This is a genomic window from Oceaniglobus sp. K40-3, from assembly GCF_055808395.1.
This window is the reverse complement of the sequence record NZ_CM147868.1, coordinates 1,120,687-1,177,247: the sequence shown is the minus strand read 5'-3', so window position 1 is coordinate 1,177,247 and position 56,561 is coordinate 1,120,687. Positions and strand designations below refer to the sequence as shown.

Genomic DNA, 56,561 nt, shown 5'->3' with positions numbered 1-56,561 from the left:
GCACGGGCCAGTGCGCGGGGCGGTTAGACGCTCCCCAAACGCTCGATCTGTTGCTTGATCTGAAGTTTCTGCTTTTTCAGTGATTGAATATGGAGATCGTCTGTCGCAGGGCTACGCTGTGCGGTCTCGACCCTCTCCGAGAGGGCTTGGTGCTTTTTACGAAGCTCCTGAACGTGCGAACTCATTGACATGGTCGTCCTCCTCTCTGGGTTGCAATACAGAGAGTGCAGCATAATTTCATCCATCTGTCACGCCCCCGTCACAGAAAACCGACCTTTTTACTGGACAATTTGCGTCAACTAAGCGGCATACCGCCGCGCAGCACCCCCGAGATCAGCGGTGTATAGCTTTCCGAATCAGTCTCGTGGCGTGGTCCTTGATGCAATATCAACGGGTTACACAGCCTTAGGGGGGATCTGCCTGCTTTTGTGGCAGTGAGCAGCACAAGTTGCGCAGGTTGATCGGTCCGCGCCTGAATTGGGCGCACCACCAGCCGCCCCAGCCGGTCATCGCAGGCCGCAAGAAGATCGCGCAACCGATCAGCGCGTTGAATCACGCTCAGGGTGCCACGTGGACGCAACCGGCGCGTGGCGGCATCAATCCACCCGGCCAGAGGGGCACCTTCGGCATGGGCGGTTTCGCGCCCGGGATCATGCGAGGCAGTGCGCGCCGGGGCATGATAATAGGGCGGATTGGCGATGACATGATCAAAGTTCTGTTGGCGCAGCTCCCGTGGCATCGCCGTCAGATCACCCGTGTGCACCGTCATTTCCATACCGTTGGCCACGGCGTTGCGCCGGGCCAGGGCGGCATAATCCTCTTGCAGCTCGATCCCCGAAAGCGTCAGCCCCGGCACCCGCCGCCCCAGACAAAGACCGGCCACCCCAACGCCACAGCCAAGCTCCAGCACCGTCTGTCCGGCGGTTGCGGGCACTGAGGCGGCCAGAAGAACGGCATCGATTCCCGCGCGATACCCCCGCGCCGGTTGCAGAATGTTCAGCCGCCCCCCCAGAAAGGCATCTTGCGTGATGTCCTGCGCAGGTGGCGGGCTGTCAGGCCCCGAGGTCGATGTCATTGTCTTTTAAAACCGCGCGGGCGCGGAACAGATCCCGCTCGTGAACCATAAGGCGCCGGGGCAGAACCCCAAGCGACCCTTCAAGGACGCTCATATGGACGTCCAACTCAAAGCAATCTATATCCTCGCCTGAAAGAAGCGCGGTTGCAAAGGCAACAATGGTCGGGTCGCTGGTGCGGATCAGTTCCTTCATATGCGTGACTTAAGGGCAGACCGCCCGGTTTGTCGAGACACCTGAGACCTTATGTGATGGAGCCAACCGCGATGAGCCTGGACCACGCCGAAGTGAAGCCCCACGAGAGGCTCGCCACCATTCTTGCGCCCGAACTGGCCGAGGTGAACACCCTGATTCGGGCGCGCATGGCCAGCGAACATGCCCCGCGCATCCCCGAGGTAACCGCCCATCTGATCGAGGCGGGCGGCAAACGGATCAGGCCGATGCTGACCCTCGCCGCCGCGCGGCTGTGTGGCTATGACGGGCCGCATCACATTCATCTGGCGGCCACAGTCGAATTCATCCACACGGCCACATTGCTTCATGATGATGTTGTTGACGAATCGGGTCAGCGGCGCGGGCGCCCCACGGCCAACCTGTTGTGGGACAACAAATCTTCGGTTCTGGTCGGGGATTATCTGTTCGCGCGCTCGTTTCAGTTGATGGTCGAAACCGGGCTCGCTCCGCGTTCTTGATATTTTGGCCAATGCCAGTGCCACCATTGCCGAAGGCGAAGTGTTGCAACTGACTGCGGCACAGGATCTGGCAACGCTTGAGGATACCTATCTTAAAATCGTGCGCGGCAAGACGGCGGCGCTGTTCTCCGCGGCAACGCAAGTGGGCGGGGTGATTGCCGGTGCCGAGGAAGACATCGTGCAGGCGCTGCACACCTATGGCGATGCCCTTGGCGTGTCGTTTCAGATGGTCGATGATCTGCTGGACTGGACCGGCGGCGACGGGATCGGCAAAAATATCGGTGATGATTTCCGTGAACGCAAGCTGACCCTGCCGGTGATCCGCGCGGTGGCGGCCGCCGACAGTGGCGAATGGGCGTTCTGGGTGCGCACCATCGGCAAGGGCCGTCAGGAAGACGGTGATCTGGCACGCGCGCTGGGATTGCTGGAACATCACGGCACCCTGACCAGTACCCGCCAGACGGCGCTGGATTGGGCGGAAACCGCCAAGGATGCGCTGGCCCCCCTGCCCGCCTGTGATTTGCGCGACATGCTGCGCGATCTGGCCGATTACGTGGTGGCGCGCATTACCTAAAGTGTTGGCGCGCCCAGTTGCGCCGCTGCGATCCACAGGCCTGCCTTTGCATCGCGCAATGCCGATTCGGCGCGACAGGCCGCGCCTTCGTCGGCAAACAGGCCAAAACAGGTTGCCCCCGATCCCGACATCCGCGCCAGAAGGCACCCTTCGGTCTGGCGCAGTTGCGCCAAAGTCTGCGCGATTTCAGGCAGGATAAGACAGGCGGCCGGTTCAAGATCGTTGCGCTGCGCCGCCAGCCAATCGGCAAGTGTGGGAGCATCAGACCACAGGGGCGGCAGTGTCGCCATCGCCGGATTGTCACGCCGCCGCATGGTCCGAAAAACCGCTGGCGTCGGAACCCCCAACCCCGGATTGATCATCACCGCCCAAACCGGCGGCACCTCCGGCACATCGTTCAAGGTTTCACCGATCCCCGACATGCGGCAGGGTCTGGCGCGCAGGCAGACCGGCAGATCGGCGCCCAGCCGCTCCAGATTGCCGGGGATGGCCCGCCCGTCCAATCGCTGCAACGCCCGCAAACAGGCGGCAGCATCAGAGGAACCGCCGCCAATACCCGACGCAACAGGCAGATGTTTGTCCAGCGTGATTGCACAAGGTGCCCCCCTGCCAACCGCGCCGCGCGCAGCACAAGATTGGTTTCGTCGCGCGGAACATAACGCGCGGCGGGGCCGGTCACGGCAAGCGACCAATCCGGCGCAGATGTCACCGTTACCCGATCGCCCACATCGGCAAAGACAACCAGCGAGATCCAGCAGGTGAAACCCGTCGGCGCGCTGGCCGGTCACATGCAGGGTCAGGTTGATCTTGGCCGGGGCGAACGCCTCAGCCCTCATTGGCCACCGTCAGGGGCGGCGCGCCCTCTTCCTTCAGGACGGCATCCAGCCCGATGTCCAGCTTCCGGCGCATCCTGTCGGGGTCGGCCTCGCCATCCACCTCGTCGGGATCAACGAACGACAGCGCGCGTTTCCATTGAAAGCGCGCCTCAAGCGTGCGGCCAACGGCCCAGTACACATCGCCCAGATGGTCATTTATCACCGGATCGACCGGCATCAGTTCGACCGCCTTTTCCATGGGCGCGACCGCTTCGTCATAGCGCCCCAACCGATAGAACACCCAGCCCAGACTGTCGGTGATATAGCCGCTGTCGGGCCGCGCCGCGACGGCGCGTTCGATCATGTCCAGCGCCTCGTCCAGGTTTTCGTGCTGCTCTACATAGGAATACCCAAGATAATTCAACACCTGCGGCTGGCCCGGGCTGAGTTTCAGGGCCAAGCGCAGATCGGCTTCGGCCTGCTGCCAGCGGTCGGTTTTTTCATAGGTGATGGCCCGGGCGAAATAAATCGGCCACTGTCCCGCGACCGGTTCCTTGAACATCGAAACCGCGCTGTCATAGGCATTCGAGGCCTCCCTGAACCGGCCCAATTCGCGCAGGGTGTCGCCCAATGTCACATAGACCAACGGCAGATCGGGGCGGGATTTGGCCAACTGCTCCAGCGCCTCGATCGCGGCATCGGTGCGCCCCGATTTGCGCAACACCGCCGCCCGGCCCAGTTGCGCCGCATCCGACGCCGCATTGTCGCGCGGCACCTTGGCATAACTTTCAATGGCAAGGTCATAGCGGCCCATCCCTTCCAGCAGGCTGGCCACCAACAGCGTTGCCTCGATGTGGCCGGGGCGCAGATATTCGGCCATCCGCGCATACAGCAGGGTATAGCCCTGGTTCGCCTCGCCGCTCAGGGCATTGGCGATCGAAAAATACACCTCGCCCACACCGGCCACGGCATTCGGCGCAATGTCGAACGGCAGGGTGTCACCGGACTTCAGCGCGTCGATCATCTGTTGCAATGCCATATCCACGTCATCGCCGAACACGTCGTGCAGGGCCTTGATGGCATCGTCCTGACGGCCAAGGTGCGACAGGATTTCAGCCCGCGCAATCAACCCCCGCCGGGTCAGGCGCAGCCCGCCATCCCTTGGGTCGGACAGAACCTTGTCGGCGGCGGCAAATTCACCCGCCGAGGCAAGGGCCAGCGCCTTGTGATACTGACCAAAGGCGCGCACGCCTTTGGTTTTGCTCACCTCATCGAACTGCACCAGCGCACCGTCCAGATCACCCGACCCGACCAGCGCCCAGGCCTTGAGCAGCCCGTCAAACAGCGGACCCACGCTTTGCCCGGCGTCAAGATCGGCCAGCACGTCTTCCCATTCTTCCTGTTTGACCGCGTCGCCCAAAGTAACAAGAGCGGCGATCTGGCTATCGCTGCCCTTGCTGATCATCTGCCGTGCCACCGTCACCGCACGTTTGACATCGCCCATTCCAACATAGGCGGTATTGGCATATTCCAGCAGGTTCAGATTGCTTGTATCCTGCATCATCGCGCGGGTGAAATACTGCGCCGACGCCGCAAAATCGAACTCTGTCGCGGCATGACGCCCCGCCAGATAGGCACCGGCATTCACCCCGGCCATGGCCGGAACAGCCCCAAGACCAAGCGATGCGGCAAGAGCGAAACGTCGCAGCGATTTCTTTACGGGCATAGGGCAACCTTCTGAACACCCCGGGCAGGATTGGCCCGGTTCACCGGAATCTAGTGCGTCACCCCGCCCCTGTCCATGGACGGCGGCGCAATGGGGCCGCTCATGACAAAGGTTTTACATGTTCGGATAATTCGGCCCGTCGCCCCCCTGCGGCACGGTCCAGGTGATGTTCTGGGCCGGGTCTTTGATATCGCAGGTTTTACAATGCACGCAGTTCTGGAAATTGATGACAAAGCGGGCGGGCTTTCCCTCTTCCTGCACGAATTCATACACCCCCGCCGGACAATACCGCGCCGAGGGGCCGGCATAATCAGGCAGGTTGCGATCAACGGGGATTGCCGGATCGGTGAGTTTCAGATGCGCGGGCTGGTTTTCCTCGTGGTTGGTCATGGAGAAACTGACATTGGTCAGCCGGTCGAACGACAGTTTTCCGTCAGGTTTGGGATAGGGGATCGGCGCATACCCGAATTTCTTGCGCGTCGCCTCGGCGTCGGATTTCCCGTGTTTCAAGGTGCCCAGCAAGGACAGGCCGAACAGATTGTTCGTCCACATATCAAAGCCCCCCACGGCCAGCGACGCCACCAGGCCGAATTTCGACCACAGGGGTTTTACGTTGCGCACCCGGTGCAAATCCTTGCCCACCGGCCCTTTTTTCAGGTCACGATCGTAGCCGTCCAGCACATCACCCGACCGCCCGGCACCAATCGCCTCGAACGCCTGTTCTGCCGCCAGTTTGCCCGACAGCATCGCGTTATGGTTGCCCTTGATTCGCGGCACATTGACCAAACCGGCCGAACAGCCCAACAGCGCCCCCCGGAAAGGCCGTTTTCGGGATCGACTGATAGCCACCCTCATTGATCGCCCGCGCGCCATAAGCCACGCGTTTGCCGCCTTTCAACAGGTCGGCCACCAGGGGGTGATGCTTGAACCGCTGGAATTCCATGTAGGGGTAAAGATAGGGGTTTTCATAGTTCAGATGCACCACAAACCCAACATAAACCTGATTGTTATCAAGGTGATAAATGAACGACCCACCGCCGGCATTGCCCCCCAGCGGCCAGCCCATGGTGTGGGTCACGGTGCCTTCCCGGTGCTTGGCGGGGTCAATTTCCCAGATCTCTTTCATGCCAAGGCCGTATTTCTGCACATCGCTGTCACGGGCCAGATCGTATTTCGCGATCACCTGCTTTGACAGCGATCCGCGGACGCCTTCGCTCAGGAAAACGTATTTACCGTGCAGCTCCATCCCCGGCTCATAGGACGGCCCTTCACTGCCATCGGGTGCGCGGCCAAATTCACCGGCGACCACGCCCTTGACCTCGCCCTTGTCACCGAACACCAGTTCGGAACAGGCCATGCCCGGGAAAATCTCAACCCCCAGCCCCTCGGCCACCTCGGCCATCCAGCGGCACACATTGCCCATGGACACGATGTAATTGCCGTGGTTGCTCATCAGTGGTGGCATGACAAAGTTGGGAACGCGGATTTTGCCCGCCTCGCCCAGCATGTAAAAATTGTCATGCTTCACCGGCACGGTAATCGGTGCGCCCATGTCGCGCCAGTCGGGCAACAGCGCATCCAGCCCCGCAGGATCAAGAACCGCGCCCGACAGAATATGCGCGCCCACCTCCGACCCTTTTTCCAGAACGACGACATTCACGTCTGCATCAAGCTGTTTCAGCCGGATCGCCGCCGACAGCCCCGCAGGCCCCGCGCCCACGATGACAACATCATATTCCATCGACTCGCGTTCATGCGCCATGCCTTGCCCTCTCCCAAAATCAGCGGCGCTGTTTCAGGCCGCCTTGCAGGGATAGACAATGGCGCACCGCCCGGTCAATCGGAACCCGGCGTTCAATAAATACCGGCATCACGTCATCCCGCCGCCCATTGCATCGCGATTTTGGGCAAAACTAAGCCAACGGTCTGGCACCCGCCTATTGACTTTGCACCCCGGCCTTGGATTAACAGCGGGGTATTGCCGTGCCCTTATGATTGAGACTGACCTGACCCATGGAAAAGATTCCTCTGACCAAAGACGGCCAGACCGCGCTGAACACCGAGCTGAAGACGCTGAAAAGCGTGGAACGTCCGGCCATCATCCGCGCCATCGCCGAGGCCCGCGAACATGGCGATCTTTCGGAAAATGCCGAATATCATTCCGCCAAGGAAAAGCAGAGCTTTATCGAAGGCCGGATCAAAGAGATCGAAGGCATCCTGTCGCTGGCCGATGTGATCGACACCGCCAAAATGTCGGGCAGCATCAAATTCGGCGCCCATGTCACGCTGGTGGACGAAGACACCGACGAGGAAAAGACCTATCAGATCGTTGGTGAACCCGAGGCAAAGCTGGAAGCCGGCAAGCTGAACATCAAATCGCCCCTTGCCCGCGCCCTGATCGGCAAGGACGAAGGCGACAGCGTTGAGGTTCGCACACCCGGCGGCGAGAAAAGCTATGAAGTCTTGAAAATCGTTTACAGGTGACCGGACCGGGGCCAGCATCAGGCCGGAAAGGGACAACCATGGCCGAGACAAACAAAGACAGCGCCGTGGATCTGGGCATCTATACCCGGCCCGCGCCACCCCCCGATGAGTGACGGCGACAAACTGGCGCTGGCGCTGGCGTTGTTGTGGCTGATCGGATCGGGGCTGTTCTTTCTGATGTTCGGGCGCGGCGACGGCGCCGTGGGGTTTGATCCGCTGCGGTTGGTCATCACCATGATGGCGGTGTTTCTGCCTGTGGCGCTGATCTGGGTCGGGGCGTCGGCGGCGCGCAGTGCGCGGGTCATGCGCGATGAATCCGCCCGCCTGCATCTGGCCATCGACGGCATCCGCCAAATCTATCTTTCGTCGCAGAAAACCTCGGCCACCGGCGCCTCGCCCGAGGTCACGCGCAAGCTCAGCGAAATTGCCGAAGCGCAGAAAAAGACCGAAACCGCGCTGGCCACCTTCATTTCGATCCGCCCCCATACCCCCCATGGGGCGCCGCTGACGCCCGCCGCTGCCGCCCAGCGTGACGAACAGCCGAGCCTGGCCCTTGGCACCCCCGCCGAGGCGATCTCGCCACCACTGGACAGCGAAGATTTCATTTCAGCCCTGCAATTCCCCGAAAGCCCGGAAGACAAGGAAGGGTTCCGCGCCCTGCGCCGCGCCCTTCAGGATCGCCGTGCCGCGCAGTTGATTCAGGCCGCGCAGGATGTGCTGACCCTGTTGTCGCAGGATGGCATTTACATGGATGACCTGCGCCCCGACCGGTCGCGCCCCGATATATGGCGCAAGTTTGCCAAGGGCGAACGGGGCCGCCCGGTGGCCAGCCTCGGCGGCATCCGTGATCGTTCCTCCCTTGCGCTTTCGGCGGCGCGGATGCGCAACGACACGATTTTCCGCGATGCCTGTCACCATTTCCTGCGCAAGTTCGATCACATCTTCGCCGAATTCGAACAAAGCGCCAGCGACGCGGAAATCGCCGCGCTGACCGACACCCGCACCGCCCGCGCCTTCATGCTGCTGGGCCGGGTCACCGGCACGTTTGACTGACACTGTGGCGGCCCCCATGGCCGCGACCCATCTGATCACCGATGCAGGCAAAGCCCACCCACACGGGGCGGTCGAAGCGGTCTTTCCGTGGTGGAGTTTCACAAAACCGCTCTGGCGCTTTGCGCCCTGCGCCTTGTGGCGGAACGCCGGTTGGCGCTGGACATGGCCCTGCCGGGGCAGGTGTTCACCCTGCGCCAAGCGTTGCAACACCGCGCCGGATTGCCCGATTATGGCATGGTCCCGGCCTATCGCGCGGCCGTGGCGCAGGGTGGCCCGGCGTGGCCCCCTGAACAAATGATCGAAGCGGCCCGCGCGGTGCGGGGCGATCTGCCACCGGGCGGCGCGTTCGCCTATTCCAACATTGGATATTGGTTCGTCCTGCGCGCCATCGAAGCGGCCGCCGATGCCCCGATTGATACGGTGATCCATGATCAGATCACCCGCCCTCTGGATCTTGGCACGCTCTGTCTTGCCCAAACACCAGCCGACATGGCACAGCAATTCTGGCCCGCCGGTCGCACCTATGACCCCGGATGGGTGTTGCACGGGCTGCTGCTTGGTTCGGCGCGGGATGCGGCCCGGCTGCTTCATGCCCTGATCACAGGGCGTCTTTTACCGCCTGACCTGCACGCCCAGATGATGGCAAGCCTGCCCATCGGCGGTCCGTTGGCCGGGCGCATCTGGGCCACTCATGGTTATGGGCTGGGCCTGATGGCGGGAACCTTGGCCAATGGTGGGCGCGCCATGGGCCACAGCGGCGCCGGACCGTTCAGCGTCAACGCCTGCTATCACTTTCCCGACGCACCAACACCCTGCACCGTGGTCTGTTTCAGCAATGACCGATGCGAAGCCGCCCCCGAACGCAGTGCCATGGCGCAGGCTTATCCCAGCGCGAACAACAGGGTGTAAAGCGTGACCGCACCGCCCAGCATGGCCCAGATCGTGCTGCGCGTGGCCAAACCCACCCCAAGGGCAACAAGGGCCGCGCCCAACCGTGCGGGGTCAGGCACACCGCCCGTGGCGGCGGGCCACAGCACCAGCGGCGCCACCATCCCGGGCAGAACCGCCACCGGGGTATAGCGAAGCAGTTTCAGCACGATAGGCGGCATAGGACGTTCGCCAATCAGGCCCAGAAACGAAAACCGGATCAGATAGGTGCCAACGCCCAACAGGGCGATCACGGTCCAGATTTCAAGGGTCGAATATGTCATTTCCGTCGCTCCATCATCGTTTCGATCAGCGCCCCGACGATCATGGCACAGCCCGCCGCCACCAACAGGCCCAGCCCCGATGGCATCCAGGCCAGCGCCAGCGCCACCACCACCGATGTCAGCGCCGCCGCCACATGGGCCAGCGATTTCAGCGAGGGGGCAATCATGGCGATAAAGGCAATGGGCAGTGCGAAATCCAACGCAAAGGCCGGGGGGATCGACGCGCCCACCAAAACCCCGACCACGCCCAGCGCATACCATGTGGGGAAAATCGGCAAACAGATGCCACAGAAATAGGCCATCTTGGCCTGCCATGTCATTTCAGGGCGGCGCTCATATTCCACCATCGCCGAGGCAAACGATTGATCCACGTTCATATATGACACCAGCGCCCGCTGCCACAGGGGGGCTGCGCCAAGATGCGGCACCAATGTCGCCGAATACATCGCCATGCGCAGGTTCACCGCCAGCGCCGTTGTGACAACGATGATCAACGGCGCATTTTCCTGCATCAGCGACACGGCGGTAAACTGTGCCGCGCCGGCAATGACCAGCACGTTGAACCCCGTGGTCTGCGCCAGGGTCAGCCCCGCCTCGGTGGCCACCACGCCGAACAGCAAGGCAAAGGGCGCCAGCACCAGAATGAACGGTGTGCCATCGCGCGCGCCGCGCCAGAAATCGGATTTCGTGGTAGAGTCTGCCATGGGAACGTCCTAGGTTGAGCGCGCTTTCATACGCATCCCGCGCCCGAGGTTCAAATGCCAATTCCCGACGCCGACGCGCCCTATGTCATCGCCCCCGACCCGAAACGCCCGGGCCTGACCCGCCGGGTTCAGGGGGTCGATCACACCGGCGCCACTGGCCCGATCACGGTGATCGAAGAACGCCCCCTGACGATTTACCTCAACGGCGCCGAGATCGTGACGGCCATGACCATCGGCGATTACCCCGAATATCTGGCGCTGGGATTTTTGCGCAATCAGGGAATGCTGCGCGCGGGCGAGGTGATCCGGGGTGTCGATTACGACGATGATCTTCAGGTTGTCGTGGTGCGCACCGATGGCACCACCAGTTTCGAGGAAAAGCTGAAAAAGAAAACCCGCACCAGCGGTTGCGCTGTTGGCACGGTTTTTGGCGACATGATGGAAGGGCTGGAGGGCCTGACCCTGCCCGCCGCCGAGGTGCGCACGTCGTGGCTCTATGCCCTGGCCGACCGGATCAACCGCACCCCGTCACTGTATCTTGAATCGGGCGCGATCCATGGCACCGTGCTGTGTCAGGGCGCCCGCCCCTTGGTTTATATGGAGGACGTGGGCCGCCACAATGCAGTGGACAAGATCGCCGGTTGGATGCTGTCCGAAAACGCCCCGGCCCATGACAAGATCCTTTACACCACCGGGCGGCTGACCTCGGAAATGGTGATAAAAACCGCGCTCATGGGTATTCCCGTTCTGGCGTCGCGGTCGGGATTTACCGCATGGGGGTGGAAATTGCCAATCAGGTCGGCCTCACCCTGATCGGGCGGATGCGTGGGCGGCGGTTTACCTGCCTTGCGGGGGCCGAACGCCTGATCCGTGACGCCGATCTGTCGGCGGTGGCGGATGAGCCGCGCCGCGCTGCGCGCAAGGGCGCTGAATGAGCAAGGCAAAGGAAACCCCATGAAACAACCCCTTGGCGTGATTCTGGCGGGTGGTCAGGCCCGGCGCATGGGCGGTGGCGACAAGGGCCTTTTGCCCCTTGGTCAAGGCACGATCCTGTCCCATGTGATTGACCGGCTTGAGCCACAGGTTGCCGCGCTGGCCCTGAATGCCAACGGCGATCCGGCGCGCTTTGCGCCCATGGGCCTGCCGGTGATTTCCGACACGATTGATGGGTTCGCCGGGCCGCTGGCCGGGGTGCTGGCGGGGCTGGATTGGGCCGCCGCGCAGGGGGGCGATCACATCGTCACCGCCGCCGCCGATACGCCGTTCTTTCCCTGCGATCTGGTGCCGCGCCTGATTCTGGCCGGGCGGGGCATCGTGTTGGCCGCCACACCCGATGGCGCGCACCCCACGTTTGGCCTCTGGCCCGTGGCCCTGCGCGATGATCTGCGCGCCGCCCTGTCGGGGGGCCTGCGCAAGGTGGTGCAATGGACCGATGCCCACGGCGCCGCCACCGCCCTGTTTGATGGTGCGGGTGATCCGTTCTTCAACGTCAACACCCCCGAGGATCTGGCAAAGGCCGAGGCGATGCTATGAAGCTTTATGGCGTGACCGGCTGGAAGAACGCCGGGAAAACCGGGTTGATGGAACGTCTGGTCAGTGAATTCACTGCCCGGGGGCTGCGGGTGTCGACCCTGAAACACGCCCATCACAGCTTTGACGTGGATCACCCGGGCAAAGACAGCCGCCGCCACCGCGAGGCGGGCGCCCATCAGGTGTTCTTGTCCTCGGCCACCCGCTGGGCCTTGATGACGGAATTGCGCGGCGCACCCGAACCCGCGCTGCACGACTTGTTGCAACGGCTCGATCCCGTCGATCTGGTGCTGGTCGAGGGCTGGAAACGCGACAGCCACCCCAAGATCGAGGCATGGCGCAGTGAAACCCGTCATCCATTGATTGCCCCCGGTGATCCGACCATCCGCGCCGTGGCCAGCGACGCCCCCGTCGATCTGCCCGACCGGGCGCAATTTCACCTGAACGACACCACCGCCATTGCCGATTTCATCACGCAAGAGCTGGACCTGTGACAGGGTTTGACACCATCGCCATCGTCGATTGGTCGGCGGGCAACGATACCGGCGCCGCGCCGCGCAAAGATGCGATCTGGGCCGGGGTGGTGCGCGGCGGCATCGCAGCGCCCCCCGTTTATCTGCGCAACCGGGCGCTGGCCGACTCCTGGCTGGCGGCATTGGCACAGGGTGAAATCGCCGCCGGGCGGCGGCTTTTGCTCGGGTTCGATTTTCCGTTTGGCTATCCCGATGGCTTTGGCCATCACGTCTGCGGCAGCGATGATCCCCTTGCCCTGTGGGATTGGGTCGCCGCCAACCTGCACGACACGCCCAAGGGCAACGACCGTTTCGCACTGGCCGGGCGGATCAACGCCACATTCCCCGGCACCGGCCCGTTCTGGTTCAACGGCACAAAGACGGACGTGCCACATCTGCCCCGCAAAGACACCCGCACAGGCCATGGCATGGCCGAACGGCGCGCCGCCGACCGGGCCGCAACGGGCGCGTTCACCTGTTGGCAAATGGGCGGCGCGGGGGCCGTGGGCGGGCAGGTGATGACCGGCATGGCCACCCTGTCGCGCCTGCGCGCCACCCTGGGCGATGATGTTGCCGTATGGCCGTTTCAACCGCGAACCGCCCCTGTCGTGCTGGCCGAAGTCTGGCCGTCGCTGATTGCCGGTGTCGTGCGCGACCGCCAGCACCGGGATGAAATCCGCGATGCCGCACAGGTGCGCATTCTGGCCGAAGCCCTGTGGCAGGCTCAGAGCGATGGCGCGCTGCCCGCCATGCTGGACGATGTGCCACAGGCGGCGCGGGCGGGCGAAGGCTGGATTCTCGGGCTTGGCCACGAAACCGCGCTCACCGGGCCGACCCTGCGCAATGATTGTTTTGCCCTGCCCCCCGGCGTGACATGGACACCGGTGGACGATGCGCTGGCCCTGCTGCGCGACCGGCTGCGCCCTGTGGTGCGCCCCGAAACCCTGCCTGTTGGCGATGCGGATGGGCGTATCCTCGCCCGCGATCACGTAGCGGCGCGGGCAAACCCGCCGGGGGCGAATTCTGCCATTGATGGCTATGGGTTTGCCCATGGCACCCTCACCCCCGGCGCCCAGTGCCTGCCGCTGGCCACAGGCCGCGCGGCCGCCGGGGCGCCGTTCACCCAAAGTGTGCCGCCCGGCCATGCCCTGCGCATTCTGACCGGCGCTTTGGTGCCTCTGGGGGTTGATACCGTGGTCTTGCAGGAAGATTGCACGCTCACCGATGGCCACGTCAGCTTTGCTGCTTTGCCCAAACCCGGCGCCAACACCCGCAAGGCCGGCGAAGACGTGGTTGCAGGCGCACCCGCCCTGCCCGCCGCGCACCGGCTGCGCCCGCCCGATCTGGCGCTGCTGTCCGCCGTCGGCCTGCCCCAGGTTGATGTTTTCGCGCAATTGCGCGTTGGCGTTCTGTCCACCGGTGACGAATTGGTCGCACCGGGCAACAGTACCGATCCCGCCTGCACCTATGACGCCAACCGCCCGATGCTGTTGGCGCTGGCGGCCCGCTGGGGGCATCTGCCGGTGGACCTTGGCCATGTGGGCGATGACCGCGCCGCCCTGCGCGCCCGGTTTGACCGCGCCCGTGAACAGGCCGATGTGGTGCTGACCTCGGGTGGTGCTTCGGCGGGGGAAGAGGATCACGTCTCGGCCCTGCTGGCCGAAGCGGGCGCCATGCAGGCCTGGCGCATCGCGCTGAAACCGGGCCGACCGCTGGCCCTTGGGCTGTGGGGCGGGATGCCGGTGTTCGGGCTGCCGGGCAATCCGGTGGCGGCGCTGGTCTGTGCGCTGATCTTTGCGCGCCCGGCCCTGTCGCGTCTGGCGGGGGGCGATTGGACGGCGCCCATTGGGTTTGACGTGCCCGCCGCCTTTGCCAAGCGCAAAAAGGCCGGACGCCGGGAATACCTGCGCGCCCGCATCCGCAATGGTGCCGCCGAACCTTTCGCCTCGGAAGGGTCGGGGCGGATTTCGGGCCTCAGCTGGGCCGAGGGGCTGATCGAACTGCCCGAACCCGCGCAAGACATCACGCCGGGCGATCCCGTGCGTTTTTTGCCCTATGGTGGTTTCGGATTCTGAACCACGCCAGATTGCCCCCCAAAAGGAGCCAAAACATGGACGACCCGATTCAAACCACCGCCGAAGCCGCCGAGGCCGATGCCATGCCCCGCGCCCATGCCGTGCACACCGATCCCGACCACGATTGCGCGGAAAAGAAACCCCTGCCCGCCGGGGCGGCAAAAAAGCCGCTGGATCAGAAAAGCCCGGCAGAATGGGCCTATCAGCGGCTGATTCTCTATATCCAGAATTTCGAGAAACAGCTGGATAACGAACACGAGGTCGCCATGGGGTTTGTCGGCGGCGCGCCCGGCGTCATGCGGATCGAAGGCATGGGGTTTTACGACCCGGACATCGTAACGTTCTATGGATCGGACCCGGGCGGCGCGCGCACCCAGCTGATTCAGCACGTAAGCCAGTTGAATGTGTTGTTGCGCGCCCTGCCCAAAAACGCCGATCAGGCCGAACCGACCCGCATCGGTTTTCGTCTGGCCGCCGATCTGGACGACACCACCGACGACGCCTGAGCCACACCGCCCGATTGCCGGCCCGCAGGGTCGTGACAGGGCCGATGAAATCGTCTATCCCGACCCAAACGCAGCCTTTCAGGAACACCACCATGGCCGAACACAAACCCGGATCAATGAACATCGAAACCCACGAAGAAACCTTTAACGGCTTCGTTACCTTCGCCACCCGCGCGGTGATTGCGATCATCGTCCTGCTGATCCTGCTTGCCATATTCAGAACCTAGGGTCCGTTTCGTGTTTTTACGCGCCCTTGCGGCCATGGCGCTGCTGGTCCTTGCGGGCTGCGGTGCCGTGTCTGTCGTCGCCCCGCTGGAAGAGGTACAGCAGGCGGCCTATGTGCACCCGGGGCCAAAATCGCTCACGCTTTATACCGTAATCAACAACCATTCGGGGTCGGGCGCGCATACGGCCCTGTTGGTCAATGCCAGCCAGCGGGTGCTGTGGGATCCGGCGGGTTCGTTCTATCACCCTGCCGTGCCGGAACGAAACGATGTGCTCTATGGGATCACCCCGACGATTCAGGCCGTCTATATCGACTATCACGCGCGCGAAACCTTTCGCATCGTGGAGCAGACGGTGAATGTGTCCCCCGAGGTGGCCGAACTGGCCCTGAAACTGGTGCAGGAACAGGGCGCGGCGGGCGATGCCACCTGTTCGGTAACCACCAGCCGCATCCTGTCGCAACTGCCCGGTTTCGAAGGTTTCCCGGTCAGCTATTTTCCGGTCAAAACCATGGAGAATTTCGCCGCCCGCACTGGTGTGACAGGGCGCACGATCACCGATGACGATGCCGACGACAACCACGGTGTGCTGTTCCGCGTGACACGCCCCAAAGGGCCGGCCACCGCGCCCTAGGGCGCCACCTGCCACAACCACGCGCCATCGTCCCGGCGATGGCGCGTGGCCCGGCCCAGATGCCACAGGTGCTGGCAATGGGCATAGGCCTCGACCAAGGCCAGGCCATATTCGGCGGGGCCGATCTTGCGCTTGAACATCACCTCGAAACATTCAACCGCCGTGCGCGGGGTGGCCAGATGCAGCGCCAGCCGCTCCAGCGCGCCGTGGTGATTGGCAATCAACTGCCGCAAACGCGTGGGCAGGCCAAGAAACGGCAGTTTATGACCCGGCAAAACCAACTGCCCGGGCGTCGCATGAGCGGCAAGGCGCGAGCAGGATTCCAGCCAATCGGCCACAGGATCGGCAAGGGGTTCGGTGGCATAAACCCCCAGATTGGGCGAAATCGACGGGATCAACTGATCACCCCCGATCACCACGCCATCCTCGCGCGCCCAAAGGGTGGCATGTTCCGGCGCATGACCGTTGCCGATGCGCACATCCCACGTCCGCCCGCCGATCCGCAGCAGTGATCCTTCGGCGATCCGGGTAAAGCCCAGCGGCAAAGGCGCCACCACATCGGCAAAGTTGAAGGGCCGCTCTTGCGCGCGCTGATCGTAAATCGTCGGGTCCATCCCGGCGCCGCGCCAGAACGCAAGGGTTTCGGGCAGCGGCAGGGCCTGTTCATCCAGCACCAGCATCCGCGCCATCAGCCATGCGGTGCGGGTGGTAATCAGTTCGGCCCCCTGCCCCTGAAACCACCCGGCCAGCCCGATATGATCGGGGTGATGGTGCGTGACCAAAAGCCGCGTCACCGGGCGCCCGGCCAATGGCCCCGCCAGCAGGGTTTCCCAGATCGCCCGGGTCTTGCGGCTGTCGAATCCGGTATCGACAATGCACCAGCCGTCGCCATCCTCCAGCGCAAAAACATTCACATGATCCAGCGCCATGGGCAGGGGCAGGCGCATCCACAGCACCCCCTCGGCCACCTCGACCGCCGCGCCGGGTTCGGGTGGTTCAAACGGGTATCGCAGTGTGGTGTCCATGCCCCCTTTACGCGCCCAGATCATCGGGCGAAAGGGCGAATACCCCTGCGGCCCCCGCCCCGGCATGGGCCAGAAGGCCGGTATATTCCGGCAGCAACCGCTGAACATAGAAGTCGGCCAGCGCGACGCGCGGCGCCTCATCCGACAGGGCGCATTTCAGGTGGATATGGGCGCCCAGCACCCGGGCAAAGGCCCGCAGATAAGGAACAGCCCCGGCAAAGCGATCCTGCATGTCATCCTGTGCAATCAGCCATTCCGTGGTCTCGCGCAGCCCTTCCGCCGCGTTCCAGACCGCCTGTGCCATGTCGCTGTGGGTGGTGCGCGCACTTTCGGCGTCGGACTGGATTTCATCCAGCAGGTGAAACGCCGCCTCGCCGCCGTCCATCATCTTGCGCGCGACCAGATCCATCGCCTGAATGCCGTTGGTGCCTTCATAAATCGCCGTGACCCGCACATCGCGGGCATATTGGGCAGCGCCGGTTTCCTCGATGAACCCCATGCCCCCATGCACCTGCATTCCGGTATCGGCCACTGCGATGCCCACATCGGTGCCGAATGCCTTGGCGAGCAGGGTCAGCAGCGCGGCGCGGGCCTTCCATTCGCCGCCGCCCTGTGCGCGGGCCATATCAATGGCCACGGCGCACATCAGGGCGATGCCCCGGGCGGCCTGAATATCGGCCTTCATGGTGGTCAGCATGCGGCGCACATCGGCGTGTTCCACGATGGTGCCGGTGCCAGAGGCGCGGCCCTGTTTGCGTTCCTGCGCATAGGCCAGCGCGTGCTGATAGGCGCCTTCACCCGCACCGATGCCCTGCACCCCCACACCAAGACGGGCGTTGTTCATCATGGTGAACATCGCGGCCATCCCGCCATGCTCCGCCCCGATCAGCCAGCCGGTCGCGCCATCATATTGCATCACCGCCGTGGGGCTGCCGTGTAGGCCCATCTTGTGCTCAAGGTTGACCACGTTCAGCGCGTTGCGCTTGCCCGGATTACCGGCATCGTCGGGAATGAATTTCGGCACCATGAACAGGGAAATCCCCTTGGTTCCCGGCACCGCACCCGGCAGGCGCGCCAGCACCAGATGGCAGACGTTTTCGGTAAAATCGTTATCCCCCCAAGAGATGAAAATCTTTTGCCCCGTCACCGCATAGCTGCCATCGCCGTTCGGTTCGGCCCGTGTGCGCAGGGCGCCCACATCGCTGCCCGCCTGGGGTTCGGTCAGGTTCATGGTGCCGCACCATTCCCCCGAGATCAGCTTTGGCAGATACAGCGCCTTGATCGCGTCGCTGGCGTGATGTTCCAGCGCCTCGATCTGGCCCTGGCTCATCAGGGGATTCAGTTGCAGCGACAGACAGGCCGACGACATCATTTCATTCACCGCCGTCGTCACCGCCATGGGCAGGCCCATGCCCCCGTGATCGACCGGAGCAGACATGCCGATCCAGCCGCCCTCGGCAATCGCGCGATACCCCTCGCCAAACCCCGGCGAGGTGCGCACCACGCCGTTTTCCAGAACCGCCGGATGTTCATCGCCGGCCCGTTGCAGGGGCGCCAGAACATCTTCGCACAACCGGCCTGCTTCGGTCAGGATCGCCTCGGTCATGTCCGGGGTCGCTTCGGCGAACAGATCGGTGTCGGTGACCTGTTGCAACCCCACGACATGATCGAACAGAAACATGAATTCGCGGGCGGGGGCGCGGTAGGGCATGAAATCCTCCTGGCACAGTAAAATCGTCACGCTTGGCATCAGGCGCGCGGGGGAATATGGCAATGGCTGCAATCTGGGGCGCAATGGGGCCCCCGGCAACCCGAACGCAGCGTCACACAGATACATGACCCAAAGCCTGAATGATACGTCCGAAGATGTGGCCCGGGCCGCAAACCTGTTGCGTGACGGTCGCCTTGTCGCCTTTCCCACCGAAACCGTCTATGGGCTGGGCGCCGACGCCACCAATGACCGCGCCGTTGCCGCGATTTACGAGGCCAAGGGCCGCCCCCGGTTCAACCCTCTTATCATCCACCTGCCCGACATCGCGGCGGTTCACCGTTTTGCCATCCTCGATGGTGCCGCCCTTGCCCTGGCAGAGGCGTTCTGGCCCGGGCCGCTGACCCTTGTTCTGCCCATGCATGCCGATGCCGGGCTGTCGCCGCTGATCTCGGCGGGGCTTGATACCGTTGCCGTGCGCCTGCCCGACTTGCCCGTGGCGCGCGCGCTGTTGCAACAGGTGGGGCGGCCCGTCGCCGCGCCGTCGGCCAACCCTTCGGGCCGGGTCAGCCCGACAACCGCGCAACATGTGATCGACGGATTGGGCGGGCGGATCGATGCCGTGCTTGATGGCGGCGCCTGTGGCGTGGGGTTGGAATCAACCATTCTGGGGTTTGATCCGGTGCCAACCCTGTTGCGCCCCGGTGGCCTGCCCGGCGAAACGCTGGCCCGCCAGATCGGCGTGCCCCTTGCCCGCCCCGCCCCGAAGGCCGGAATCACCTCGCCCGGGCAGCTTGCCTCGCATTACGCGCCCCGTGGCACCCTGCGCCTGAACGCCGCCAAGGCCGAACCCGGCGAAACCCTGCTGGGCTTTGGCCCTGTCGCGGCAGACCTGAACCTTTCGCGCGCTGGCGATCTGGCACAGGCGGCGGCCAACCTGTTTCGTCACCTGCGCACGCTGGACGATCAGAACGTCACCCGCATCGCCGTTTCGCCGATCCCCGAGACCGGCCTTGGCGCCGCCATCAACGACAGGTTGCGCCGCGCCGCCGCACCGCGCCCCTGATTTCTCAGCCATCACGCCCGCCCCCCTGGGGCGCGATTTTTTCCACCGCGCCCTGCCCATCATGCCCCGATGAATGGTACAGTCTGCCACGAAGGTTTGACTCTCACTTGCGACAGGAACGCGCCATGACATCCACTCTTCTCAGCCAGGTCGGTCGCTTTTGCGATTCATATGACTTGCAGGTTCCGATCCTCATGGCGCCGATGGCCGGTGCGTGCCCGGCGTCTTTGGCGATTGCCGTCGCGAATGGCGGCGGAATGGGGGCCTGTGGTTGCCTGTTGATGCAGCCGGATGGAATAGCGAATTGGGCGCAGCAGATGCGCGCGGGGTCGAATGGCGCATTTCAGCTCAACCTCTGGATTCCCGATCCGGCCCCCCTGCGCGATTCCGCGCACGAAGCAAAACTGCGCGCGTTTCTCGGGCAATGGGGGCCAGAGGTTTCGGCCGACGCCGCCGAAGGGATAATGCCGGATTTCGAGGCGCAATGCGACGCCATGCTGGCGGCGGGGCCGCATGTCATTTCGTCCATCATGGGGGTCTTTCCCGCGCCCTTCGTTACCCAGATGAAAGAGCGCGGGATCAAATGGTTTGCCACGGTCACGACCGTCACCGAGGCGTTGGCAGCCGAAGCGGCAGGCGCGGATGTGATCGTTGCCCAGGGCATGGAGGCAGGCGGCCATCGCGGCGCGTTCAGGGCCGATGATGCGGATCGTTCTCTGGTGGGGCTGTTCGCGCTGCTTCCTGCGGTGGTCGATGCGGTGCGCCTGCCCGTGGTTGCGACAGGCGGAATCGCCGATGCACGCGGCGTCGCGGCGGCACTGATACTGGGGGCGTCGGCGGTGCAGATCGGCACCGGCCTGTTGCGCACCCCCGAGGCCGGGATCAAACCGGCCTGGGCCGATGCCATCGGCACCGCATTGCCCGAAGGAACGGTTGCAACCCGGGCATTTTCCGGGCGGCTGGGGCGCAGCATCCGCACAGCCTATACGAATTCGGCGGAAAACGGGCCAACGCCGGCGCCCTACCCCATTCAGCGCAACATCACGAAACCCATGCGCGCGGGCGCAACGAACATCGACACGATGCAGGCCTGGGCCGGCCAATCCGCAAAACTGGCCCGCGCCGCCCCTGCAACAGAGCTGATCACAGAGCTTTGGAACGAGGCGCAGGCAATCTTGCAGGGCTGATCAGCCGTTGACGCGAATGCGCGCGTTTGTCGGGTCATAGGGGCTGTCTTCGCTCACCGTGGCCTTCCACAACTCGCGCTGCATCCGTACCAACAATTCGGTGCCCGGTTCGGCCAGATCGGGGCGCACATACCCCATGCCGATGCTTTTGCCAAAGCCCACGGAATACCCCCCGAGGTCAGCCGCCCGATACGGGAATCGCCAAGGTACAGCGCCTCGTGGCCCCATGGATCGGCATCCTCGGGACCATCGATCAGCAGGGTCACACATTTGGAGCGGATGCCGGTGGCCTGCATGGCGGCCTTGCCGTGGAATTCCTTCTCAAGGTCCACGAACCGGTCCAACCCCGCCTCAAGCGGCGTGGCGTCGCGGCCCAGTTCATTGCCAAAGGCGCGATAGGATTTTTCCTGTCGCAGCCAGTTCTGCGCCCGCGCGCCGACCAGTTTCAGACCATGGGGTTCACCCGCTTCCATTAGCCGGTCAAACAGGTGGTTCTGCATTTCCATCGGATGATGCAATTCCCACCCCAATTCGCCGGTATAGGCAACGCGAATGGCAAGGGTGGGCACCATGCCCAGTTCAATATCCCGGGCCGAAAGCCATGGAAACGCCTTGTTGGACAGCGCGATTTCGGGATTCGGGTCACGGATCAGCGATGACAGAACATCCCGCGTGCGCGGCCCCGCCATGGCGAAAACACCCCATTGGCCGGTGACATCGTGGATCAGAACAGGCGCCCCACCCCGGGCCATGAAATCTTCGGCGGATTTTTGCAGGAAATCGCCGTCATAGGCCTGCCATGCCCCGGCGGAAATAAGGTAATATCCGTCCTCGCGGCGGCGCACGATGGTGTATTCCGTGCGTGTCGTCCCTGCGCCGGTCAGGGCATAGGTCAGGTTGATCCGCCCGATACGCGGCAGTTTGTTGGTGGTGAACCCGTCAAGAAATTCCGTCGCCCCCGGCCCAGACACCCAGTGTTTGGTAAAGGCGCTGGCGTCGATCATGCCAACGCCTTCGCGGATCGCCTTTGCCTCGTCCACCGCATATTGCCACCAGCCCCCGCGCCGGAAACTGCGCGAATCGTGGTCGCTGAACCCTTTGGGGGCGAAATAATTGGGCCGCTCCCATCCGTTGACCTGCCCGAACTGCGCACCGCGCGCTGCCATCCGGTCATAACAGGGCGCGGTTTTCAGGGGCCGGGCGGCGGGGCGTTCTTCGTCGGGATAGTGCGGGATATAGACGTGTTCATAGGCCTCTTCGTTCTTCTTCATCGCGTATTCGGTGGTCATCCAACTGCCGTATCGCTTGGGGTCAAGCGACGCCATGTCGATCTCGGCCTCGCCCTGCACCATCAGATCGGCCAGATATTTGCCGCTGCCCCCCGCCGCCGTGATGCCAAAGGAAAACCCTTCGGCCAGCCACATGTTGCGCAGGCCCGGCGCCGGGCCAAGCAGGGGGTTGCCATCGGGGGTGTAACAGATCGGGCCGTTGAAATCGTCCTTTAACCCGCAGGTTTCGCAGGACGGAATCCGGTGGATCATCGCCATGTATTGCTCTTCGATCCGCTCCAGATCAAGCTGGAACAGATCGGCCCGAAAACTGTCTGGCACGCCATATTCAAACCGGGCGGGGGCGTTTTTTTCGTACACCCCCAAAATCCAGCCGCCTCGTTCTTCGCGCACATAGGATTGCGCGTCAGCGTCGCGGATCACCGGGTGTTCGGAGTGCGTCTTGCGGAATTCGACCAGTGCCGGGTCTTGCTCCATGACGATAAACTGATGTTCCACCGGGATCGCCGGAATCTTGATGCCCAAAAGCCGCGCCGTGCGCTGTGCATGGTTGCCCGTGGCCGTGACCACATGTTCGGCGTGAATGACGATCTGTTCCTCGGAGGCCACCAGATTGCCACCCTTTTCCACCATCTTGGTGCAGGTGACATCCCAGTGATCGCCAGCCCAGTGATACCCGTCCACCTGCCATTTCCGTTCAATGGCAACGCCACGCTGGCGGGCGCCCTTGGCCATGGCCATGGTCACATCGGCAGGGTTGATATAGCCATCGGTGGGGTGATAAATCGCGCCTTCCAGATCCTCGGTGCGGATCAGCGGCCAGCGGTCCTTGATCTGGGCGGGGGTCATCCAGTCAAACGGCACACCGCAGGTTTCGGCGGTGGTGGCATAAAGCATATATTCATCCATGCGCGCCTGTGACTGGGCCATGCGCAGGTTGCCCACCACGGAAAACCCGGCGTTCAGCCCGGTTTCTTCCTCAAGCGTCTTATAGAACCTGATCGAATAATCATGGATGTGGGTCGTGGCGAAAGACATGTTGAAATAGGGCAAAAGCCCCGCCGCGTGCCAGGTGCTCCCCGAGGTCAGCTCATCGCGTTCCAGCAACATCACATCGGCCCATCCGGCCCGCGCAAGGTGATAGGCGATTGACGTACCAACGGCGCCGCCGCCGACAACCAAAGCTTTGACGTGGGTTTTCATCTGCCGATTCCTTGCTAACGCGATTGTCGCCACTGTGCCGATTGCAGCGCCATGCGGTCCGCAGGCGCCGACGCAGTTTCATCCGAAACCGACGCAGGGCCATCAAATCTGCCGGGGTCACGACAAAAAGCCGCGCCATTGCCCGGCGCGGCCTTCAGATGTTCAACCGGTGTTGCAATCAGCCCGGCAAGCGGCCGATCACATTCGCGGTTTGTCTCAGTTTTCGCTCAGGAACTTGTCAACTTCTTCGCGGGCCTGTTCCTTGGTCTTGCCGTAACGCTCTTGAATCCGGCCTTCCAATTGCTCGCGGTTGCCTTGGGCGCGGTCCAGATCGTCGTCTGTCAGGTCGCCCCATTTTTCCTGAGCCTTGCCTTTGAATATCTTCCAGTTGCCTTCTACCTGATCCCAATTCATGGCGGATCTCCTTTTCGCTGTTGCGGTTGCAGGCTCAATGTCGATCTGCGGCCAAAGGTTCCATCCACCGCTTGTGAATTGTATTTTTTCGCCGCTCCAATTAGAAAGTGTCCAGGTTAAATAACGGGTCAGAATGCCGCAATGTGTCTCGTGCGTCTCATAACGGAATTCGGCCTTGTGCAATCGCGCATGGCCCATTCCATTATCCATGACAGTTCGTTGAAAAACCGCGTTTTCCTGTTGAAGCGTGCAGCGGCACTGATGGACCGGATCGAGAGTTACGACCCGGCAAACAAAACGGAATTGCAGACCAAGATCGGGTTTTTCCTGGCCCGGGCAAAACACGCGCCGTCGGAAAATGGCGCGCCGCGGGATCTGATGATCGCGTTTGATTTATTGAACCGCTTTGATGGCGTTCTGACCCACAAAGCCCCCTGCCAAAGCCGCTCGACCCTTTCACATGAGGTGCTGGGCCGGTTGATCGACCGCCACGCACCACAGGGCGAATTGGCCCGCTATATCACCGGAATGTCGCAGCGGGCATCGCTGATCGGACCGTCATTCCATCATATCTGTACCAGCAGCGGCAACGCCGCATTCCACGAAACGCCCCAGGACCGGTTTACCGGGCTTCACATGCGTGATCTGATTGGCGCACACCGCTATGATACCCGCAGTCACCACCACATGAGCAGCAGCCTCAGAGGGCACAAACAGGGGTATTATTATGCGCTTGATGTGCCGGTTCTGGGCAATCGGGTGATGCAATGCCACATGCGGCCCTGGCACCATGCGGGGGGCGAAACCGGCGGATTGGCGCTCTGGGTGAATGATGTCACCGACAGGCTGACGCCCGCCCATGGATTTGCCGGCATTCCCGCCCCCGGTCACAGCATCGACGGCACGACCTGATCGGGGGGCCGGTGGCCATCGGCAAAGGTTTTGATATTGATAATCACCTTTTCGCCCATCTCGATCCGCCCCTCCAGAGTGGCGCTTCCCATATGGGGCAAAAGCACGACATTGGGCAATTCACGCAGGCGCGGATTGATCTCATGCCCGCGTTCGAACACATCCAGACCGGCACCGGCAATTTCACCGCCGCGCAGCCCCCGGGTAAGCGCATTTTCATCAATCACCTCGCCCCGTGATGTGTTCACGATAACGGCGCTGGGTTTCATCAGCTTGATCCGCCGCGCATTCATCAAATGGAACGTGCTGGGCGTGTGGGGGCAATTGACGCTGATGATATCCATCCGGCTGACCATCTGGTCCAGGCTTTCCCAATAGGTGGCGTCCACCGCCTTTTCGGTATCGGGGTGCAGACGTTTGCGATTGTGGTAATGCACCTGCATTCCAAACGCCGCCGCGCGTCGCGCCACCGCCTGCCCGATCCGCCCCATCCCCAGAATACCCAGCCGCCGCCCGCTCAGACGCCCGCCAAGAAACGCAGTCGGCGCCCACCCGGCCCATTGGCCCGATTGCATCATGGCCAGCCCTTCGGGAATGCGCCGGGTGACGGCCAGAATCAGCGCCATGGTCATATCGGCGGTATCATCGGTGACAACGCCGGGGGTGTTTGACACCAGAATACCCCGCTGGCGCGCCGTCGCCACATCCAGCCGGTCCACCCCGGCGCCATAATGGGCGATCAGTTTCAGCCGCGCGCCCGCCTGGGCCAGCAGCGCCGCGTCGATCTGATCGGTGACCGTCGGCACGATCACATCGGCGCTGCGCACCGCCGCGACCAGTTCATCGCGCGTCATCGGCGTATCGTCGGTACGTAGGGTCACGTCGAACAGGCTCGCTCATCCGGGTTTCGACAACCTCGGGCAACCGTCGCGTTACGACAACACTCAGACGTTGACCTGGCATTGGATGCTCCCTTGAACTTTTCTTCCCGAATGGTTTGGAGCAAAGTGACAAGGAACGGAGCAAGGCACAAGAGCGCCCAACAGACTCCGGCGCCGAATATACCGGCATTGCGGGCAGAGTTCACAAAGTGACACAGATCAGATGAGAGCGAACAATATCGGCTTAGGGGTGGTTCTTGCTGCCTTTTTCATGGCTATGCTGGATCAGGGCACCGCCTGGGCAGGCGATAAAGTGGGCCAGGTGACCCATCTGCCAATTCCACGATACGTGTCGATCAAGGCCAATGAGGGCAACGTGCGACGCGGGCCATCCCTGACCCACCGGATTGACTGGGTGTATAAACGCAAGGATCTGCCGTTGCAGATTACCGCCGAATACGGCCACTGGCGGCAGGTGCGCGATCACGATGGCGCCGGGGGCTGGGTGCATTATTCCCTGCTGTCAGGGGTGCGCACGGTGTTGGTCGAGGCCGAGCAGATCAAACTGTATGACCGGCCCGATCCCCAGTCTGCGGTCGATGCCATCGCGGAACGGGGCGTGGTCGCCAAGCTGGGCGAATGTCAGCCCGACTGGTGCTATATTCGCGTCGATGGCGGCTATGATGGCTGGACCCGAAAAAGCGGGATCTGGGGCGTCGACGCCGACGAGATCCGCGAATAAAGGCCGGTCTTGCCCCGCGCGGCGCGGGGTGCCATTACGCCCCTATGCCCCGCAAACCCTCTGACGCACGCCTGAATCAATCCGCGCTTGTGGCTTCGGTCACGGTTGCGATTGTGCTGGTCCTGGCCAAACTCTGGGGCTTTGCCGCCACGGGCGCGCTTTCGGTTGCGGCGTCGCTGGCCGATTCGGGGCTTGATCTGATGGTTGCGCTGGCCGGATTGGCGGCGGTTACCTATGCCGCCCGCCCCCCGGACGAGGACCACGCTTTCGGGCACACCTCGGCCGAGGATCTGGCCGCCCTTGGGCAGGCGCTGTTTCTGACCATCTCGGCCGGGGTCATCGCATCAGCGGCCGGCATACGCCTGTGGCGGGGCGACACCACGCCATTGATGGGTGAAGGCACCGGCATGGCGGTGATGGTGTTTTCCATCCTGCTCACCGGAGTATTGATATTTTATCAACGCCATGTGGCGAAACGCACCGGCAACCGCGTGGTTCTGGCCGATCAGTTGCATTATCTCAGCGATCTTGTTCCCAATGTGGGCGCCATCCTGTCGCTGTGGGCGTCGGCGCGGTTCGGTTTGGGGCAGATCGATTCGGTGGTGGCCCTGGGCGCCGCGGCCATGCTGGCCATTGGTGCCTTTCGTGTCGGGCGCGGCGCATGGCACGCCCTGATGGACCGCGCCGCCGATCCGGCAATGATCGCCGGGATCGAGGACATCACCCGCAACTGGCCCGATGTGCGCGGGTTTCACGACCTGAAAACCCGCACAGCGGGCAGCGTCACGTTCGTCAATCTGCACATCGAACTGGATGGCGATCAGCCCCTTACCCAGGCCCACGCCATAGGTGCCGCCCTGCGCCGCGCGATCCTGACCGCCTATCCCAAGGCCGATGTAATTATCCACAAAGACATCTGGCACGGCCCTGAAACGTAAAACGGCCCGCCTAAAGAGGCAGGCCGCGGCGCAATCATCGCCTTTGGATCAGTGAACGCTGACCGGCGCCATGTGGTTTTGCCGCGCCACGATAAAGGCCAGCGCACGATCCCGCACCAGCGCCAGACGATCACCATCGGCATTGTGAACCGCATAGATTTCATCCAGCCCGTCGGCCTGTTCGCGCACATCGTCGGGCAAATCATCTACCCGCACGGGGCGGACATAAACGATGCTCGGGATCGCGTCGTTCGGTGTTTCGCTGTTATTTTCCATCTCGGTCACCCCTCTCACAGATCAACCTCTGGTAATTTCTATGGTGCGCACGATCGTTTCCGGCACGTTCCGTTGCAGATCAACGTGCAACAACCCGTTTTCGATCCGCGCTCCGGCGATTTCCACGCCATCGGCCAGAACAAAGGTGCGCTGAAACTGCCGCGCCGCGATGCCCCGGTGTAAAAACACGCGGTCTTCGTCGGTGTCGTCCTGTCGCCCCCGGATGACCAACTGCCGGTCCTCGACGGTGATCGACAGATCCTGTTCGGCAAAGCCTGCCACCGCCAGCGTAATCCGATACCCTGTGCCGCTGGTCTGTTCGATATTATAGGGGGATATCCCCCGGAATCTGCCTTTGCCGTGCGTTCAACCAGACGTTCCAGTTGTTCAAACCCCAGCAGGAAAGGGTGTGACCCCAAAGCCATTTTTGTCATCGACACGTCCTTGTCCAAGCGACTGTGTTCCATAAATGCGGCCCCGTTATGGCGACCTGCCCCAAAGATATGGGTGGATTGAAACAACTCTGCAAGGGTTTCGCAGGTTCCCCGTATCCCGGAGGCGCGAATCAGGCTAGCGTGGGATCAAAGCGGGACAACCTGAAAAGACTGCAAAAAATGAACGCCTCCAGCAAACTGGACCACGAAGACATCCTGCGCATCCGCCTTGACGTGCTAAAGCGCGAACACCGCGATCTGGACGATGCCATCCACGCCCTGCAAGAGCGTGGAACCGCCGAGCAATTCACCCTGCGGCGGCTGAAAAAGCAAAAGCTGGCGCTGAAAGATCAGATTGCCGTGATCGAGGATGAGATTTTCCCCGACATCATCGCCTGAGCAGGCGCGCCCCGCAAAGGGCGCGCCACAGAATCAACCCAGAACGCGGGTCAGCGCCCCGTCTATGGCGTCGCTCAGATGGTCAATATCATCCGGTCCGGCGATCAGTGCGGGCGACAGGCACAGGGTGTTGTTGTACCCCGGCAGGCTGCGGTTGGTCGCGCCGATGATCACCCCCTGCCCCATGCAATCGGCCACCACCTTTTGCACCAGCGCCTCATTCAGCGGCGTTTTTGCGGCCCGGTCCGTCACCAATTCAGCCCCGCAGAACAACCCTTTGCCCCGCACATCACCGATAACCGCGTGTTTTTCCGCCAAAGCGTGCAGGTTGCCCATCAGCCGTTTCCCCATGCGCAGGGTGTTGTCCAACAGCCCCTCTTCCTCGATGATCGCCATGTTTTCCAGCGCGGCCGCAGGGCCGGCCGTGCAACCGCCAAAGGTGGAAATATCGCGGAAATAATTCATCGGATCGTCGGAATCGTCTTTGAACATTTCAAAGACGGCTTCGGTGGTCACGCAGCAGGAAATCGCGGCGTATCCCGATGCAACACCCTTGGCCATGGTCACGAAATCGGGCTTGATGCCATAATTCTGATAACCGAACCATGTGCCGGTGCGCCCGACGCCGCAAACCACCTCGTCAATGTGCAACAGGATGTCGTATTTGCGGCAAATTTCGCCCACCGTTTCCCAATATCCCGGCGGCGGCGGAACAACTCCGCCCCCGCTGTCACCGGCTCAAGGCACAGCGCGCCCACGGTATCGGGGCCTTCGCGCAGGATCACATCTTCGATGGCGCGTGCAGCGGCCACGCCGTAAGCCTCGCCCGATAAATGCCCAAGGCCCTGTTCATGGGCGCGGTATTCCAGACAGTGCGGCACCGGCACAAAGGCGGGGGTAAAGGGGCCGTATTGCGCGCTGCGCTCTTCCTGACCGCCCGCCGACAGACAGGCGATGGTGGTGCCGTGATAATCCCGCTCGCGGTACAGAATCTTGTTCTTTTTCCCGCCATAGCGTTTGTGCGCAATCTGGCGCACCATCTTGAACGCCTTTTCATTCGCCTCGGACCCTGAGTTGGCGAAATAAACCCGGCTCATCCCCGGCATTTTGTCAATCAAACGCTGGCTGAAATTCGCGCCCGGGATCGACCCCGCGCTACCGGCAAAATAGCACAGTTTCACCAGTTGATCGCGCACCGCATCGGCAATCCGTTCGCGGCCATAGCCAACATTCACGGTCCACACGCCGCCCGACACGCCATCAAGGTGTTCCTTGCCCTTGATATCCCAGATTTTCATGCCCTTGCCTTCGACCATGATCCGGGGATCTGCCGTTTCAAAGGGCTTGTGCTGAATCAGGTGATGCCAGACATGGGCGCGGTCGGATTCGACAATGCCCTCTGGGTCGTTGACGTTGAAAGGAATATTCATCGGCTATGCTCCGGCATGAGGTGAAAAGGCGCAGACTCTGACCCTGACAATGGCGCAGGTATTGTTTTTGCGATAGGACCAATTTCATCTGCCCGCTAAGGCCAGTTCAGTCGATAAAGACCCGGAGGCACGCCCCACCTACGCCCGCTGCGAACGCCGCCAAAACCAGGCCCCAAAATCCTGTCGGTGCCTTGTGTGCCCGGTACGTAAACCGCCACTGTCGGTGTGGTTCCGGTGTAAAGCAAGAAGCGTGGTTTTTTCGCCACGCCCCGGTCATTCCGTACCAAAATCCGGCGAGATCGCGGGACAACCAACCGCGCTGCTCGCTACACCCTCGGAACCGGCGCGCCCTGCTCTTCTGCTCGGGGGCGAGGCGTGTCGGCATCGCTGCCAAACGGCAAAAAGGGCGCCTGTCATGGCGCCCTTCTTTCGTTCAGACCGCCAGATTCGGGATGATCTGTTTCTTGCGCGACATGATCCCGGGCAACACCACGGTATCGCCCCCGCAAACGGTGGCAAAAGATTTTTCAGCCACGGATTTAACCAGATCGTTGGGCACCAGCAGCGTCGCTTCTTCGTTCAGGATATCGACCACGAACAACAAAACCTGATCGACACCATCCTCGGCGGCAACGGTTTCCATGGCCTTCATCAGGCTGTCTTTGCGGTCCAGCACCATCTTGGGCGACGTGGTTTCCAGAACGGACACCCGGAACTTGGTATCGCCCACTGCGTATTCCTTGGAATCCATGCGCAACAGCTCGGCATCGGAAAAGGCCGATACGTCAGATTTGGCCGCGAACATTTCAGCAGCATATCCGGCGATATTGACGCCCAGATCATCGGCCAGCGTTTCGGCCAGCGCCCGGTCGTGATCGGTGGTTGTCGGGCTGCGGAATTCCAGCGTGTCAGACAGGATGCACGACAGCATCGCGCCCTTGATCGCCTCGGGCATCTTGGCCGCGTCGGCGCCCATCAGGTCGTGCATGATCGTGGCCGTGCAGGCCAGCGGGCGGATGGTGATGTCGATCGGCCCCTTGGTTTCCAGCCCGCCAACCAGTTTGTGATGATCAATAATCGCCGTGATGTCGGCGCCATTGATGCCATCGGGCAATTCCGCCGGGTTATTCGTGTCAACGATCACCACCTGCGCGCCGTCATCAATGTTCGCCATGATCCCGGGCTTGGGCAATTTCCAGCGGTCCAGCATGAAGGCCGCTTCGGTGTTGGGTTCGCCCAAAAGGCGCGGTTCGGCGGGGTTGCCCAGCACCTCGGTCATGTACCAGGCCCAGATGATGGGCGAGCCGGTCGAGATCAGTATCAGGCGATTTATGTCCGAAGACGAGCGTAGTCATGGGGAATCCCTCGGGGTTGTGATTTTGCGCCGCTTATAGGCGCGGCAATGAACGATGTCACCTCTGCGGCGGGCCGGATTTTTCAACCTGACAGATGGCGCGTCCCGCGCTATCACCCTGTTATGACCGCTCCGCGCGAAACCGAACTGTACCCGCCCGTCAAAGCCTTTCTCGAAGGTCAGGGGTATGAGGTGAAATCCGAAATCGGCGCCGCCGATGTGGTGGCGGTACGGGGCGACGAGCCGCCCGTCATCGTCGAGCTGAAAACCAGCTTCACTCTCACCCTGTTGCATCAGGGTTTGGCCCGGCAAAGCCTGAGCGAGGCGGTCTATCTTGCGGTGCCCCTTCCAAAAGGGCGGATTGCCCGGCGAAACCTGCGCGACAATCTGGGTCTGTGCCGCCGGCTCGGCCTCGGGTTGATCACAGTACGGATACGCGACGGGCATCTTGAGGTTCTCTGCGATCCCGGCCCGTATCAACCGCGCAAATCGGCGCTGCGGTTGGGGCGGCTTCTGCGGGAATTCGCACGCCGGGTGGGCGATCCGAACACGGGCGGCGCCACCCGGGCAGGATTGGTGACCGCATATCGCCAGGACGCGACCCTCTGTGCCGCCCATCTGCACAATCACGGTCCCAGCAAGGGGGCGGTCGTGGCCAGGGCAACTGGCGTGGCGCAGGCCACCCGCATGATGGCCGCCGATCATTATGGCTGGTTCGAGCGGGTGGAAAAGGGCATCTATGCCCTGACCCCGCACGGCGCGGCGGAAATTGAAAACAACAAGGACTGACGCGATGGATCAGGCTCAGATTTCGGCGCTCCTGTCGCTGGACCCCGAAGACCGCTTTTGGCACACCGTGGATCGGGTGGCAGAAACCGGCAGCCTTTGGGCATTGCGGGGGAGTCCGGCTGGCTGACCTCGCTTGCGCCCGAAGGATACGAATATCTGCCGCTCTGGCCCGACCGCGCGCTGGCGCAGATAATCTGTGATCTGCGGTTCCCGGGCAATGCACCCGTCGAGATTACACTGGAGGAATTCAGGGCAAGCTGGATTGACGAGCTGGAGGAAGGCGGCCTGCGGGTGGGCGTTTTCCCCGACAGTGACGGTGCGTTTTGGGATGTCAGTTCCACCGCCCTGTTTGATGCCGTGGACGACGTGGCGCAAACGCGGATTTGATCGCCGCCAGATCACCGCAACAAGCCACCAAATCCACCGCATTCAGGCCACCCGTTTGGGCGGCTTGCCCCGACTGGATGCCACCCGCGCGCGCCCCTGATCCTTGGCCGCATAGAGCGCCTCGTCGGCGACTTTCATCAGGCGCAGCACCTGGTCTCCATCGTCGGGAAAACTGGCCACACCAGCCGAAGCGGTGATGCGGGGCAGCCGGGCGCCGCCATAATGCACCTCGATCCGCGCCACATCTTCCAGAAACCTGTTGGCACGGGCCATCGCCTCGTCGTGGGGAATTCCCGAACACAGGACCACAAATTCTTCGCCGCCGATCCGGCAGGGCGCGTAATCGTCCTTGAAGGTCGCGGCCAGAAGCCCGCCAAATTCACGCAGTACAATATCCCCGGCATCATGACCGTGATGATCGTTGAACTTTTTGAAATGATCCACATCGAGCGAAATCAGTGACACCGGAAGCCCCTTGGCACCGGCACGTTTCAACTCCTTATGTGACGCTTCGAGAAACCAGCGCCGGTTCCACAGGTTGGTCAGCGGGTCGCGCACCGATTGATCCAGCAATTCGTGGCGCAACTGCACATTTGCCACCGCGAGGCTGATCTGTTCCGCACATAAAAGGCCCACCTCCCAGCGCTGCTGCACAAATGTTTCGATGAAGTCGCGCGGCACGACAGACCGGTCAAACGCCGAAAAACACAGGTGCAGCAGGCCGATGGTTTCGCCATGGGCGATGATCGGCAGACAGAAATAGGGGCTGCCTTCGCCCTGGGCGTGGCCACAGGCAAATTCAATTGCCTTGACCCCATAGGAATAGGCGCGCCCGCGGCGCAGCGCCCAGCAATCCTCGGCACCGATATGGGCGTGGGGGGCGCCGTCGCCCCATTGTGCGGCAATTTCCAGCGTATCACGGGAATTGGAATAGATATAAAGCTGCCCCTCGGCCTCGGGCAGCAGGGTTTGCATGGATTTCTTGACCACCATCAACAGTTCATCCAGCGATTTCGCGGAATAGAGCCATTCACTGATCTGGCTGAGCAGACGGCGTTCGTGCTGGCGGTGCGCCTCGCTTTCGATCATCTCCCGGGCGTTTTTTTCCAGCGCCTTACGCTCGGTTATGTCGCGACTGACCGACATGTTGTAAATGTGGCGGCCCTCATCATCGAACAGCGGCATCAGCTTCTTTTCAACCCACAGTGGTTCGCCGGATTTGCGCATGTTCTGCACTTCCACCTGAAGGGGGCGGCGTTCGCTCAACGCCAAAAGAACCTGATCCGTCACCGCCTGATCGGTTGCGGCGAAATTGAGCAAATCCTCAGGCAGCATGTCATGAAATTCCTCCAGCCGGTAACCGTACATCTTTTCAAACCCCGGGTTCAGCCAGACGACCCGCCCCCCGGATCAGTCATCAGAATGGCATCTGTAGTATGTTGCAGGATCAGGTCCGCGAAATAGCGTGTGAGGTCGGCCTGCGAATCGTCTTTCATGGTGGCCTGTCCCTTGCCCGTATCATCCGGTTGTCATCGCGCCTGTTTCATGGTGTACCCCCTGACAGTTAAGATTTCCCTGCGCCTCACCGGGCCTGACGCGGAAATCTTGTCCCGCACGCCTCCCCCAACAGTTGACACAGGCATGTGCACTCCCTAAATCGCGATCATTGGCACTCGGACCACCCGAGTGCTAACATGATTGAAACTTGAACCTGAGGAGCGTTCACAGATGGCATTCACTCCGCTGCATGACCGAGTTCTGGTCCGCCGTGTCGAAGGCGACGAAAAGACCAAGGGTGGTCTGATCATCCCTGATAGCGCAAAAGAAAAGCCCGCTGAGGGCGAAGTCGTTTCCTGTGGCGCAGGCGCGCGCAAGGACAGCGGCGAACTGATCGAAATGGGCGTCAAGCAGGGCGACAAGATCCTGTTTGGCAAATGGTCCGGCACCGAAGTCACCCTCGATGGTGAAGAGCTGCTGATCATGAAGGAATCCGACATCCTGGGCATCATCGCCTGAGGCTGATCGTCGATCCCTTTACCTTTCAACAACATTCCAAGGAGTAAGCTGCAATGGCTGCCAAGGACGTCAAATTCAACACCGACGCGCGTAACCGGATGCTCAAGGGCGTCAACATTCTGGCCGATGCGGTCAAGGTGACCCTCGGCCCCAAAGGCCGTAACGTCGTCATTGACAAATCGTTCGGTGCCCCCCGCATCACCAAGGACGGTGTATCGGTCGCCAAGGAAATCGAACTGGAAGACAAGTTCGAAAACATGGGCGCACAGATGGTAAAGGAAGTCGCTTCCCGCACCAACGATGAGGCCGGCGACGGCACCACCACCGCCACCGTGCTGGCCCAGGCCATCATCAAGGAAGGCCTGAAATCGGTTGCCGCCGGCATGAACCCGATGGATCTCAAGCGCGGCATCGATCTGGCCGTCACCAAGGTTGTCGAGCACATCAAGGCCGCTTCGCGCCCCGTGAACGACAGCGCCGAAGTTGCGCAGGTTGGCACCATTTCCGCCAACGGCGAAGCAGAAATCGGCCGTCAGATCGCTGATGCGATGCAAAAGGTCGGCAACGAAGGTGTTATCACCGTCGAAGAAAACAAAGGCCTGGAAACCGAGACCGACGTGGTCGAAGGGATGCAGTTCGACCGTGGCTTCCTGTCGCCCTATTTCGTGACCAACCCCGACAAGATGGTTGCCGATCTGGAAGACTGCATGATCCTGCTGCACGAGAAGAAACTCTCGTCGCTGCAGCCGATGGTGCCGCTGCTGGAATCCGTCATCCAGTCGCAAAAGCCCCTGCTGATCATCGCCGAAGACGTCGAGGGCGAAGCCCTGGCGACCCTCGTGGTGAACAAGCTGCGTGGCGGTCTGAAAATCGCTGCCGTCAAGGCACCCGGTTTCGGTGATCGTCGCAAGGCCATGCTCCAGGATATCGCCATTCTGACCGGTGGTCAGGTGATCTCCGAAGATCTGGGCATGAAGCTGGAAAACGTCACCATGGACATGCTTGGTTCGGCCAAGAAGGTTACGATCACCAAGGACGAAACAACCATCGTCGACGGTGCTGGTGAAAAGGCCGAGATCGAAGCCCGCGTGGCCCAGATCCGCAACCAGATCGAAGAAACCACGTCCGACTACGACCGCGAAAAACTGCAAGAGCGCGTGGCCAAACTGGCCGGTGGTGTTGCCGTGATCCGCGTTGGCGGCATGACCGAAACCGAAGTGAAAGAGCGCAAGGACCGTGTCGATGACGCGCTGAACGCGACTCGCGCTGCGGTTCAGGAAGGCATCGTCGTTGGCGGTGGTGTGGCTCTGGTGCAGGGTGCCAAGGCGCTCGACGGGCTGAGCGGCGACAACAGCGACCAGAACATCGGGATTTCCATTGTTCGCAAGGCCCTGGAAGCTCCGCTGCGTCAGATCGCCGAAAACTCGGGCGTTGACGGTTCGGTGGTTGCAGGCAAGATCCGTGAATCCGACGATCTCAAGTTCGGCTTCAACGCCCAGACCGAAGAATATGGCGACATGTTCAAGTTCGGCGTCATCGACCCGGCCAAAGTGGTGCGTCACGCGCTGCAAGACGCCGCTTCGATCGCTGGCCTGCTGATCACCACCGAAGCGATGGTGGCTGACAAGCCTTCGAAGGATGGCGGCGCTGGCGGCGGCGGCATGCCCGACATGGGCGGCATGGGCGGCATGATGTAAGACGCGTTTCGCAAGAAACACGTCCGGGAAAAGGTGATCGGCCCATGCCGATCACCGACGCCCCCGAACATCGCATAAAAAAGGGGGCCTTCTGGCCCCCTTTTCCTTACCCGAACGTGAAACCGCGAAACGGCCAGCGAACAGATCAACACTTCAGACGTGTTGGCCTGCATTCACCTCAATTTCGGTTCCCGTCACATAGCTCGACTGGGCCGAACAAAGAAAATAAATCACATCGGCCACCTCGCCGGGCTGCCCCAACCGGCGAAGGGGCAAATTCTCGACAATCTTTTCGGTGCCGGGCGACAGGATCGAGGTTTCAACCTCGCCCGGTGCGATGGCATTGACCCGCACCCCAAGCGGCCCGAAATCATGGGCCATTTCACGGGTCAGCGCCGCCAGCGCCGCCTTGGACGTGGCATAGGCCGCACCGGCAAAGGGATGCACCCGCGCCCCGGCAATGGAGGTGACATTCACGATCGCCCCTTTTGCCGCCGCCAGTTCATCGCGCAGGCCCCGCGCCAGAACCACCGGCGCAAAGAAATTGACGTGAAACACTTGCCCCCAGGTCCGCAGATCGGTGTTGATGGTATCAAGCCGCCCGCCCTCTGGCCCCTTGGGGGAAATCCCGGCATTGTTCACCAGCGCATCCAGCTGACCGTCCAGTTTTTCGCGTATTTCACCGATGGCGCGGATCGTGTCGTTCGGGTCTGCCAGATCAATCTGAATGTGGTTGTCCGCGCCCCCGGCCAGGGGCAGCGTTCATCAAAAGGTTGGCGTGAACAGGTCAGCACGCGCCAACCCTCGGCCGAGAACCGTTTCACCGTTGCATGGCCGATACCGCGGCTTGCGCCGGTCAGCACCAGTGTTCGTTGTCGGGGTGTGTCGTCCACGATGTGATCCCTCCGGGTTCACCCCTTGAGCGGGGTCACGCAACAGATTAACAGGGGTGAACCGATCAGGGACAGCCATGAAAAAGCAGACAACCATGAAAAGCGATTGGATCGCCACAGCACAGACCCTCAACGCCGCTCTGCCCTATTTGCAGAAATACGATGGGGCCACTGTTGTCATAAAACTGGGCGGTCACGCCATGGGCAGTGACGAAGGCATGGCCAGTTTCGCGCGCGATGTCGTGTTCATGCAGCAGACCGGGGTAAACCCGGTGATCGTGCATGGGGGCGGGCCACAGATCAACGCGATGCTGGAACGCCTCGCCATCCAGAGCGAATTCGTGCGCGGCAAGCGGGTGACCGATCTGGCCACCATGGAAGTGGTCGAAATGGTGCTGTCGGGCCTGATCAACAAACGGATCGTGCAGGCGGTAAACGCGGCGGGTGGCGGTGTGGTGCGCGCCGTGGGCCTGTCGGGCAAGGATGCCAACCTGATGGTCTGTGAACAGGCCGACCCAACACTGGGATTTGTCGGCACGCCCGTGGCCTATAACCCCGAATTCCTGCGCTCGCTTCACAGCGCCGAGATTATCCCGGTGATCGCCCCCATTGGCGCGGGGCGGGGTGGCGAAACATTTAACGTCAACGGCGATACGGCGGCAGGGGCGATTGCCGCCTCGCTCAGGGCTGACCGGTTGTTGTTGCTGACCGATGTGGCGGGGGTGAAAAATGGCGATGGCGACGTGGTGACAGAAATGACGCCCGAACAGATCCGCCTGATGATCGACGAAGGTATTATCGCGGGCGGAATGATTCCCAAGGTGGAAACCGCGCTGGATTCCATCGAGGGCGGCGTGCGCGCCGTGGTCATTCTGGATGGCCGCGCCGCCAATGCCTGCCTGTTGGAGCTTTACACCGACCACGGCGCCGGAAGCCTGATCCGCGCCCCGAGATGAGCCCCGCACACGACCTTGGGGCAATCACCGGCATACTGGCGCCCCATCATCTGAGTGTTTTGGGCGGTTTTCACCCCGCCCCCGGCGACGCAGTGCCAAAGGGCACCGCAACCCTGCTGCTGATCGGGCCAAATGAGCCGAATTTCTGGCCGCACTTCACCGCCACCCCCGAATATCACGACACAGCGCCACAACCGCTGGACCGGTGGTCGCGCCGGATATTGGAGGGCGTGGCGCGCACGTTCAGTGCCACCGCCCTGTTTCCATTCGGTGGCCCGCCCTGGCATCCGTTCGTTAGTTGGGCGCTGAAAACCGGGCGGGCCTGGCATTCTCCCGTGGGGCTTCTGGTTCATGACACGGCGGGCCTGTTTGTCAGCTTTCGCGGCGCACTGGCCTTGTCTGAGCGGCTGGACCTGCCGCCCCCGGAGCATCGCCTTGCACCCAATGCGCCGATCAACCCTGCCGCACCGCCTGCCCCGTCGCGGCCCTGACCCCCGACGGTTATGACGTGCCGGGCTGCCGCGCATATCTCACCACCGGGCCGGGCGCGGCCTGCATGACACAGGGGTGTGCCGTGCGCCGTGCCTGCCCTGTGGGCCAGAACCGCCTGCCCGCACAATCCGCCTTTCACATGAAAGCCTTTGCCCGATGACCCTGCGCCTGATCCTGATCCGCCATGCGAAATCCGACTGGGACGATCCGACAGTGGACGATCACGACCGCCCCCTGAATGCACGCGGCAGGGCATCCGCCCAGGCCATGGGCCAGTGGCTGCGCGATCAGGGCCATGTACCGGCTCAGGCGTTGGTCTCCACCGCGCGGCGCGCCGTCGAGACATGGAAGGGGATGCAACCCGCGCTGCCCGCCTGCGCGCCGGAATTCGGCCACAACCTGTATCACGCAAGCCCCGACAGGATGCTGGCGGTTCTGGCAAAGGCATCTGCCGACTGCGTTCTGATGGTCGGGCACAATCCCGGCAGCGCGCTCCTGGCCGAAGCGTTGGTGCGACGTCTGCCTGCGCATCCCGGGTTCCGCGCCTATCCCACCTGCGCGACGCTCGTGGTTGATTTCGACGTGGAGGATTGGGCGCTGGTACTGCCGGGTCAGGGACAAGTGGTGGATTTCACTGTCCCGCGCGATGTGCTGGGCGGCTGACATCAAAACGCCCGCAGGTTTCCTTGCGGGCGTTTCAATCTGATCCAGCGTCTCATCGGTCCTGTCGTCCCTCTTCGCGAAGAGCGACCGTCAGGGAGCGATGAGCGCGCCGCTTATTCGGTGATCTTGCTCACCACGCCGGCGCCGACGGTGCGGCCACCTTCGCGGATGGCAAAACGCAGGCCCTGCTCCATGGCGATCGGTGCGATCAGTTCAACACCGAAAGACACGTTATCGCCCGGCATCACCATTTCCGTACCTTCGGCCAGAACAACCGTCCCCGTCACATCCGTCGTGCGGAAATAGAACTGCGGACGATAGTTGGCAAAGAACGGCGTGTGACGGCCACCCTCTTCCTTGGTCAGGATATAGGCCTCGGCCTCGAACTTGGTGTGCGGCGTCACCGAACCCGGCTTGGCCAGAACCTGACCGCGCTCGACGCCATCACGATCCACACCGCGCAGCAGCGCGCCGATGTTGTCGCCCGCCTCACCACGATCCAGCAGCTTGCGGAACATTTCCACACCGGTGCAGGTCGTCTTCTTGGTGTCGCGGATACCGATGATTTCGATCTCGTCGCCCACGTTGATCACGCCCCGTTCCACACGACCGGTCACAACCGTGCCGCGACCGGAAATCGAGAACACATCCTCGACCGGCATCAGGAACGGCTGATCCACAGCACGTTCGGGGGTCGGGATGAATTCATCCACGGCCGCCATCAGCTTGCGGATCGATTCTTCGCCGATCTCGGGATCGGTGCCGTTCATCGCCGCCAGAGCAGACCCGGGAATGACCGGAATGTCGTCGCCGGGGTAATCATAGGACGACAGAAGCTCGCGGATTTCCATCTCGACCAGCTCAAGCAGCTCTTCGTCGTCAACCTGATCGACCTTGTTCATGTAAACAACCATGGTGGGGATACCCACCTGGCGGCCCAGCAGAATATGCTCGCGGGTTTGCGGCATCGGGCCATCGGCGGCGTTCACAACCAGGATCGCGCCATCCATCTGTGCCGCACCGGTGATCATGTTCTTCACATAGTCGGCGTGGCCGGGGCAATCGACGTGGGCATAGTGGCGTGCCTCGGTCTCATATTCCACATGCGCGGTCGAGATCGTGATGCCGCGGGCCTTTTCCTCGGGCGCGCCGTCAATCTGGTCATAGGCCTGAAAATCACCGAAATACTTCGTGATCGCAGCCGTCAATGTCGTCTTGCCGTGGTCAACGTGACCAATCGTGCCGATGTTCACATGCGGTTTGTTACGTTCAAACTTTGCCTTTGCCATGGTGGCGTCACCTTGTGCTTGGGCCCGGGACGGCCCGATTCAAACCGAGGCCAGAGCATGGCCCGACGATAACGCGCGCTCTCTATCGCCCGGCGGGGGCAAAATCAAGCGTCACTTGAGCGCGGCCAGCTTGGCCTCTTGTTCGGCCCGGTCAAACGGGGTGCGGGGGGTGTCGGGATCGGGAACGAACCATTCCTGATGCTTGGCCAGCCATTCCTGCACCAGACGCGCGCCTTCGCGGGAAAGGTTGGCCAGTTGCTCTTCCTTGCCGCGCGCGATGCCCGACCCGATGATCGGGGCACTGTTTTCCAGGCCCTCAAACGCCGTGATGCGGAAGGGTTCCTTGGTCAGCTTCAACCCCGTCGCGTTGTCATAGATGTTCACGTCGAAAATCATCACGGACTTCGGCGTATAGACAACCGGCAATCCGGGCTGTGCCAGAACATATCCGCCAATCGAAATCCCGAAATGATACAGCCCATTGCCATCATATCGGATGAACCGTTGCTTGATCGCGGCGGCCAATGCCTCGCTCAGCTCATCTTCGGTGGCATCGCGCGAAAACGGCCCCTGCTGCACATCAATGGCACGCACCACCACATGCCCCAGACGGAAATCGCCCAGCGGCAAAAGTTCGCCATCGGGGTCGGTATTGGCGCAGGCGGCAACCAGCAACAGCAGGCAGGGGGCCAAAAGACGGCGGGCAATCGAAAACATCGGGCAGCGTTCCTTGGTCAGGTCTGGATCATGCGAACCGACCCAGAGTTAGCGCAGCCTTGCGTGCTGTGCAATCAGGCGGCGTTCCCCCTGCGCCTTCACGCTCATGTAAAGCGGTTGTCGCGGGGAAAGCCGCGCGGGGCCATGCGGCCCGAACTGGCACGTTTGCCCATCCATTCCGCCAGCGCAGATTCGGTGCGGGTGCGCCCGGCCGGGTCTTTCCACGAAAGACCATCGGCCAGGGTAAAGGTCGTCGCATCCGACAGACCGCCATCCTTGTAACTTTGCAGGCGCACGCCCTTGCCCCGGCCCATTTCGGGCAGTTCGGCCACGGGAAACACCAGAACCTTGCGGTTTTCACCCACCACCGCCACATGATCGCCACTGATCCGATGACAGACGGCGGCGCGCACGCCCGGTTTGACGTTCAGCGCCTGTTTGCCGCTGCGGGTCTGGGCGATCACGTCATCCTCGGCCACCACAAACCCGTCACCGGCGCTGGAGGCCAGCAACAGCCGGGTTCCCGGCACATGGATGAACAGATCAGTGATTTCCGCCTCGTTCGGCAGATCGACGATCAGGCGCAGGGGTTCGCCCATACCGCGCCCACCGGGCAGATTGCTGGCCTGAATGGTGTAAAACCGCCCGTTGCTGCCGAACAGCAGCAGCTTGTCGGTGGTTTCGGCATGGAACATGAACCGGGCCGAATCGCCGTCCTTGAACTTCAGTTCCTTGTCCAGCGCCACATGGCCGGACAGGGCGCGCACCCAGCCCATTTGCGAACAGACCACGGTAATCGGCTCTCGTTCGATCATTGCCTCAAGCGGCACATCCTCAACCACGCCGGCCTCGGCAAACCGGCTCAGCCGCCCGCCACGGGGTGCGGTTTTGCCGAACTGCTTGCGGGTTTCGCGCAGTTGATCGGAAATCGCCGACCATTGCACCTCGCCGTTGGCCAACAGATCCTCAAGCCCGGCGCGTTCGGCAAGCAGGGCGTCACGCTCGCGTTTCAGCTCCAACTCCTCCAGACGGCGCAGGGATCGCAGGCGCATGTTCAGGATCGCCTCGGATTGCACCTCGGTCAGGTCCGGCTCCTCCGATTTGGCCGGCAGGGGCGAACGATAATCATCCTCGGATGTGGCGCGGGGCGGCGTATTGCCCCAATCCTGAAACATCAGCGCCTCTTTCGGGGCGTCGTCATAGCGGATGATATCAATCACCCGGTCAAGGTTGAGGAAGGCGATGATGAAACCTTCCAGCACCTCAAGGCGATGGTCGATCTTTTCCAGCCGGTGCTGGCTGCGGCGTAACAGAACCTCGCGCCGGTGATCGAGAAAGGCGCGCAGCACCTCTTTCAGGCTGCACACCTTGGGGGTGCGCCCGTCGATCAACACATTCATGTTCAGGGAAAACCGCGTTTCCAGATCGGAATTGCGAAACAGCGCATTCATCAGAACATCGGCATCGACACTGCGCGATTTCGGTTCGATCACCAGCCGGATATCATCGGCGGATTCATCGCGCACATCCCCGAAGATCGGGATCTTCTTGATCTGGATCAGTTCTGCCAGCTTCTCGATCAGCTTGGATTTCTGCACCTGATAGGGGATTTCCGTGACGATAATCTGCCACTGGCCCCGGCCCAGTTCCTCGATCTCCCATTTACAGCGCAGGCGAAACGCGCCGCGCCCGGTGCGATAGGCCTCGGCTATGCTTTCCCTGGGTTCGACAATCACCCCGCCGGTGGGAAAATCGGGGCCGGGCACATAATTCAGCAGGGTTTCATCCCGCGCATCCGGCGTCTTGATCAGATGCAGGCAGGCGCCGATCAGTTCGTCAATGTTGTGGGGCGGAATGTTGGTGGCCATGCCAACAGCAATGCCGGACGATCCGTTGGCCAACAGGTTGGGAAACGCCGCCGGCAGAACGACAGGTTCGGTCAGGGTGCCATCGTAATTGTCGCGGAAATCGACGGCATTCTCGGTCAGCCCCTCCATCAGCGCCTCGGCGGCGGCGGTCATCCGCGCCTCGGTGTACCGAGAGGCGGCGGGGTTATCGCCGTCGATGTTGCCAAAGTTGCCCTGCCCGTCCACCAGCGGATAACGAACGTTGAAATCCTGCGCGAGCCGCGCCATCGCGTCATAGATCGCCGCATCGCCGTGGGGGTGGTAATTGCCCATGACATCGCCGGAAATCTTGGCCGATTTGCGAAATCCACCGCCGGGTGACAGGCGCAATTCGCGCATGGCATACAAGATGCGCCGATGCACCGGTTTCAGGCCATCGCGGGCATCGGGCAACGCCCGGTGCATGATCGTGGACAGGGCATAGGTCAGATACCGCTCACCGATGGCACGGCGAAGGGTCTCGGTCGGGTCGGTCGGGATCGCCGGAAGATCGGTTTCATCACTCATGGCGCCGGGATAGCCCCCGGCGCGCGCCGCGACAAGCGAGAGGGTGCATTTTTGAAAGATTTGCGGGGGACAAATGTTCAACTTCTGCTAAAACAGCACAAAAGCGTGAGGGTTCGGGTATGATACGCATGGTCCTGTTACTGATGTTCGGCATCGGTGCGACAATGGTTTTCTATGGCAACGACAACGGATTGCCCCAGGGCAGCGATGACGGCGGCGCCAACGTCAGCCAGACAGCCAGCAACGAACCCGGCCTGCTGACCCGGGTTGGTGCCCTGATCGAAGATGCCGGATCGAACACCACCGAAGGCGAACGCGTGCCGCTCAAGGATGAAAACCGCGCCGTGGAAATCGCCCTTGCCGCCACAGTGGCCCATGACACCCCCGCCCCCGCCCCGGTGCGCGAAACCGAGGTAAGCGCCGCTGGCACCACCCCGGAAGAGGCGGGCGTGTGGTATGTCACCGGCACCCGGGTGAACCTGCGCGGCGGCCCTTCAACCGCCGACAGCGTGGTCGGGCAGGTCGTGCGTGGCCAAAAGGCCAAGGTGATCGAGGAAACCGATGACGGCTGGTATCGTATCCGCACTGCCGACGACGATCAGGACGGTTTCATATTCGGAAAATTCCTGAGCCAGAACCGCCCCGGGTGAACGCGCGGAAATCCATTCTGATCACCGGATGCTCCAGCGGCATCGGGTATGATGCAGCACTTGCCCTGCGCGATCGTGGCTGGCAAGTGTTCGCCGCCTGTCGGGCGCAGGCCGATTGCGACCGACTGCGCGCCATGGGGCTGGCGGCACCACTGATTGATTACGCCCGGCCCGACACGCTCCGTTCGGGGTTGGCCGAGGTGCTGGACACCACGGGCGGCACGTTGGACGCCCTGTTCAACAACGGCGCCTTTGCCCTGCCCGGCGCGGTCGAGGATCTGCCCCGTGACGGGCTGCGCGCCCTGTTCGAGGTGAACCTGTTCGGCGTTCACGATCTGACCACCCGGGTCATTCCGGTGATGCGCGCGCAGGGGCATGGGCGGATCGTCAATTGTTCCTCGGTTCTGGGCCTTGTTTCGCTGCACTGGCGCGGGGCCTATGTGGCCAGCAAATTCGCGCTGGAGGGGCTGAGCGACACCCTGCGGCTGGAAATGGCCGACACCCCCCTGCATATCATCCTGATCGAACCGGGGCCGATCACATCGAAAATCCGCGCCAATTCAATTCCGCATTTTGAACGCTGGATCGACTGGAAGGCGTCGCCCCGGCGCGCCCAATACGAATCGTCCCTGATCCCCCGACTGTATGAAAAACGCGGACCGGACCGGTTTGAACTGCCCCCAACGGCAACCACAAAGGCGCTGATCAAGGCGCTGGAACGCAAGCGCCCTGCCCCGCGCTATCGTGTCACAACCCCGACCAAATTCATGAACATTGCCCGGCGCATCCTGCCCACCCGCGCCCTTGATTGGCTGATTTCGCGGGCCTGACACGCCATAATCCATTTCGCTTTTGCCGCCCAGCCCGCTAGATCATTAAAAAACAATGCGAGGCCCCATGTTTCACGATCCCTTCTTTATCGTCGTCGTCATTTCGGTTCTTGTCGTGCTTGGTATTCTGATGCTGGGCATCGGCGGGTTTGCCAAGGGTGGCGATTTCAACCGCAAACATGCCAACCGCATCATGCGATGGCGCATCTATGCCCAGGCATTCGCGATCGTGGTGATCCTTGCCTTTGTCTTTTTCCGCCGCACCGGAGGCTGACCATGGTTGTTCTGTCAAAAATCTATACCAAAACCGGGGACAAGGGCGAAACCGCCCTGGGCAACGGTGCGCGGGTGGCCAAACATGCCCTGCGGGTCAATGCCTATGGCACCGTGGATGAAACCAACGCCACCGTTGGTCTGGCCCGCCAGCACGCGACGGGCGAGATGGACGCGCGGCTGGCCCTGATCCAGAATGATCTGTTCGATCTGGGCGCCGACCTTTGCCGCCCCGACATGGATCGCGACGCCGAGGCCGAATACCCGCCCCTGCGCATGGCCGCCGCACAGGTGGCCCGGCTGGAATCAGAGATCGACGCGATGAATACCGCGCTTACCCCCCTGCGCAGTTTCGTTCTGCCGGGGGGTCGGCGCTGGCGGCGCAGTTGCACCTGTGCCGCACCGTATCGCGCCGGGCCGAGCGGTTGTCGGTTGAACTGGCCACTGTCGAATCCCTGAACCCGGCGGGATTGCATTATCTGAACCGGCTGTCGGATTGGTTCTTTGTCGCCTCGCGCATCGCCAACGATAACGGCAAGGCCGATGTTCTGTGGGTTCCCGGAGCGAACCGCTGACGGCACAAACAACAAACCCGGCACAGGGGCCGGGTTTGTCCTTGGTCTGGTAAAGCGTGAAAATCCGGTGCGTTACAGCACTTCTCGCAATACCTGAAACACTCAGTATCACCCAACGCGTTGAAATCTCTGATTTCAGGCAGTGTTGGGTGATACAGGTTTTTGCGAAAGTGCTTTAAAAGGCAGGCTCTACGGTTTCGACGTTTTCCTTGGTCACGACGGTCAGCGGAATTGGCAGCCGCGCGCCCACTTCCTTGCCGTCCAGAATGTTCGCCATGGTGTCGATGGCCAGTTTTCCGTCTTCGGCGGGGGATTGCACGATGGTCGAATACATCTCACCCGAACGGATGGAATCAAACGCATCGCGCTGGCCGTTGATCCCGACGATGGGCGGGGTCGGCGTGGCGCCATGTGCCTCTTTCCAGGCGTCGATGAAACCACGGGCCATGGTATCGTCGTTGGCGTAAACGCCCATGATTTTATCACCAAAGCGGGTGATCAGATCGCGGCTGGCCACCAGCGCCTTTTGCTGATCGAAATCGGCGTTGACCGTATCGAGAACCTCGATCTTGCTGTCCAGTTCCTTGAGCCGGTCAACAAAGCCGCCGACGCGCCCGATCGTGGTGCCGTTACCGGCCTGTCCGGCGATGATGATGATGCTGCCTTCGCCGCCCATGGCGGTGCTGAGCGAATCCGCCGCCATCGCGCCTTCTTCATAGACGTCAGGGCCGGTAAAGGATTTGATGAATTCGTTGGCTTGATCGCTCATCGGGGAATTGATCAGGATCGACGGAATGCCCGCCGCCTGTGCCCGGGCCAGACCGGGAATATAGGCTTGCGGGTCAAGCGGCCACAGGATGATGCCATCGGCCTTGCGCGCGATGCAGGTGTTCAACTGTTCGGTGCCGGTCTGCACATCGAAATTCTGGCTGAGGGTCAGAACCTCAAGCCCCAGTTCATCGGCGCGGGCCGTCAGCGCCTCGTTGGCGGGGGTGGCATAGGCGTGGGCATCTGCCGCTGTGATATAGCAGACGGTCTTTGCCTCGGCCGCGCCAACAGCGGCCATAAGCGCAAGCGCGCTTACCAATGATGTCGTAATCCGAAGTGCCATGTTATTCCTCCTGTTGATGGCGTCGTTGTTCATGTGGATGGGGCGCCTGCGCTATGCGCACGGGCGCGCGGTTTCACGGTGCGGTCAAGCACGACCAGCAGGATAAGGATGAACCCCGCGACAACCTGCTGAAAATAGGCCGGGACGGATGAAAACTCCATCGCCGTGGTCAGGGATGCGATGGTCAGCACACCGCCCAGCGTCCCAAGGGCCGAACCCCGGCCCCCTTCCAACCGGGTGCCGCCAACCACCACCGCCGCGATAACCATTACCGTCAGTTCCGACCCGAACACCGGCGATCCGGTGTTCGTGGCAAGGCTTTGCAACACGCCCGCAACCCCGGCCATGGCGCTGGCAAAGATGAAACCGGCGGCCATGGTCCAGCCAACGGAAATGCCGCTTGCCTCGGCCGCCGGCGCGCTGGAGCCGACGGCAAACAGGTTGCGCCCCGCAACCGAGCGGGTCAGCCAGATATGCAGCAACAGAATTCCGACCAGAAACAGCGCACTGCGCACCGTGAACAGGTCGAAATAGATACGCGCCAGCGAAATCGAGAACATGATGTCCGTTCCCGCAACCGGCTGACTGTCGGTCAGCCAATGGGCGATCGAGCGAAAGATCAACATGGTGGCCAGCGTGGCGACCAGCGCATTCACCTTGAACACCACCGACAGAATGGCGTTCACACCGCCACAGGCCGCCCCGGCCAAGACCCCGACCACAGCCGCCGGGCCAAGGCCGAGGCTCGGCTGTAACGACACCGCAACGATCCCGGAAAGGGCGAAAACCGAGCCGACGGACAGGTCAATCTGCCCGGCGATCAACAGCACGGTCAGGCCAATGGCGATCAACCCGATGGTGGAACTGCGATCCAATCCAAGGCTGAGCGTCGTCAGCCCGAAAAAACCGGGCACCAGCACCGCGGCGACAAGAACCGTCAGCCCAAGGATAATACCAACGCGGTAGCGTACGAATTGCGCAAGAATATCCATCAGGCGACTCCCCGTCGGCGCAGCGCCACGTCAAAGGCCACGGCAACGGCGATCAGCAGGCCCAGAACAAAACCCTGCGTCGGTGTGCGGACCCCCTCCAACACCATGACATTGGTGAGGACCGACACAAAGATCAGCCCGATAACGGCGCGCGGCACCGATCCGAATCCGCCCATGATCGACACGCCGCCCACAACCACGGCTGTGATCGCGCTAAACTCATACCCCGTTCCGACCAGGGGGCGCGCACTTTGCAAGGTAAGGCCCAACAGCCCGCCACTCAGCCCGGCGCACAACCCGGTGATCACAAACGCCCCGGCCTTGACCGCGCGCACCGGCACGGCACTGGCGGCGGCGGCGGTGGCATTGCTGCCAATGGCAAATGTCCAGCGCCCCCAAATGGTGCGCGCCAGCACGAAATGCCCGATCACCGTGATGACCAGAAAAATCACAACGATGGTCGGAATGCCCATGATCCGGCTTTTCACAAATTCCGCCGAGGCTGGGTTGGTGCCATAAACGATAACACCGCCCACCGCCGCCTGAACGATGCCCAGAACGATGGTTCCGACGCCCAACGTTGCGATGATCGGGTTGATCCCGACATACCCCACCAGAATGCCACTGATCAGCCCGCAAAACCCCGCCAAGGCAACCGCCACCATAAAGGCAGGCACCGCGCCGATTGTCGGCTGCAAGGCCAGTGACAGGATGGCGCCACAGGCAATGGTCGCAGGCACCGACAGATCGGCCAGCCCGCCGACGACCAGAACGAATGTCATGCCAACCACGACAATGCCGACAATGGCCATGGACGTCAGGATGTTGACCATGTTTCCGGTCGTAAAGAAAACCGGGCTGCTGATCGCGCCGAAAATGACCACAACAACAATGGCCAGGCCAAGCCCGGCTTTCGACAACAGTTCCAACATGGTGGAATTGCGCTGAAACCGGCTGTTGGTGCCTTGGGCGGATGCCGTTACGCTGCTGTCTGTCATGCGATATCCTCGCCCGTTGCCAGGGCCATGATGCGTTCCTCACTCAGTTCTGCACGGTCCAGCGGCGGCGAGGCGCGCCCGTCGCGCATGACGACCACGCGATCACAAACGCCCAGCACCTCGGGCAATTCGGATGAGATCATCACTACAGCCATGCCCTTGGCCACCAATTCGCCAATGATCCGGTGAATTTCAGCCTTGGCACCCACATCGACGCCCCGGGTCGGTTCATCCAGAATCAACACCGTTGGGTTGGCTGCGAGCCACTTTGACAGAACCGCCTTTTGCTGATTGCCCCCCGACAACAGGTTGATCCGGCGTTCGGGGTCAGGTGGCGCGATGCCAAGGTCCGCCGCGTATTTCGCCGCCAGTGTCCTGTCGGCGGTCAGGCTGATATAGCCCAGCCGCGACAGGTATTTCAGCACCGGCAGGCTGATGTTTTCGCGCACCGACATGGCGGGGATGATGCCTTCGCCCTTGCGGTCTTCGGGAACGTAAACGATCCCCGCTTCGACCGCTGCGGCGGGCGATGAAATGGTCACAGGCACGCCGTTTATCTCAAGTGTGCCGGCGGTCAGCGGGGCCAGGCCAAAAATCGCCTTGGCCACCTCGGTGCGCCCTGCCCCGACAAGGCCGGTCAACCCCAGGATTTCGCCCGCGCGCACATCAAAACTGACATCCTCAAAACTGTCGCCATCGCCAAGGCCGGTGGCGCGCAATTTCAACTCGCCAATCGTGGATTCCACTTTGGGAAACACATTCGCCACCTCGCGCCCCACCATCAGGCGGATCATTTCAGCGGCGGTGATGCCCCGGGCCGGACGGGTTTCGATCATCGCGCCGTCGCGCAGGATCGTGACATCATCGGCAATATCCAACACTTCCTTAAGGCGATGGCTGATATAGATGATGGCGATTCCCGCATCTTTCATCTTGCGCAACACCCGGAACAGGGCCGCCGCCTCGTGTTCGCTCAGGCTTGAGGTCGGTTCATCCAGCACGATGATGCGCGGCGCAGCGGCATAGGCCTTGGCGATTTCCACCAATTGTTGCTGGCTGATCGACAGATCACCAAGGCGCGCCGCCGGGTCGATTTTCGCACCGATTTCGGCCAGAATTTCCCGGGCACCGCGCACCATGGCAGCGCGATCCGCCAGGCCCCATTTGCGCGGCATCCGGCCCAGAAAAACATTTTCCGCAACGCTCAGATCCGGGGCAAGGTTCAACTCCTGATGGACCATCCGAATGCCATGGCGCTGCGCATCGGCCGGTTTGCGCATTCGGATTTCGACACCGGCAATTTCCGTTGTGCCGCTGGTGGGAAGATAGATACCGCTCAGCACCTTCATCAGCGTCGATTTACCAGCACCGTTTTCACCAACGATGGCGTGGATACGCCCGAAATCCACCGCAAAATTAACGTCTGAAAGGGCCTTAACCCCGGGGAATGTCTTGGTAATCCCCCGCATTCTGAGGGCCGTTGCCTGATTTTCCATACGTCCCCCCTCGCGCCTGTCGTTTCCTGTTACACTAATATAATAGACGGATCAAGATAGTGCGGCATCCATGGCGGGCGCACCACAGAAAAGATGCGCCCGCCAGATTGCTCAGTAAGTGGCGCGCCCGCCCGAAAGATCGAAAACCGAAGCCGTCGTAAAGCTGTTTTCACGGGACACCAGCCAGGCCACCATATGTGCCGCCTCGTCCACTTCCAAAAACCGGGCGCGCGGGATCTTGGACAGCATATAATCGATATGCTCTTGCTTCATCTGATCGAAAATCGGGGTCCGCGCGGCGGCAGGTGTCACGCAATTCACGGCGATATCCATACCCGCCAACTCTTTACCCAAAGATTTCGTCAGCCCGATCACCGCCGCCTTGGACGCCGAATAAGCCGAGGCATTCGGATTACCCTCTTTCCCGGCGATCGAGGCGACATTGACGATACGCCCATATTTTTGCGCCTTCATCGATGGCACAACGGCGCGGTTCACGTGGAAAGTGCCATTCAGGTTAATATCAATGACCCGCTTCCAATCTTCGACAGGGTAATCCTCCAACGTATGATTTGGTCCGGCAATCCCGGCAGAATTCACAAGGATCGACACCGGCCCGAATTTGGTTTCGGTCTGCTTATGGGCCGCAAGAACGGCATCAGAATCGGTGATGTCCACCGTTACAATGCTGACATTTTCGCCAAGATCTGCCTGCGCCTTTGCCAGTTGATCGCCGTTGGCGTCCCACAAGCTGACCTTGGCGCCGGAATTGAGAATGCGCCGCGCAAAGGCAAGGCCAAGGCCCTGCGCCCCGCCCGTTACAACCGCAGTCTGACCGTCCAGATCAATCTTGTTCACAGCACATTCTCCCTTATGAAATCGACCGTCGTTGTTATTGCAATGGCACATTACATTAGTATAATGCAAGATAAGATATGCCGTTGCGGAACCCGGCCCGACGATCATGTAGGGGTTATCCCCCAAACCGTGACGGGCATCTGTCTGAACAGGATCAAACGATATGCCCCCGAAACCGGCGCCGACAACCGAATCCAGCGCGCTGACAACCTTTTTGCAGGGGGTCAGCCTGAACCGCGCGGTGCCGCTGCGCGATCAGGTCTATACGCTGGTGCGCAGGGCCATTGTCACCGGCAAACTCGCCCCCGGCGCGCCCCTCAACGAGGTAGAGATCGCGGCGAAACTGGGCATTTCCCGCACCCCCGTGCGCGAGGCCGTAAAAAAGGTCAGCGACGAAGGGCTGGTCAATGTCTTTGCCCAGAACGGTACGTTTGTTGCGGAAATCCGGCGCAAACAGGTTGAAGAGGCCTATATCATTCGCATCGCGCTGGAGCGGGAAAGCATTCGTCGCGCGGCCAAGATCATCACCCCGACGCAAATTCAGGATCTGGAAGACATCATCGACGCCCATGAAATCGCCTTCAAACGCGCCCGCTTTGACGAGGCGATCCTGCGTGATGATGACTTTCACCGCTATATCGCCGAGGTGAACGATCTTGCCATGCTGTGGAAGGTCGTGGATGTTTCAAAGGCGCAGATGGATCGATGCCGTCTGTTGACCCTGCCCTCGCCCGGCGCGGGCCATCAGACCATCGCACAGCACCGCACCATCCTTGACGCCCTTGGGCGCAACGCCCCGGCCGCGTCGATGGACGCCTTGCAAACGCACCTGGAAACATCCCTGCACAACACCCTGACCTATCTGGACAGCCTGCGGCCGGGGGCCGCAGACGATTAGCGGCTGCCCTACATCGTTGCCCCAACCGACCACGGCACGAATTCACTGTCGCCATAGCCCAACAGCTCTGATTTCGTCCGCTCGCCTGACGCGACCGCAAGAATGTGGTCGAAAATCTCGGCACCTTTGTCGGCCAGCGACGTACCATCCAGAATATCGCCACAGTTGATATCCATATCCTCGCGCATCTTGTCATAGATGATCGAGTTGGAGGCCAGTTTGATCGACGGTGTCGGCTTGCACCCAAAGGCAGATCCGCGCCCCGTGGTGAAACACAAAACATTCGCGCCCCCGGCGACCTGACCCGTTGCCGATACCGGATCATACCCGGGCGTATCCATGAAAACCAACCCGCGGGTGGTAACAGGTTCGGCGTAATTGAACACACCGTTCAGATTGCTTGCCCCGCCCTTGGCCGTTGCACCCAGCGATTTTTCCAGAATGGATGTCAGCCCGCCCATCTTGTTGCCCGGCGAGGGATTGTTGTTCATTTCCATGTTGTGGCGGGCGGTATACTCCTCCCACCACCGGATACGCTCGGCCAGTTTCTCGCCGATCTCACGGGTCTGTGCCCGGCGCATCAACAGATGTTCGGCGCCGTAAATTTCCGGCGTTTCCGACAGAATGGCCGTGCCGCCCTCGGCCACCAGCATATCCACCGCAACCCCCAGCGCAGGGTTTGCCGTGATCCCGGAATACCCATCCGAGCCGCCGCATTGCAGCGCCAGCATCAGTTCCGACGCGGGTGCGGTGGTGCGTGTCACGTCATTGACCGTCGGCAACATGTCATGAATCGCCTGCACCCCCGCCTCAACCGTTTTGCGGGTGCCGCCCACCTCTTGGATGGTCAGGGTGCGGAATGTGGTGTCTTCGGTGATGCCATAGGATTTCATCCAGCGCGGGATCTGAAACGCCTCGCACCCCAGACCCACCATCAGCACGCCGCCGATATTGGGGTTGGTGGCAAAACCCCATTGGGTGCGGCGCAACAATTCATAGGCCTCGCCATGGGTATCCAGCCCACAACCCGTGCCATGAACCAAAGAAATAACGCCGTCGATGTTCGGATAATCCGCCAGAATGCCGGACGTATTGACCGCATCCGCGATAAACCGCGATGCCGTGGCCGAACAATTCACCGAGGTCAGAACCGCGATATAGTTGCGGGTGCCATATTTTCCGTTCGCCCGCAGATAGCCCTGAAAACTGTGCGTGCTTTGCGGTGGCGTTTCCGGGGCGGGGTGGGCGTCGGTGCCGAACTGATAATCCCGTTCAAAATCATGCAGGTAAACATTGTGTTCATGCACCCAGGTGCCGGCCTCAATATCCGCTTTGGCAAAGCCGATAACCTGACCGTATTTGATGATCGGCGCATCTTTGGCGATTGGCGTCAGCGCCATCTTGTGGCCACGCGGCACCCTTTGCGTAACGGTGACGCCATCCACATCATCGCCCGGCTTTTGGGCATCAACAGCAAGGATGATGTTGTCTGCCTCGGTTAATCTGATGAAGCGCGCCATATGTTCCGTCCGTGTGGTGAAGTGAATGATCGCCGTTTCTGACCGCGCGATGTTTTAAAATACTAATATAATAATACAAGACAGTCAACAATCCGCCCTGCCCCCGCGCATACGGCAACGCGGGGGCCTTATTGCTGCGTCGTTTCGGCGTCCTGGGGTAAGGTCTGGGCGTATTCCCACCCGATCAGGGCGGTCCAGTTGGCGCGATTGCGCAATTCGGCGGCGCGCGACACCTCGATCGAACCGGCGGCGCGCAGATCATCCTGCAAGGTGGCCAGCATATCGTTCGATGCCCGCATCCGGGCAAAGCCATAATCCCCCTGATCGAACCGGTATTCGGCAATCGCCCGGGTCCAATCAAGCGTCGCCTGCCAACCACGCAGATCAAACCCGTTGTCCGGCAGGGCCGCTTGCGCCCGGTCCAGCACATCGCGCACCTCTTCCCAACTGGCATCTTCGGCCAATGCGTTGGCATAGCTCATCAATTGTTTCATCTTCACGATGGGCGGAATCCGGTCGGCATAAAGCGGATCATTCAGGTGCCGCGCATAGATTTCAGCCACGCGTTTCTCATCGCCCGTGCGCGACAGGATGGCATAGGCAAAGTTGCCCACCACCGCCGACACCAGATTGGGCCGTCCGGTTTCAGGATCAACCATTTCATAGGCCTCCCGCGCGATCAGGGCCGCCTGATCGGTATGGCCCAGTTCGATCATCAGACGCGCCTGTTCAGACAGGGTAAAGGCCAACGTATCGGTATCGTGAAACGGATGGTGGCGCACGGTGGTCGTGGCCCGATCCAGCCAGATCAGCGCCTGTTCCGTATCACCACGCCACTGAAACGCATTGCTGAGCGTAAATTCTGTCAGCGAAATCAACGCATGGTGTGATGGCAACCGCGTCTGCAACCGACGCAGCAACCCGCCAAGTTCGACCTCGACATCGGCATTTCCCAGAACATCCGGCGCGTTGGCAATCACGGTAACCCGCCCGTAATCGCGCAACAGCGGCAGGTCAGGCGCCTGCGCCACCTGCGCGACGAATGCATCGGTGATGGACGTCGCGCGCTCGGGGTCAAGCATGCCTGATGCGGCTTCTACCATCATTGCGCTGGCAAAAAGATGCCAGATGGCGCCCCCAACCGGCACCGGCAGGGCCAACCATTTTTCCACGCCATCCCCCAACGCCGCCGTGTCATCCAACCGATAGGCAGTGAAGGCAATAAGCGCCAGCGCGGCACTTTGGCGGGCCGGGTCCAGATCATCCAACCGCGTGGCCAGACGATCCGCCACGCCGGTGGCCAGTTCCACATCCGCCTCGGCCCCCCAGACCCGCGCGACCAGTTCCACCAGATCGGTCATTGCGCTGTCCCCGCCCGCCGCCGCCAGATCGCGCAGCGCCCGGTCGCGATACCCCATGAGGCCGAAATACAGCGCCCGGTTGGTCAGAAACACCGGATCGTCCCCCTGCCCTTTTGCGTTCAACAGACCAAGCTGGGAATCAAGGTTCAGGTATCGCCCTTCAAAGAACTGTGTCAGCACCGTCGCGCCATCATCGGCCAGGGCCAAGGTCACCTCTGCCGCTGCATGCAATTCATCTGCCAGCGGAAAACCCGCCATTCCCGGATCATCCAGATCAATCAGCGGCCTTACCGCCAGAACCTCGGTGTCGCTGGCGCGCCGGGTTTCGCGCAGAATGGCATAGGCGCGCCGATAATGGGGCTGGGCAAGTTCGGGATGGCCAAGCGCCACCTGAAAATCGCCCATGTCCTTTTCGAAAATCGAAAATATCCCCGAACCGGGCACCCTTTTCCGGGCAAACGCCATCATTTCATTCAGAAAATCATAGGCCCCCGCAATATCACCCGATGAGCGCCGCGCCATGGCAAGACGCTGGACGTTAAACAGGAAATCTTCGTCAATCAGGTCGTTCGCCATCAGAAAATCATGGCGGGCCTGAAATGTCGCCAGGGCGGCCTCGGTTTCGCCTGCCTCAAACTGCAGCAGGCCCAGAAAGCCGCGATAGAACGACATGCGCGCCGGTTCGATATCAACCTTGCCGTCGATCAGATCAAGAAACTCCTGATACAACATCATCAGCGCCGCAGGGGAATCACCTTTGCCCCGGGCCACAAAAACATCGAGGTAAAACAGATAGGCCACTTCACTCGCCTTGACCCAGCCCCCGGAAACCGCCGGCGCCTCAAGATAGGATTGGCGCAACTCGGTGGCATCCGGGGTGGACAGTTGAAAGGCGGTGACGGCCAGATAGAAATGGGCCAGATCCTCGACCACGGCCAGTTCGGGGCGATCCTTGCAGGCGGCAAGGGCGGCGCGCAGGATCAGTTCCGCCTCATTCAAACGGTCGTTGAGATAGGCAACCACCCCCTGAAACGCCATCGCCTCGATCCGGTAGGGGTGATCGCGATACCCCTCGACATCCAGCGCAGTGGCGACCGACGCGGCAAAACGGCCCAGTTCGTCCCAATCCTCGGTTTTCATGGCATAGCGGGCCAGGGCAAGGTTGGGCAGGTGCTTGGCGCTCAGGCCAAAATCGTCACTGCCGAATGTAATGTCATTGGCCGTGGTGAACCGTTCATAGGCGCGGGTCAGATCGCCGGCATTCAGGGCCGCCATACCCTCGTCGATCATTGCAAAGATATCGCTGTCGCTGACCCGCGCGGCGGGCTGTGCCAGGGGCGCCTCCCCCAGGATTGGCCCTGTGCCAAAACGGCACCGGGCATCTGCCCCACCGTCACACACAAGAACGACAGCAGGGCAAGGGCGGGGCGGCACAAGGCCGCCCGCACCCGGGGTTTGTCAGTTCGCGGCAATCGTTTGTTCCAGCCAAGGGAGGTAATTCGCCACCTTGGTATAGGCCGAGAACAGCGCGTTTTCGTTGCACCCCTCACCGGATTCCGACGTCAGGCCCCAGCTCACAACGCCGGCCTGCACATAGCTGCCATCGTCGAGCGGC

Annotated in this window: 50 protein-coding genes and 12 pseudogenes (2 of these 62 only partly in view); 31 read left to right on the top strand and 31 right to left on the bottom strand. The window is 61.7% G+C overall.

Annotation, left to right across the window (positions count from 1 at the left end; all coding sequences use genetic code 11):
* Positions 1-27, top strand: partial view of an aromatic amino acid exporter YddG gene (gene yddG / locus AC0L7P_RS06040; protein WP_473434903.1) — the 3' end only. 837 nt of this gene lie to the left of the window's left edge; 27 of the gene's 864 nt are visible here — the last part of the coding sequence; its start codon lies off the left edge, out of view; it ends in the stop codon at positions 25-27.
* On the opposite strand, the gene AC0L7P_RS06035 is transcribed toward yddG, so the two are convergent.
* The 3 genes from AC0L7P_RS06035 to AC0L7P_RS06025 form a co-directional block, all read right to left on the bottom strand.
* A complete protein-coding gene (locus AC0L7P_RS06035) occupies positions 24-191 on the bottom strand; it encodes a YdcH family protein (protein ID WP_473434902.1) in 168 nt (55 codons plus the stop codon). The two genes, yddG and AC0L7P_RS06035, sit on opposite strands and share 4 nt — an antisense overlap.
* Before the next feature lie 104 nt (positions 192-295).
* Positions 296-1,075, bottom strand: coding sequence for a tRNA1(Val) (adenine(37)-N6)-methyltransferase (locus AC0L7P_RS06030; RefSeq protein ID WP_473434901.1), 780 nt, complete (start codon positions 1,073-1,075; stop codon positions 296-298).
* Positions 1,053-1,268, bottom strand: coding sequence for a putative signal transducing protein (locus tag AC0L7P_RS06025; RefSeq protein ID WP_473434900.1), 216 nt, complete (start codon positions 1,266-1,268; stop codon positions 1,053-1,055). Before AC0L7P_RS06025 ends, AC0L7P_RS06030 begins: the two co-directional genes overlap by 23 nt.
* Before the next feature lie 71 nt (positions 1,269-1,339).
* Here AC0L7P_RS06025 and AC0L7P_RS06020 point away from each other — a divergent pair.
* Positions 1,340-2,339 (top strand): annotated as a pseudogene (locus tag AC0L7P_RS06020) (polyprenyl synthetase family protein).
* On the opposite strand, the gene AC0L7P_RS06015 reads toward AC0L7P_RS06020, so the two are convergent.
* The 3 genes and pseudogenes from AC0L7P_RS06015 to AC0L7P_RS06005 form a co-directional block, all read right to left on the bottom strand.
* Positions 2,336-3,175: a 4-(cytidine 5'-diphospho)-2-C-methyl-D-erythritol kinase gene (locus AC0L7P_RS06015; protein ID WP_473434899.1), complete on the bottom strand. Its 840-nt coding sequence runs from the start codon at positions 3,173-3,175 to the stop codon at positions 2,336-2,338. The pseudogene AC0L7P_RS06020 and the gene AC0L7P_RS06015 overlap by 4 nt on opposite strands.
* Entirely contained in the window at positions 3,165-4,880 is a 1,716-nt protein-coding gene (locus tag AC0L7P_RS06010) for a tetratricopeptide repeat protein (protein WP_473434898.1), read from the bottom strand. Before AC0L7P_RS06010 ends, AC0L7P_RS06015 begins: the two co-directional genes overlap by 11 nt.
* Positions 4,881-4,994: 114 nt before the next feature.
* Positions 4,995-6,642: pseudogene (locus tag AC0L7P_RS06005) on the bottom strand (electron transfer flavoprotein-ubiquinone oxidoreductase).
* 251 nt (positions 6,643-6,893) lie between these two features.
* Between AC0L7P_RS06005 and greA the strand changes: the two are divergent.
* From greA to AC0L7P_RS05990, 3 genes are all read left to right on the top strand, one after another.
* A complete protein-coding gene (greA, locus tag AC0L7P_RS06000; RefSeq protein WP_473434897.1) occupies positions 6,894-7,364 on the top strand; it encodes a transcription elongation factor GreA in 471 nt (156 codons plus the stop codon).
* Between the two features lie 105 nt (positions 7,365-7,469).
* Positions 7,470-8,417, top strand: a complete 948-nt coding sequence (locus tag AC0L7P_RS05995) for a hypothetical protein (RefSeq protein WP_473434896.1) — start codon at positions 7,470-7,472, stop codon at positions 8,415-8,417.
* 87 nt (positions 8,418-8,504) lie between these two features.
* Complete coding sequence (locus tag AC0L7P_RS05990) at positions 8,505-9,326, top strand: serine hydrolase domain-containing protein (RefSeq protein WP_473434895.1); 822 nt, start codon at positions 8,505-8,507, stop codon at positions 9,324-9,326.
* Here the strand turns inward: AC0L7P_RS05990 and AC0L7P_RS05985 are convergent.
* On the bottom strand, positions 9,299-9,628 hold the full coding sequence (locus AC0L7P_RS05985) for an AzlD domain-containing protein (RefSeq protein ID WP_473434894.1): 330 nt from the start codon (positions 9,626-9,628) through the stop codon (positions 9,299-9,301). The two genes, AC0L7P_RS05990 and AC0L7P_RS05985, sit on opposite strands and share 28 nt — an antisense overlap.
* The gene (locus tag AC0L7P_RS05980; RefSeq protein WP_473434893.1) at positions 9,625-10,332 is read right to left on the bottom strand and encodes an AzlC family ABC transporter permease; all 708 of its coding nucleotides are present in this window, start codon (positions 10,330-10,332) and stop codon (positions 9,625-9,627) included. Before AC0L7P_RS05980 ends, AC0L7P_RS05985 begins: the two co-directional genes overlap by 4 nt.
* Positions 10,333-10,386: 54 nt before the next feature.
* Between AC0L7P_RS05980 and AC0L7P_RS05975 the strand changes: the two are divergent.
* From AC0L7P_RS05975 to AC0L7P_RS05945, 7 genes and pseudogenes are all read left to right on the top strand, one after another.
* Positions 10,387-11,267, top strand: a pseudogene (locus tag AC0L7P_RS05975) (formate dehydrogenase accessory sulfurtransferase FdhD).
* Between the two features lie 19 nt (positions 11,268-11,286).
* Complete coding sequence (gene mobA / locus AC0L7P_RS05970) at positions 11,287-11,865, top strand: molybdenum cofactor guanylyltransferase MobA (RefSeq protein WP_473434892.1); 579 nt, start codon at positions 11,287-11,289, stop codon at positions 11,863-11,865.
* Positions 11,862-12,356 carry a molybdopterin-guanine dinucleotide biosynthesis protein B gene (gene mobB, locus AC0L7P_RS05965; protein ID WP_473434891.1) on the top strand — a complete coding sequence of 165 codons (495 nt, stop codon included), beginning with the start codon at positions 11,862-11,864 and terminating at the stop codon, positions 12,354-12,356. Before mobA ends, mobB begins: the two co-directional genes overlap by 4 nt.
* The gene (locus AC0L7P_RS05960) at positions 12,353-14,449 is read left to right on the top strand and encodes a molybdopterin-binding protein (RefSeq protein WP_473434890.1); all 2,097 of its coding nucleotides are present in this window, start codon (positions 12,353-12,355) and stop codon (positions 14,447-14,449) included. The genes mobB and AC0L7P_RS05960 overlap by 4 nt, the downstream gene beginning before the upstream one ends.
* 35 nt (positions 14,450-14,484) lie before the next feature.
* The gene (locus tag AC0L7P_RS05955) at positions 14,485-14,955 is read left to right on the top strand and encodes a DUF6173 family protein (protein ID WP_473434889.1); all 471 of its coding nucleotides are present in this window, start codon (positions 14,485-14,487) and stop codon (positions 14,953-14,955) included.
* A 92-nt stretch (positions 14,956-15,047) separates the two neighbouring features.
* Complete coding sequence (locus tag AC0L7P_RS05950) at positions 15,048-15,182, top strand: aa3-type cytochrome c oxidase subunit IV (protein WP_473434888.1); 135 nt, start codon at positions 15,048-15,050, stop codon at positions 15,180-15,182.
* A 10-nt stretch (positions 15,183-15,192) separates the two neighbouring features.
* On the top strand, positions 15,193-15,813 hold the full coding sequence (locus tag AC0L7P_RS05945; RefSeq protein ID WP_473434887.1) for a hypothetical protein: 621 nt from the start codon (positions 15,193-15,195) through the stop codon (positions 15,811-15,813).
* On the opposite strand, the gene AC0L7P_RS05940 is transcribed toward AC0L7P_RS05945, so the two are convergent.
* Together AC0L7P_RS05940 and AC0L7P_RS05935 are read right to left on the bottom strand one after the other, a co-directional pair.
* Positions 15,810-16,838, bottom strand: coding sequence for an MBL fold metallo-hydrolase (locus AC0L7P_RS05940; protein ID WP_473434886.1), 1,029 nt, complete (start codon positions 16,836-16,838; stop codon positions 15,810-15,812). The genes AC0L7P_RS05945 and AC0L7P_RS05940 overlap by 4 nt on opposite strands.
* Positions 16,839-16,845: 7 nt before the next feature.
* Positions 16,846-18,549 carry an acyl-CoA dehydrogenase gene (locus AC0L7P_RS05935; protein WP_473434885.1) on the bottom strand — a complete coding sequence of 568 codons (1,704 nt, stop codon included), beginning with the start codon at positions 18,547-18,549 and terminating at the stop codon, positions 16,846-16,848.
* Between the two features lie 124 nt (positions 18,550-18,673).
* On the opposite strand from AC0L7P_RS05935, the gene AC0L7P_RS05930 reads away from it, so the two are divergent.
* Both AC0L7P_RS05930 and AC0L7P_RS05925 read left to right on the top strand, forming a co-directional pair.
* The gene (locus tag AC0L7P_RS05930; protein ID WP_473435410.1) at positions 18,674-19,612 is read left to right on the top strand and encodes an L-threonylcarbamoyladenylate synthase; all 939 of its coding nucleotides are present in this window, start codon (positions 18,674-18,676) and stop codon (positions 19,610-19,612) included.
* A gap of 125 nt (positions 19,613-19,737) precedes the next feature.
* On the top strand, positions 19,738-20,799 hold the full coding sequence (locus tag AC0L7P_RS05925) for an NAD(P)H-dependent flavin oxidoreductase (RefSeq protein ID WP_473434884.1): 1,062 nt from the start codon (positions 19,738-19,740) through the stop codon (positions 20,797-20,799).
* Here AC0L7P_RS05925 and AC0L7P_RS05920 read toward each other — a convergent pair.
* Together AC0L7P_RS05920 and AC0L7P_RS05915 are read right to left on the bottom strand one after the other, a co-directional pair.
* Positions 20,800-23,291 (bottom strand): annotated as a pseudogene (locus AC0L7P_RS05920) (GcvT family protein).
* 216 nt (positions 23,292-23,507) lie between these two features.
* A complete protein-coding gene (locus AC0L7P_RS05915) occupies positions 23,508-23,903 on the bottom strand; it encodes a CsbD family protein (protein WP_473434883.1) in 396 nt (131 codons plus the stop codon).
* On the opposite strand from AC0L7P_RS05915, the gene AC0L7P_RS05910 reads away from it, so the two are divergent.
* Positions 23,895-24,617 carry a hypothetical protein gene (locus AC0L7P_RS05910; RefSeq protein ID WP_473434882.1) on the top strand — a complete coding sequence of 241 codons (723 nt, stop codon included), beginning with the start codon at positions 23,895-23,897 and terminating at the stop codon, positions 24,615-24,617. The two genes, AC0L7P_RS05915 and AC0L7P_RS05910, sit on opposite strands and share 9 nt — an antisense overlap.
* Here AC0L7P_RS05910 and AC0L7P_RS05905 read toward each other — a convergent pair.
* Positions 24,593-25,580, bottom strand: a pseudogene (locus AC0L7P_RS05905) (2-hydroxyacid dehydrogenase). The gene AC0L7P_RS05910 and the pseudogene AC0L7P_RS05905 overlap by 25 nt on opposite strands.
* Before the next feature lie 141 nt (positions 25,581-25,721).
* Between AC0L7P_RS05905 and AC0L7P_RS05900 the strand changes: the two are divergent.
* Together AC0L7P_RS05900 and AC0L7P_RS05895 are read left to right on the top strand one after the other, a co-directional pair.
* Positions 25,722-26,240 carry an SH3 domain-containing protein gene (locus AC0L7P_RS05900; RefSeq protein ID WP_473434881.1) on the top strand — a complete coding sequence of 173 codons (519 nt, stop codon included), beginning with the start codon at positions 25,722-25,724 and terminating at the stop codon, positions 26,238-26,240.
* A gap of 44 nt (positions 26,241-26,284) precedes the next feature.
* Positions 26,285-27,178, top strand: coding sequence for a cation diffusion facilitator family transporter (locus tag AC0L7P_RS05895; RefSeq protein WP_473434880.1), 894 nt, complete (start codon positions 26,285-26,287; stop codon positions 27,176-27,178).
* A 48-nt stretch (positions 27,179-27,226) separates the two neighbouring features.
* Here AC0L7P_RS05895 and AC0L7P_RS05890 read toward each other — a convergent pair whose 3' ends face one another.
* Positions 27,227-27,454, bottom strand: a complete 228-nt coding sequence (locus tag AC0L7P_RS05890) for a DUF1150 family protein (RefSeq protein WP_473434879.1) — start codon at positions 27,452-27,454, stop codon at positions 27,227-27,229.
* A gap of 21 nt (positions 27,455-27,475) precedes the next feature.
* Positions 27,476-27,888, bottom strand: a pseudogene (locus AC0L7P_RS05885) (Hsp20 family protein).
* A gap of 180 nt (positions 27,889-28,068) precedes the next feature.
* Between AC0L7P_RS05885 and AC0L7P_RS05880 the strand changes: the two are divergent.
* On the top strand, positions 28,069-28,287 hold the full coding sequence (locus tag AC0L7P_RS05880) for a YdcH family protein (protein ID WP_473434878.1): 219 nt from the start codon (positions 28,069-28,071) through the stop codon (positions 28,285-28,287).
* A 33-nt stretch (positions 28,288-28,320) separates the two neighbouring features.
* Here AC0L7P_RS05880 and AC0L7P_RS05875 read toward each other — a convergent pair.
* Both AC0L7P_RS05875 and AC0L7P_RS05870 read right to left on the bottom strand, forming a co-directional pair.
* A pseudogene (locus tag AC0L7P_RS05875) lies at positions 28,321-29,717 on the bottom strand (aminotransferase family protein).
* Positions 29,718-30,150: 433 nt separating this feature from the next.
* Positions 30,151-31,072 (bottom strand): annotated as a pseudogene (locus tag AC0L7P_RS05870) (manganese-dependent inorganic pyrophosphatase).
* A gap of 122 nt (positions 31,073-31,194) precedes the next feature.
* On the opposite strand from AC0L7P_RS05870, the gene AC0L7P_RS05865 reads away from it, so the two are divergent.
* Genes AC0L7P_RS05865 through AC0L7P_RS05855 form a run of 3 tightly spaced genes read left to right on the top strand, consistent with a single transcriptional unit; the run spans position 31,195 to position 32,247 of the window.
* Positions 31,195-31,860 carry a DUF2161 domain-containing phosphodiesterase gene (locus AC0L7P_RS05865; protein ID WP_473435409.1) on the top strand — a complete coding sequence of 222 codons (666 nt, stop codon included), beginning with the start codon at positions 31,195-31,197 and terminating at the stop codon, positions 31,858-31,860.
* Between the two features lie 4 nt (positions 31,861-31,864).
* Positions 31,865-31,987: a hypothetical protein gene (locus AC0L7P_RS05860; protein ID WP_473434877.1), complete on the top strand. Its 123-nt coding sequence runs from the start codon at positions 31,865-31,867 to the stop codon at positions 31,985-31,987.
* Positions 31,957-32,247, top strand: coding sequence for a DUF2750 domain-containing protein (locus tag AC0L7P_RS05855; RefSeq protein ID WP_473434876.1), 291 nt, complete (start codon positions 31,957-31,959; stop codon positions 32,245-32,247). Before AC0L7P_RS05860 ends, AC0L7P_RS05855 begins: the two co-directional genes overlap by 31 nt.
* Positions 32,248-32,289: 42 nt before the next feature.
* Here the strand turns inward: AC0L7P_RS05855 and AC0L7P_RS05850 are convergent, their stop codons facing one another.
* Together AC0L7P_RS05850 and AC0L7P_RS05845 are read right to left on the bottom strand one after the other, a co-directional pair.
* Positions 32,290-33,222, bottom strand: a complete 933-nt coding sequence (locus tag AC0L7P_RS05850; protein ID WP_473435408.1) for a GGDEF domain-containing protein — start codon at positions 33,220-33,222, stop codon at positions 32,290-32,292.
* Between the two features lie 135 nt (positions 33,223-33,357).
* Positions 33,358-33,642 (bottom strand): annotated as a pseudogene (locus AC0L7P_RS05845) (PAS domain-containing protein); the annotation flags it as partial.
* Between the two features lie 333 nt (positions 33,643-33,975).
* Between AC0L7P_RS05845 and AC0L7P_RS05840 the strand changes: the two are divergent.
* Positions 33,976-34,263 carry a co-chaperone GroES gene (locus AC0L7P_RS05840; protein ID WP_473434875.1) on the top strand — a complete coding sequence of 96 codons (288 nt, stop codon included), beginning with the start codon at positions 33,976-33,978 and terminating at the stop codon, positions 34,261-34,263.
* A gap of 53 nt (positions 34,264-34,316) precedes the next feature.
* On the top strand, positions 34,317-35,960 hold the full coding sequence (gene groL / locus AC0L7P_RS05835; protein ID WP_473434874.1) for a chaperonin GroEL: 1,644 nt from the start codon (positions 34,317-34,319) through the stop codon (positions 35,958-35,960).
* Between the two features lie 153 nt (positions 35,961-36,113).
* Here groL and AC0L7P_RS05830 read toward each other — a convergent pair.
* Positions 36,114-36,853: pseudogene (locus AC0L7P_RS05830) on the bottom strand (SDR family oxidoreductase).
* Positions 36,854-36,930: 77 nt separating this feature from the next.
* Between AC0L7P_RS05830 and argB the strand changes: the two are divergent.
* The 3 genes and pseudogenes from argB to AC0L7P_RS05815 all read left to right on the top strand — a co-directional run bounded on the left by argB (position 36,931) and on the right by AC0L7P_RS05815 (position 38,964).
* Entirely contained in the window at positions 36,931-37,809 is an 879-nt protein-coding gene (gene argB / locus AC0L7P_RS05825) for an acetylglutamate kinase (protein ID WP_473434873.1), read from the top strand.
* A pseudogene (locus AC0L7P_RS05820) lies at positions 37,806-38,461 on the top strand (ferredoxin). Before argB ends, AC0L7P_RS05820 begins: the two are co-directional and overlap by 4 nt.
* Positions 38,458-38,964, top strand: a complete 507-nt coding sequence (locus AC0L7P_RS05815) for a SixA phosphatase family protein (RefSeq protein ID WP_473434872.1) — start codon at positions 38,458-38,460, stop codon at positions 38,962-38,964. The pseudogene AC0L7P_RS05820 and the gene AC0L7P_RS05815 overlap by 4 nt, the downstream one beginning before the upstream one ends.
* A 113-nt stretch (positions 38,965-39,077) precedes the next feature.
* Here AC0L7P_RS05815 and tuf read toward each other — a convergent pair whose 3' ends face one another.
* From tuf to AC0L7P_RS05800, 3 genes are all read right to left on the bottom strand, one after another.
* Complete coding sequence (gene tuf, locus AC0L7P_RS05810; RefSeq protein ID WP_473434118.1) at positions 39,078-40,253, bottom strand: elongation factor Tu; 1,176 nt, start codon at positions 40,251-40,253, stop codon at positions 39,078-39,080.
* Between the two features lie 111 nt (positions 40,254-40,364).
* Positions 40,365-40,970 (bottom strand): hypothetical protein, encoded by a 606-nt coding sequence (locus AC0L7P_RS05805; protein WP_473434871.1) that lies wholly within the window; start codon positions 40,968-40,970, stop codon positions 40,365-40,367.
* Between the two features lie 104 nt (positions 40,971-41,074).
* Positions 41,075-43,384, bottom strand: a complete 2,310-nt coding sequence (locus AC0L7P_RS05800) for a DNA topoisomerase IV subunit A (protein ID WP_473434870.1) — start codon at positions 43,382-43,384, stop codon at positions 41,075-41,077.
* Between the two features lie 128 nt (positions 43,385-43,512).
* Between AC0L7P_RS05800 and AC0L7P_RS05795 the strand changes: the two genes are divergently transcribed.
* From AC0L7P_RS05795 to AC0L7P_RS05780, 4 genes and pseudogenes are all read left to right on the top strand, one after another.
* On the top strand, positions 43,513-44,034 hold the full coding sequence (locus AC0L7P_RS05795; RefSeq protein ID WP_473434869.1) for an SH3 domain-containing protein: 522 nt from the start codon (positions 43,513-43,515) through the stop codon (positions 44,032-44,034).
* Complete coding sequence (locus AC0L7P_RS05790; protein WP_473434868.1) at positions 44,031-44,864, top strand: SDR family NAD(P)-dependent oxidoreductase; 834 nt, start codon at positions 44,031-44,033, stop codon at positions 44,862-44,864. Before AC0L7P_RS05795 ends, AC0L7P_RS05790 begins: the two co-directional genes overlap by 4 nt.
* Before the next feature lie 67 nt (positions 44,865-44,931).
* Complete coding sequence (locus AC0L7P_RS05785; protein ID WP_473434867.1) at positions 44,932-45,138, top strand: twin transmembrane helix small protein; 207 nt, start codon at positions 44,932-44,934, stop codon at positions 45,136-45,138.
* A 2-nt stretch (positions 45,139-45,140) separates the two neighbouring features.
* Positions 45,141-45,712, top strand: a pseudogene (locus AC0L7P_RS05780) (cob(I)yrinic acid a,c-diamide adenosyltransferase).
* A 175-nt stretch (positions 45,713-45,887) separates the two neighbouring features.
* Here AC0L7P_RS05780 and AC0L7P_RS05775 read toward each other — a convergent pair.
* The 5 genes from AC0L7P_RS05775 to AC0L7P_RS05755 form a co-directional block, all read right to left on the bottom strand.
* Positions 45,888-46,823, bottom strand: coding sequence for a sugar ABC transporter substrate-binding protein (locus AC0L7P_RS05775; protein WP_473434866.1), 936 nt, complete (start codon positions 46,821-46,823; stop codon positions 45,888-45,890).
* 29 nt (positions 46,824-46,852) lie between these two features.
* The gene (locus AC0L7P_RS05770; RefSeq protein WP_473434865.1) at positions 46,853-47,815 is read right to left on the bottom strand and encodes an ABC transporter permease; all 963 of its coding nucleotides are present in this window, start codon (positions 47,813-47,815) and stop codon (positions 46,853-46,855) included.
* Positions 47,815-48,813: an ABC transporter permease gene (locus tag AC0L7P_RS05765; protein ID WP_473434864.1), complete on the bottom strand. Its 999-nt coding sequence runs from the start codon at positions 48,811-48,813 to the stop codon at positions 47,815-47,817. The genes AC0L7P_RS05770 and AC0L7P_RS05765 overlap by 1 nt, the downstream gene beginning before the upstream one ends.
* Positions 48,810-50,282, bottom strand: a complete 1,473-nt coding sequence (locus tag AC0L7P_RS05760; RefSeq protein WP_473434863.1) for a sugar ABC transporter ATP-binding protein — start codon at positions 50,280-50,282, stop codon at positions 48,810-48,812. Before AC0L7P_RS05760 ends, AC0L7P_RS05765 begins: the two co-directional genes overlap by 4 nt.
* Before the next feature lie 138 nt (positions 50,283-50,420).
* The gene (locus AC0L7P_RS05755) at positions 50,421-51,167 is read right to left on the bottom strand and encodes an SDR family NAD(P)-dependent oxidoreductase (RefSeq protein WP_473434862.1); all 747 of its coding nucleotides are present in this window, start codon (positions 51,165-51,167) and stop codon (positions 50,421-50,423) included.
* Positions 51,168-51,330: 163 nt separating this feature from the next.
* On the opposite strand from AC0L7P_RS05755, the gene AC0L7P_RS05750 reads away from it, so the two are divergent.
* Positions 51,331-52,065 (top strand): GntR family transcriptional regulator, encoded by a 735-nt coding sequence (locus AC0L7P_RS05750; RefSeq protein ID WP_473434861.1) that lies wholly within the window; start codon positions 51,331-51,333, stop codon positions 52,063-52,065.
* A gap of 8 nt (positions 52,066-52,073) precedes the next feature.
* Here the strand turns inward: AC0L7P_RS05750 and AC0L7P_RS05745 are convergent, their stop codons facing one another.
* The 3 genes from AC0L7P_RS05745 to AC0L7P_RS05735 all read right to left on the bottom strand — a co-directional run.
* Positions 52,074-53,585, bottom strand: coding sequence for a UxaA family hydrolase (locus AC0L7P_RS05745; RefSeq protein ID WP_473434860.1), 1,512 nt, complete (start codon positions 53,583-53,585; stop codon positions 52,074-52,076).
* Between the two features lie 128 nt (positions 53,586-53,713).
* Positions 53,714-56,380: a hypothetical protein gene (locus AC0L7P_RS05740; RefSeq protein WP_473434859.1), complete on the bottom strand. Its 2,667-nt coding sequence runs from the start codon at positions 56,378-56,380 to the stop codon at positions 53,714-53,716.
* 24 nt (positions 56,381-56,404) lie between these two features.
* Positions 56,405-56,561: the 3' portion of a trypsin-like serine protease gene (locus tag AC0L7P_RS05735; RefSeq protein WP_473434858.1), read on the bottom strand. The gene runs 50 nt beyond the window's last position; 157 of the gene's 207 nt are visible here — the last part of the coding sequence; its start codon lies beyond the right edge, outside the window; it ends in the stop codon at positions 56,405-56,407.

Coding starts and splice junctions, on each gene's coding strand:
- AC0L7P_RS05815 (WP_473434872.1), top strand. CDS start 38,458: ATGACCCTGCGCCTGATCCTGATCCGCCATGCGAAATCCGACTGGGAC.
- AC0L7P_RS05880 (WP_473434878.1), top strand. CDS start 28,069: ATGAACGCCTCCAGCAAACTGGACCACGAAGACATCCTGCGCATCCGC.
- AC0L7P_RS05770 (WP_473434865.1), bottom strand. CDS start 47,815: ATGGATATTCTTGCGCAATTCGTACGCTACCGCGTTGGTATTATCCTT.
- AC0L7P_RS05795 (WP_473434869.1), top strand. CDS start 43,513: ATGGTCCTGTTACTGATGTTCGGCATCGGTGCGACAATGGTTTTCTAT.
- AC0L7P_RS05915 (WP_473434883.1), bottom strand. CDS start 23,903: ATGGGCCATGCGCGATTGCACAAGGCCGAATTCCGTTATGAGACGCAC.
- AC0L7P_RS05995 (WP_473434896.1), top strand. CDS start 7,470: ATGAGTGACGGCGACAAACTGGCGCTGGCGCTGGCGTTGTTGTGGCTG.
- AC0L7P_RS05745 (WP_473434860.1), bottom strand. CDS start 53,585: ATGGCGCGCTTCATCAGATTAACCGAGGCAGACAACATCATCCTTGCT.
- AC0L7P_RS05765 (WP_473434864.1), bottom strand. CDS start 48,813: ATGACAGACAGCAGCGTAACGGCATCCGCCCAAGGCACCAACAGCCGG.
- AC0L7P_RS05775 (WP_473434866.1), bottom strand. CDS start 46,823: ATGGCACTTCGGATTACGACATCATTGGTAAGCGCGCTTGCGCTTATG.
- AC0L7P_RS05785 (WP_473434867.1), top strand. CDS start 44,932: ATGTTTCACGATCCCTTCTTTATCGTCGTCGTCATTTCGGTTCTTGTC.
- tuf (WP_473434118.1), bottom strand. CDS start 40,253: ATGGCAAAGGCAAAGTTTGAACGTAACAAACCGCATGTGAACATCGGC.
- AC0L7P_RS05935 (WP_473434885.1), bottom strand. CDS start 18,549: ATGCCCTACCGCGCCCCCGCCCGCGAATTCATGTTTCTGTTCGATCAT.
- AC0L7P_RS05980 (WP_473434893.1), bottom strand. CDS start 10,332: ATGGCAGACTCTACCACGAAATCCGATTTCTGGCGCGGCGCGCGCGAT.
- AC0L7P_RS05850 (WP_473435408.1), bottom strand. CDS start 33,222: ATGCAAACCCTGCTGCCCGAGGCCGAGGGGCAGCTTTATATCTATTCC.
- AC0L7P_RS05895 (WP_473434880.1), top strand. CDS start 26,285: ATGCCCCGCAAACCCTCTGACGCACGCCTGAATCAATCCGCGCTTGTG.
- AC0L7P_RS05840 (WP_473434875.1), top strand. CDS start 33,976: ATGGCATTCACTCCGCTGCATGACCGAGTTCTGGTCCGCCGTGTCGAA.
- AC0L7P_RS05900 (WP_473434881.1), top strand. CDS start 25,722: ATGAGAGCGAACAATATCGGCTTAGGGGTGGTTCTTGCTGCCTTTTTC.
- AC0L7P_RS06015 (WP_473434899.1), bottom strand. CDS start 3,175: ATGAGGGCTGAGGCGTTCGCCCCGGCCAAGATCAACCTGACCCTGCAT.
- AC0L7P_RS05890 (WP_473434879.1), bottom strand. CDS start 27,454: ATGGAAAATAACAGCGAAACACCGAACGACGCGATCCCGAGCATCGTT.
- AC0L7P_RS06030 (WP_473434901.1), bottom strand. CDS start 1,075: ATGACATCGACCTCGGGGCCTGACAGCCCGCCACCTGCGCAGGACATC.
- greA (WP_473434897.1), top strand. CDS start 6,894: ATGGAAAAGATTCCTCTGACCAAAGACGGCCAGACCGCGCTGAACACC.
- AC0L7P_RS05985 (WP_473434894.1), bottom strand. CDS start 9,628: ATGACATATTCGACCCTTGAAATCTGGACCGTGATCGCCCTGTTGGGC.
- mobA (WP_473434892.1), top strand. CDS start 11,287: ATGAAACAACCCCTTGGCGTGATTCTGGCGGGTGGTCAGGCCCGGCGC.
- AC0L7P_RS05930 (WP_473435410.1), top strand. CDS start 18,674: ATGACCCAAAGCCTGAATGATACGTCCGAAGATGTGGCCCGGGCCGCA.
- AC0L7P_RS06025 (WP_473434900.1), bottom strand. CDS start 1,268: ATGAAGGAACTGATCCGCACCAGCGACCCGACCATTGTTGCCTTTGCA.
- AC0L7P_RS05865 (WP_473435409.1), top strand. CDS start 31,195: ATGACCGCTCCGCGCGAAACCGAACTGTACCCGCCCGTCAAAGCCTTT.
- AC0L7P_RS05860 (WP_473434877.1), top strand. CDS start 31,865: ATGGATCAGGCTCAGATTTCGGCGCTCCTGTCGCTGGACCCCGAAGAC.
- argB (WP_473434873.1), top strand. CDS start 36,931: ATGAAAAAGCAGACAACCATGAAAAGCGATTGGATCGCCACAGCACAG.
- AC0L7P_RS05925 (WP_473434884.1), top strand. CDS start 19,738: ATGACATCCACTCTTCTCAGCCAGGTCGGTCGCTTTTGCGATTCATAT.
- AC0L7P_RS05760 (WP_473434863.1), bottom strand. CDS start 50,282: ATGCGGGGGATTACCAAGACATTCCCCGGGGTTAAGGCCCTTTCAGAC.
- groL (WP_473434874.1), top strand. CDS start 34,317: ATGGCTGCCAAGGACGTCAAATTCAACACCGACGCGCGTAACCGGATG.
- AC0L7P_RS05800 (WP_473434870.1), bottom strand. CDS start 43,384: ATGAGTGATGAAACCGATCTTCCGGCGATCCCGACCGACCCGACCGAG.
- mobB (WP_473434891.1), top strand. CDS start 11,862: ATGAAGCTTTATGGCGTGACCGGCTGGAAGAACGCCGGGAAAACCGGG.
- AC0L7P_RS05950 (WP_473434888.1), top strand. CDS start 15,048: ATGGCCGAACACAAACCCGGATCAATGAACATCGAAACCCACGAAGAA.
- AC0L7P_RS06035 (WP_473434902.1), bottom strand. CDS start 191: ATGTCAATGAGTTCGCACGTTCAGGAGCTTCGTAAAAAGCACCAAGCC.
- AC0L7P_RS05955 (WP_473434889.1), top strand. CDS start 14,485: ATGGACGACCCGATTCAAACCACCGCCGAAGCCGCCGAGGCCGATGCC.
- AC0L7P_RS05940 (WP_473434886.1), bottom strand. CDS start 16,838: ATGGACACCACACTGCGATACCCGTTTGAACCACCCGAACCCGGCGCG.
- AC0L7P_RS06010 (WP_473434898.1), bottom strand. CDS start 4,880: ATGCCCGTAAAGAAATCGCTGCGACGTTTCGCTCTTGCCGCATCGCTT.
- AC0L7P_RS05910 (WP_473434882.1), top strand. CDS start 23,895: ATGGCCCATTCCATTATCCATGACAGTTCGTTGAAAAACCGCGTTTTC.
- AC0L7P_RS05750 (WP_473434861.1), top strand. CDS start 51,331: ATGCCCCCGAAACCGGCGCCGACAACCGAATCCAGCGCGCTGACAACC.
- AC0L7P_RS05805 (WP_473434871.1), bottom strand. CDS start 40,970: ATGTTTTCGATTGCCCGCCGTCTTTTGGCCCCCTGCCTGCTGTTGCTG.